Origin of the sequence: Pseudomonas sp. RIT357 (assembly GCF_000632245.1) — a bacterium.
In the GTDB taxonomy this organism is placed as follows: domain Bacteria; phylum Pseudomonadota; class Gammaproteobacteria; order Pseudomonadales; family Pseudomonadaceae; genus Aquipseudomonas; species Aquipseudomonas sivasensis.
The window spans coordinates 281,230-322,058 of sequence record NZ_JFYX01000048.1 but is presented as its reverse complement, the minus strand read 5'-3'; the positions used below and the strand labels follow the sequence as shown (position 1 = coordinate 322,058).

General features: G+C 59.7%; 35 protein-coding genes (1 of these 35 running past the window's edge). 9 read left to right on the top strand and 26 right to left on the bottom strand.

Going from position 1 to position 40,829, the window contains the following annotated elements; translation table 11 throughout:
- Positions 1 to 76: 76 nt before the first annotated feature.
- The 8 genes from BW43_RS01260 to BW43_RS01295 form a co-directional block, all read right to left on the bottom strand.
- The gene (locus tag BW43_RS01260; protein ID WP_032891492.1) at positions 77 to 1,501 is read right to left on the bottom strand and encodes a lipase; all 1,425 of its coding nucleotides are present in this window, start codon (positions 1,499 to 1,501) and stop codon (positions 77 to 79) included.
- Between the two features lie 40 nt (positions 1,502 to 1,541).
- Positions 1,542 to 2,879, bottom strand: coding sequence for a TolC family outer membrane protein (locus BW43_RS01265; RefSeq protein ID WP_032891490.1), 1,338 nt, complete (start codon positions 2,877 to 2,879; stop codon positions 1,542 to 1,544).
- 2 nt (positions 2,880 to 2,881) lie between these two features.
- Entirely contained in the window at positions 2,882 to 4,183 is a 1,302-nt protein-coding gene (locus BW43_RS01270; RefSeq protein WP_032891488.1) for an HlyD family type I secretion periplasmic adaptor subunit, read from the bottom strand.
- A complete protein-coding gene (locus BW43_RS01275) occupies positions 4,180 to 5,931 on the bottom strand; it encodes a type I secretion system permease/ATPase (protein ID WP_032891486.1) in 1,752 nt (583 codons plus the stop codon). Before BW43_RS01275 ends, BW43_RS01270 begins: the two co-directional genes overlap by 4 nt.
- A gap of 102 nt (positions 5,932 to 6,033) precedes the next feature.
- The gene (locus BW43_RS01280; RefSeq protein WP_032891485.1) at positions 6,034 to 6,402 is read right to left on the bottom strand and encodes an AprI/Inh family metalloprotease inhibitor; all 369 of its coding nucleotides are present in this window, start codon (positions 6,400 to 6,402) and stop codon (positions 6,034 to 6,036) included.
- 49 nt (positions 6,403 to 6,451) lie between these two features.
- Entirely contained in the window at positions 6,452 to 7,885 is a 1,434-nt protein-coding gene (locus BW43_RS01285) for a serralysin family metalloprotease (protein ID WP_032891484.1), read from the bottom strand.
- Positions 7,886 to 8,252: 367 nt separating this feature from the next.
- Positions 8,253 to 9,356 carry a P1 family peptidase gene (locus BW43_RS01290; RefSeq protein WP_032891483.1) on the bottom strand — a complete coding sequence of 368 codons (1,104 nt, stop codon included), beginning with the start codon at positions 9,354 to 9,356 and terminating at the stop codon, positions 8,253 to 8,255.
- Positions 9,357 to 9,365: 9 nt separating this feature from the next.
- Positions 9,366 to 10,730: an APC family permease gene (locus tag BW43_RS01295; protein ID WP_032891482.1), complete on the bottom strand. Its 1,365-nt coding sequence runs from the start codon at positions 10,728 to 10,730 to the stop codon at positions 9,366 to 9,368.
- Between the two features lie 198 nt (positions 10,731 to 10,928).
- On the opposite strand from BW43_RS01295, the gene BW43_RS01300 reads away from it, so the two are divergent.
- Entirely contained in the window at positions 10,929 to 11,714 is a 786-nt protein-coding gene (locus BW43_RS01300) for a LuxR C-terminal-related transcriptional regulator (protein ID WP_032891481.1), read from the top strand.
- A gap of 63 nt (positions 11,715 to 11,777) precedes the next feature.
- Here BW43_RS01300 and BW43_RS01305 read toward each other — a convergent pair whose 3' ends face one another.
- The 5 genes from BW43_RS01305 to BW43_RS01325 form a co-directional block, all read right to left on the bottom strand.
- Positions 11,778 to 12,242, bottom strand: a complete 465-nt coding sequence (locus tag BW43_RS01305; protein WP_032891480.1) for a M10 family metallopeptidase C-terminal domain-containing protein — start codon at positions 12,240 to 12,242, stop codon at positions 11,778 to 11,780.
- 222 nt (positions 12,243 to 12,464) lie between these two features.
- Complete coding sequence (locus BW43_RS01310; RefSeq protein ID WP_032891479.1) at positions 12,465 to 13,544, bottom strand: polyamine ABC transporter substrate-binding protein; 1,080 nt, start codon at positions 13,542 to 13,544, stop codon at positions 12,465 to 12,467.
- A gap of 60 nt (positions 13,545 to 13,604) precedes the next feature.
- Complete coding sequence (locus BW43_RS01315; RefSeq protein ID WP_032891477.1) at positions 13,605 to 13,946, bottom strand: cupin domain-containing protein; 342 nt, start codon at positions 13,944 to 13,946, stop codon at positions 13,605 to 13,607.
- A gap of 27 nt (positions 13,947 to 13,973) precedes the next feature.
- Positions 13,974 to 15,380 (bottom strand): FAD-binding oxidoreductase, encoded by a 1,407-nt coding sequence (locus tag BW43_RS01320; RefSeq protein ID WP_032891475.1) that lies wholly within the window; start codon positions 15,378 to 15,380, stop codon positions 13,974 to 13,976.
- Between the two features lie 49 nt (positions 15,381 to 15,429).
- Entirely contained in the window at positions 15,430 to 16,239 is an 810-nt protein-coding gene (locus tag BW43_RS01325) for an AraC family transcriptional regulator (protein WP_032891474.1), read from the bottom strand.
- Between the two features lie 256 nt (positions 16,240 to 16,495).
- Between BW43_RS01325 and BW43_RS01330 the strand changes: the two genes are divergently transcribed.
- Positions 16,496 to 16,768 carry a DUF1652 domain-containing protein gene (locus tag BW43_RS01330; protein WP_032891472.1) on the top strand — a complete coding sequence of 91 codons (273 nt, stop codon included), beginning with the start codon at positions 16,496 to 16,498 and terminating at the stop codon, positions 16,766 to 16,768.
- An 18-nt stretch (positions 16,769 to 16,786) separates the two neighbouring features.
- On the opposite strand, the gene BW43_RS01335 is transcribed toward BW43_RS01330, so the two are convergent.
- Positions 16,787 to 19,234 carry a UvrD-helicase domain-containing protein gene (locus tag BW43_RS01335; protein ID WP_032891471.1) on the bottom strand — a complete coding sequence of 816 codons (2,448 nt, stop codon included), beginning with the start codon at positions 19,232 to 19,234 and terminating at the stop codon, positions 16,787 to 16,789.
- Between the two features lie 219 nt (positions 19,235 to 19,453).
- Here BW43_RS01335 and BW43_RS01340 point away from each other — a divergent pair, with 219 nt between their 5' ends.
- The gene (locus BW43_RS01340; protein WP_032891470.1) at positions 19,454 to 20,149 is read left to right on the top strand and encodes a pirin family protein; all 696 of its coding nucleotides are present in this window, start codon (positions 19,454 to 19,456) and stop codon (positions 20,147 to 20,149) included.
- 62 nt (positions 20,150 to 20,211) lie between these two features.
- Here the strand turns inward: BW43_RS01340 and pgm are convergent, their stop codons facing one another.
- From pgm to BW43_RS01360, 4 genes are all read right to left on the bottom strand, one after another.
- A complete protein-coding gene (gene pgm / locus BW43_RS01345; protein WP_032891469.1) occupies positions 20,212 to 21,855 on the bottom strand; it encodes a phosphoglucomutase (alpha-D-glucose-1,6-bisphosphate-dependent) in 1,644 nt (547 codons plus the stop codon).
- Positions 21,856 to 21,951: 96 nt separating this feature from the next.
- On the bottom strand, positions 21,952 to 23,358 hold the full coding sequence (locus BW43_RS01350) for a PLP-dependent aminotransferase family protein (protein ID WP_032891468.1): 1,407 nt from the start codon (positions 23,356 to 23,358) through the stop codon (positions 21,952 to 21,954).
- Complete coding sequence (locus tag BW43_RS01355; RefSeq protein WP_032891467.1) at positions 23,355 to 24,773, bottom strand: hypothetical protein; 1,419 nt, start codon at positions 24,771 to 24,773, stop codon at positions 23,355 to 23,357. Before BW43_RS01355 ends, BW43_RS01350 begins: the two co-directional genes overlap by 4 nt.
- 706 nt (positions 24,774 to 25,479) lie before the next feature.
- Positions 25,480 to 26,502 (bottom strand): zinc-dependent alcohol dehydrogenase family protein, encoded by a 1,023-nt coding sequence (locus BW43_RS01360; protein ID WP_032891466.1) that lies wholly within the window; start codon positions 26,500 to 26,502, stop codon positions 25,480 to 25,482.
- A gap of 247 nt (positions 26,503 to 26,749) precedes the next feature.
- On the opposite strand from BW43_RS01360, the gene BW43_RS01365 reads away from it, so the two are divergent.
- Entirely contained in the window at positions 26,750 to 27,664 is a 915-nt protein-coding gene (locus BW43_RS01365) for a LysR substrate-binding domain-containing protein (protein ID WP_028616088.1), read from the top strand.
- 138 nt (positions 27,665 to 27,802) lie between these two features.
- On the opposite strand, the gene BW43_RS01370 is transcribed toward BW43_RS01365, so the two are convergent.
- The 7 genes from BW43_RS01370 to BW43_RS01400 form a co-directional block, all read right to left on the bottom strand.
- Positions 27,803 to 29,137 carry an aromatic acid/H+ symport family MFS transporter gene (locus BW43_RS01370; RefSeq protein ID WP_032891465.1) on the bottom strand — a complete coding sequence of 445 codons (1,335 nt, stop codon included), beginning with the start codon at positions 29,135 to 29,137 and terminating at the stop codon, positions 27,803 to 27,805.
- Positions 29,138 to 29,191: 54 nt separating this feature from the next.
- On the bottom strand, positions 29,192 to 29,953 hold the full coding sequence (locus tag BW43_RS01375) for a 1,6-dihydroxycyclohexa-2,4-diene-1-carboxylate dehydrogenase (protein WP_032891464.1): 762 nt from the start codon (positions 29,951 to 29,953) through the stop codon (positions 29,192 to 29,194).
- 10 nt (positions 29,954 to 29,963) lie between these two features.
- Positions 29,964 to 30,986 carry a benzoate 1,2-dioxygenase electron transfer component BenC gene (gene benC, locus BW43_RS01380; RefSeq protein ID WP_032891463.1) on the bottom strand — a complete coding sequence of 341 codons (1,023 nt, stop codon included), beginning with the start codon at positions 30,984 to 30,986 and terminating at the stop codon, positions 29,964 to 29,966.
- Between the two features lie 10 nt (positions 30,987 to 30,996).
- Entirely contained in the window at positions 30,997 to 31,485 is a 489-nt protein-coding gene (gene benB / locus BW43_RS01385) for a benzoate 1,2-dioxygenase small subunit (protein ID WP_032891462.1), read from the bottom strand.
- Complete coding sequence (locus tag BW43_RS01390) at positions 31,482 to 32,858, bottom strand: Rieske 2Fe-2S domain-containing protein (RefSeq protein WP_032891461.1); 1,377 nt, start codon at positions 32,856 to 32,858, stop codon at positions 31,482 to 31,484. The genes benB and BW43_RS01390 overlap by 4 nt, the downstream gene beginning before the upstream one ends.
- Before the next feature lie 107 nt (positions 32,859 to 32,965).
- Positions 32,966 to 33,913, bottom strand: a complete 948-nt coding sequence (locus BW43_RS01395) for an AraC family transcriptional regulator (protein WP_032891460.1) — start codon at positions 33,911 to 33,913, stop codon at positions 32,966 to 32,968.
- Between the two features lie 208 nt (positions 33,914 to 34,121).
- Positions 34,122 to 35,930, bottom strand: coding sequence for an ABC transporter ATP-binding protein (locus BW43_RS01400; RefSeq protein ID WP_032891526.1), 1,809 nt, complete (start codon positions 35,928 to 35,930; stop codon positions 34,122 to 34,124).
- Positions 35,931 to 35,976: 46 nt separating this feature from the next.
- Between BW43_RS01400 and BW43_RS29715 the strand changes: the two genes are divergently transcribed.
- Together BW43_RS29715 and BW43_RS29710 are read left to right on the top strand one after the other, a co-directional pair.
- The gene (locus BW43_RS29715) at positions 35,977 to 36,156 is read left to right on the top strand and encodes a hypothetical protein (RefSeq protein WP_032891459.1); all 180 of its coding nucleotides are present in this window, start codon (positions 35,977 to 35,979) and stop codon (positions 36,154 to 36,156) included.
- Positions 36,157 to 36,230: 74 nt separating this feature from the next.
- Positions 36,231 to 36,392 (top strand): ATP-binding cassette domain-containing protein, encoded by a 162-nt coding sequence (locus tag BW43_RS29710; RefSeq protein WP_371260762.1) that lies wholly within the window; start codon positions 36,231 to 36,233, stop codon positions 36,390 to 36,392.
- 37 nt (positions 36,393 to 36,429) lie between these two features.
- Here the strand turns inward: BW43_RS29710 and BW43_RS01405 are convergent, their stop codons facing one another.
- Positions 36,430 to 37,365: a helix-turn-helix domain-containing protein gene (locus BW43_RS01405; protein ID WP_032891458.1), complete on the bottom strand. Its 936-nt coding sequence runs from the start codon at positions 37,363 to 37,365 to the stop codon at positions 36,430 to 36,432.
- Positions 37,366 to 37,933: 568 nt separating this feature from the next.
- Between BW43_RS01405 and BW43_RS01410 the strand changes: the two genes are divergently transcribed.
- From BW43_RS01410 to BW43_RS01420, 3 genes are all read left to right on the top strand, one after another.
- Positions 37,934 to 38,992 carry a phenylacetaldoxime dehydratase family protein gene (locus BW43_RS01410; protein WP_032891457.1) on the top strand — a complete coding sequence of 353 codons (1,059 nt, stop codon included), beginning with the start codon at positions 37,934 to 37,936 and terminating at the stop codon, positions 38,990 to 38,992.
- 83 nt (positions 38,993 to 39,075) lie between these two features.
- Positions 39,076 to 39,942, top strand: coding sequence for a transporter (locus BW43_RS01415; RefSeq protein ID WP_032891456.1), 867 nt, complete (start codon positions 39,076 to 39,078; stop codon positions 39,940 to 39,942).
- A 180-nt stretch (positions 39,943 to 40,122) separates the two neighbouring features.
- Positions 40,123 to 40,829: the beginning of an amidase gene (locus tag BW43_RS01420; protein WP_032891455.1), read on the top strand. It continues 808 nt past the right edge of the window; 707 of the gene's 1,515 nt are visible here — the first part of the coding sequence; its start codon is at positions 40,123 to 40,125; its stop codon lies beyond the right edge, outside the window.

Sequence of the window (40,829 nt, the reverse complement as noted above, 5' to 3'; positions counted from 1 at the left end):
CCCCGATGGCGATCTTCCAGTCAACATCTCTATTGACTGAACCACCGCTATCGGGAGCAAACCCCCTCCCACCGTTTTAACTGATGACAATCCCCTCCCCCGACAACCCAACCACTCCCACCAGCGTCACTGAATCCCCGCCAAAACTGATCACGGTATCCCCGCCCACCACCTTGGCGTGATCACGATAATCGCCACTGCTCTGCACGTCCGTAAACACCAATTTGTCCGTTGGCTGATAGCCAATAATCCGGTCCTGGCCAAACTGCCCGCTGAATAAAAACGTGTTGTGCCCGCTGCTGTCACGGATCGTGTCGTTACCCTTGCCGGCCTCGATAAAGTCCGCGCCCTTGCCGCCCTGGATCAAGTCATTGCCAGCGCTGCCAATGATGAAGGTGTCGCCTTTGTGGGGCTCGGCGTTGCGATTGAGGTCCTGCACCCACGTGTTGGCCCGCGCAGGGTCCGACAGGTTGGCGACAATAATCGTCGAGTCGCGAGTCATCACCTCATAGAACCCGGACTCCAGAACACGCGTCATGCCGTCGCCATATCCGGTGGGCAAATGGGAGATCCAGGTCGGCAGGTTGGTGATGGAAAACGGCAGCACATTCCACAGCGTTGAGGCGTAATGGTCGTTGAAGCTGACGATATTGTCGGTGGTCGATTCATGGGGCTTGTCATGCACGCCCAACGACGACCAGTTGACGGATGAGCCGTCCAGCGCACGGAAAACCGGATCGTTTTCATAGCCGACATTGAGCACCTTGTCGCCGCTGCTCTGGGTCGGCGAGGCGTAGGCCACATAGTTGGCGTCCTTGAAGAAGCCCGCCCATTTGCTGTTGCTCAAGTCCGCCATGCTGTTCACCGCCAGGCCGCCCAGGCTGTGGCCGCTGACTACCACGTCGTGGCCGCTGAGGCCGTGGGCACTGGCGTAGTCGGCGATGTTCTTGAGCAAACCGCCGAAGGCTTCGCCGGCGTAGTTTTTTGCGTAATCCTTGGGCCCCAGGGCCGCGAGCAGATCGCTGACCAGATCGCCGATGGAGTCGCTGATCAGGCTTTCCCGTGGGCCTGAAGTACCACGAAAACCGATGCCGATTTCCAGCAGTTTGCCGGCGTCATCGTACTTGCCGAGCACTTCGACCTGGGCCGTGGTGTAGCCCGGTTTTTCGCCAAAGAAGGTGCCCCTGGCGTCGACCTTGCCGGTATAGCCCAGGGCGCTGGCGCTGATAGGTGTCCAGCCGGCTTGTTGCACGGCCTCCAGGGCGGCTTTTTCCGAGTCGGGGTTCCAGGGAATGCCGGGGATCACGCCCTGGGAATCACTGCTGCCTAACAACGCGCCGACCAGGGTGGCCGGCAAGCCAAAGCCCAGACCGTTGTGCTGATAACCCACGGCAAAGCCGTTATCCAGGTTGTGGTAGGTGTACAGCGTGATCGCCATGGCATCGGCGAACAACGCTTTGGAGCCTTCGGCGCCCAGGTTTTTATAGTCGAATACACCCATGGTACTGCCTCTCTTTTGTTGGAGTTGTCGAGAAAGCTGGTTAACGCTGTGCGGGCCCGAACGCTTCGTCCACCTTGGCCAGATCGGTGTCGCGCAAGTTGCCGGCGTAGTAATGCAATTTGGTCCAGGCCATCAAATAGTCGTAGCGAGCCTGGGCGAGGTCGCGTCGGGTGCTGTACAGCTGCTGTTCGGCATTCAATGCATCGAGATTGACCCGTTCACCACCGAGGATGCTCTGCTTGGTCGACACCACCAGCGCCTCGGCCGACGCCAGCGCCTTTTGGTACGCACGCAGCTTGCTCACGCCCGACAAACAGGCACTGAACTGCCGACGCAGTTCGATCAGGGTTTCCCGGGTCTTGCCCTCCAGCTCGTACTCTGCCTGCTCCATGGCGCGACTGGCCTGGCGAGTAGAGGCCGATATGCCGCCACCCGCGTACAGCGGCAGGCTGACTTCCACGCCAATGGTGTTGGTGTCATAGCGCTGGTTGTAGGTGTTGCCGCTATCGGACTCCTGCTGGCGTGAACTCGCGTAGGCCGTGACCTTGGGCAAATGCCCGGCGCGATTGCGCTCCACTTCGTAGCGCGCCACCTCCAGGGCCTGGCGTTGAGACGCGAGGGTGGGGTTATTACTGATTGCCAGTTCATGCCAAGTTTCGTAATTGGCCGGGGTCAGTGCGAATGCGGCGAAATCCTGGTTCAGCGGCGCCAAGTCGTGGATGTTGACGCTCTGCACGCCGATCAAGGCGCCCAATTCCCTTAACGACGCGTCTTGTTCGTCCAGCGCTTCGATCTCTTCGGCGGTGGCCAGCTCGTAGCGCGACTCGGCTTCGAGAATGTCGGTACGGGTGCCCTCACCCTGCTGGAATAGATGCTGGTTCTGCTGAAACTGCTGCTCGAAGGCCTTTTTCTTGGCTCGGGCGATGTCGATCTGGTCCTGGGCGAACAGCGCTTGGGTGTAGTAGGTCAACACCCGCACCAGCAGCGCCTGGCTCTTGTCACGAAAACTTTCGTCGGCAAACAACGCCTGGGCCACGCCTTTGCGGTAGTTGGCATAAGCCTCGTAGTCAAACAGCGGTTGTTGCAGGCTGAAGGTGGAACCGTAGCTGTTGTAGTTGCGGTCGTCGTGATAATTGCCGCCGCGCCCGTCGGGCAAGGTGGCCTGGGAGTTGTTGCGGCCCTTGTTGTAGTTGTACGACAGCTTGGGCAGCAAACCAGCACGGCCGATGGTGCGGTTTTCCAGGCCGGCGTCGCGCTCCTTGATCGCGCCAAGAAACACTGGGTCGTTGCGCAAGGCTTGCTCGTAGACATCAAACGGGCCCATGGCAGCCTGGGCACTGGCGCAGCAGAACAACAAGGCAATAAACACAGGTTTCATGTTCATTCCTCGGTCAACGCTGAGCCGGCGCGATCCAGCAGCGGTTTGAACAGGTAATTGAGCAGCGAGCGCTCGCCCGTACGCACGAACATCTCGGCGGGCATCCCCGGCTTGATCACCAGACCCTGGAGTTTTTCCAACGCTGCCTCGCTCACCGTGGTACGCAGCACGTAATAGGGCGCACCGGTTTTCTCATCAAGCATTTGGTCGGCAGAAATCAGGCTGACCTCCCCCGGCACGCGCGGCGTACGGCTCTGGTTGAACGCGGTGAAGAGAATATCCACCGGCAAGTGCGTGCCGACTTTGTCCACCAGATGCACCGGTAGATGCCCTTCCACCTCCAGGCGTGTGCCTTGGGGCACGATCTCCAGCAGGGTTTCACCGGCACGCACCACAGCGCCTTCGGTGTGCACGCCGAGGTTGACCGCGATGCCGTCGGCCGGCGCGTTGATTTCGCTGTGTTGCAGGTCGAACCCGGCAGAGGTCAGTTGTTGCTCAAGGGTCAGGCTGCGCAGTTGCGCGTCGGCCAATTGGCTGCGCACTTCCTTCTGATACTCCTCGCTGTGCTGCTGCAACTTGAGACGCGACTCGACGATGCCCTGCTCTACCCGGCCGCTTTCCCCGGTGTTTTGCGCCAGGTCTTGTTGCACTTGGGACAATTGGCGCTGGTACTCCATCAGCCGATTGCGCGGGATGTAGCCGTTGTCGGCCAAGGGTTGCAGGTTGCTCAGTTGATCACGCAGGGATTGGGCCTGGGCGGTCAAGTCGCTGCGGGCACGACGCATGCCGCCGAGTTGCGCGGTGGCGCCGTCGATATTCGCGCGAATGCCGGCTTGCTCGCGGGCGAAGGCCTCGCGGCGGCTGCTGAACAGCTGACGCTGGCCTTCGAGCACCAAGGCCAAGGCAGGCTCGGGATTGCTGCTCAGCTCGGCGGGAAAGGTGATGGAGGATTGATTGTCGCGCTCGCTCTGCCAACGCGCCACACTGGCCCAGGCCATACGGTACTGGGCTTGCAGCGATTGCACGTCGGCCTGGTTCTGGGTCTGGTCGAGACGGAACAACGGCTGGCCTTGTTTCACCAGCTCGCCTTCACGCACCAGAATACGGCTGACCACACCGGGACTGAGGGTTTGCACAGCCTTGCGCTTGCCGGACACCACCACCGTGCCTTGCACGGGAATCCCTTGATCCAGCGGCGCGAGGCTGGCCCACAGGAAGAAACCACCGGCACCGACCACTGTCAGCAGCCAGCCCATGCGGGCGAAAAAACCCGCGTCGCGTTGTTCGAAAGTGATGCTGCTCATGCGCCTGGATTCCTTCCGGCTTGATACTGACGACTGAAACTCACACCCGGTTTGTCCTTCGGCGCTTCCTGCTGGCCGGACAACGCCCTAAGCACGTCCTGGCTTGGCCCGAACGCCTGCAAACGGCCTTCGTTGAGCACCAGCAACTTGTCGGCCTGGGCCAACGCAGAAGACCTGTGAGTGACCAGCACCACGCTGCTGCCCTGGGCTTTCATCTGCACAATGGCAGTGGCCAAGGCCGCTTCGCCCACGGTGTCGAGATTGGAGTTGGGTTCATCCAGCACAATCAACCGTGGCCCGCCATACAGCGCACGGGCCAGGGCCACGCGCTGCTTCTGGCCGCCGGACAGGCCGCCGCCGTTATCCCCCAGCACCGTGTCGTAGCCTTGGGGCAGGCGCAGGATCAGTTCATGCACGCCGGCTTGTTGTGCGGCCTTGACGACAAGCTCAGGGTCCGCCTCGCGAAAGCGCGCAATGTTGTCGGCGATGCTGCCGCTGAACAGTTCGATGTCCTGGGGCAGATAGCCAATGTGCGGGCCGAGGTCGTCGCGGTCCCAGCGGTGTATGTCCGCGCCATCCAGGCGCACGGTGCCGGCCAGGGTCGGCCACACGCCCACCAGCACACGGGCCAGGGTGGATTTTCCGGAGCCCGAGGCGCCGAGCACGCCGAGCACTTCGCCCGCTCCTAAGGTAAAGCTGACTTGATGCAACGTCGCCACGCGCTTACCCGGCGGGCCGGCACTGACCTGTTCGAAGCTGACTTGGCCCTTGGGTGCGGGCAGTTTCATCTGCTCCACTTCCGGAGGGAACTCACGCAGTAATTCGTCCAACCGCTGGTAGGCCAGCTTCGCCGAACTCCACTGCTTCCACACCGCAATCAACTGGTCGATGGGGCTGAGCACACGCCCCATCAGGATCGAACCGGCGATCATCATGCCTGCCGTCATATCGCCCCTGATCACCAGCAATGCGCCCAGGCCGAGTACCAGTGATTGCAAGCATAGCCGCAAGGATTTGCTCAACGAGGTGATCACCGAACCGGTGTCACTGGCCTTGTTCTGCAGGCCGAGGAACTGCGCATGCACCGCAAACCAGCGCTTGCGCAGCGCGCCGAGCATGCCCATGGCCTGGATAGTTTCGGCGTTGTGCAAATGGCTGGTGGCCAGTTGCGTCGACTGTTGGGAGAAACCACTGGCCTCACCCAATGGCTTCTTCGTCAGGTATTCGTTGAGGCACGCGAGGCCAATCAACAGCACAGCACCGGCGGTGGCCAGCACCCCAAGCCAGACGTTGAACAGGAAAATCACAAACAGGTAGATCGGAAACCACGGCGCATCAAAAAACGCGAACAGCGCCGGCCCCGTGATGAATTGGCGGATATGGGTCAGGTCGCCCAGGGATTGCCCGGCATGCCCCTGGCCGCGTTGCAGATTGCGTTCGAATGCGGCCTTGTACACGCGTAAGTTGAAACGCCGTTCCAACTGACTGCCGATACGGATCACGATGAAACTACGGATCACTTCCAAGGTGCCAATAAACGCAAAGAAGCCCACGACCATCAGCGTCAACATCACCAGGGTAGTTTCGTTCTGGGAGGACAGCACGCGGTCGTACACTTGCAACATGTAAATCGACGGCACCAGCATCAGCAGGTTAATTAATGCCGTGAAGCAGCCAACGCTGATCAAGATGCTCTTGTATTCACCCAGCGCCTTGAATAAGGGCGCTACCGCAAAGGGCTTGGCCATATGTTCTGATCTTCCTTAAGCCAAATTTCGCGCATAAGTTGCCCGAGCCCCTGATAAAGGCCGGCTAACTAATAAAATCGAGTTATAAAGTTATAGCGATAACTAAGGCATTCGTTTTAATTCAACCACGACGCCCGCCTGGGTGCGGGCTTGATACTCCCCGTCTTTCTGGCGATTCAAATGAGTGATCCCGCTGCCTTCGGCATTGAATAGCCAGATACCGTCCGGAGTGGGCGACCATGTCAGGGGGGTATCGCCCAGCCATTGGGCGGCACAGGCCACATCACCGCTCAACGCGTTGGCCTGTTCGAGCAGGTCGAGGGCGCACACCTGATCCTGCTGGTGCAGTTGCCAATGCCCGGCCAATTGAGCGCTGGAAGGTAAAACAAGACTGCTCGCCATTGCGTGGGCTCCTGCCGACACGAACATCACCTGCAATACGCAGGCGATAAAGTTGAAAAAACGCTGCATCTTCACGCTCCATCCTGGAGGCGCGACGCCGAAACGCCGCGCCTTTGTATCACGCCACGATGTCGCTGACGGCTGCCTGGCCTACGGTGGTGACGAGGAAATCCGCCACGCCGTGCCCGGAGAAGTCGACGGCCAACGTACCCAGATTGGTACCGGCTGCGTAGGTCAATACCGCGTCGCCGGCATGCCCGGTGAACGCGTTGACGAAGGTCAGGCCAGCACCTTTGGTGATGCCGCTGAGGTCGATCTTGTCCGAACCTGAGGTGAAGTCAAAGATCTTGTCCGCCGCCCCTGGCTTGGAGTCGGAACTGGCACCGAACACAAAGGTGTCATTGCCGGCGCCGCCCCACAGTTGGTCCGCACCGCCAGCACCGTAGATCAGGTCGTTGCCGGCCCCACCCTTGATAATGTTGGCGGCGTTGTTACCGATGATCAGGTCATTACCCGCACCACCGAAGGCGTTTTCGACCGTCACGCCCTTGGCGATGGACACGTTGCCCACCAGGCCGCCTACGTCGGAGAACGAGGCTTCATTGAGGTTGATCTTCTGGTTCTGAGTGAAACCGGAGAAGTCCAGGGTGTCGTTGCCGCCACCGTCCCACACCGAGAACACCAGCTTGTCGGCGTTGGAGGTAGCGCTTAGGAAATCACGCCCGGTGTTGGAATTGAAGCCGTAGGTGGTGTCGCCGGCGCGTGTGTTGTAGTTGGCGCCGTATAGCTTCTGGATTGCTGCGATGTCGTCGATCAGCGGGCCGGAAGCGTAGGCCTCGACGCCGCCTTTGCTGAAGTTCTGGTTGGTGTTGCTCTCGCTCCAGTAACTCATGAGGCTGTAGCCGCGCGTGTCCTGTCCATAGGTCGCGTCTTTGTAAGTCGGCGCGCCTTCGCCGGCGTTGTAGTCGCCAGGGTGAGCCAGGCCGAGGGTGTGGCCGATTTCGTGGGTCAGGGTCTGCCGGCCGTAGTTGTTCAGGTCCGGAGTCTTGTTGGGCGTGTAGCTGTTGTTGGTCAGGTACCACGAGGTGCCGTCGTAGCCTGCACCGGTGCCGGGCAGGTAGGCGAAGGCCGCTGCGCCATCCTGGCCGCTGCTGTAGTTGCCGAATGTCATGTGGCCGTCACCGCCGGTGGCTTTCTCGGTGAAGGTGACGTTGGCCACGTCAGACCAGGATTGCATGGCCAGTGCGGCCTGTGCTTTCTGCTGGGCGTTGAACTGGCTGAAGCCCGAGATGCCATGTTTGTTCATGGTGCTCGACGACGCCGAGGTCAGGAAGGTGTAGGTCAGGTCGATCTTGCCGTTGCCGTCAAAGTCCCGGTACGCGGCGCCGTCGCGCAGCAGCTGGGTGGCGGCCTGGTCGACGGTGTAGGACGGTTTGCCGTTGATCGTGAGGTTGCCGCCACGGTCATACAGATGGCTGAAGCTATCGATTTGCGAGTAAGCGGTGCTGGCTTGCGCCGCCGACACGATAGCCTTGTCTTTTACTTTGGACATAAACGTACTTCCTTGTTTGCAAGTGCATCAGTCTTTGATCGATAGGAACCCCGCGGGCGAGATCGTCCTATCACTCGCCTCTTTTGAAGGCGTAAGAAAACTGACACAACTTGAAATCTTTCGTCTACATCTATTTCCGCCGTAAAAAAGTAGCAAACTGCCAACTAGTGAAACTTTTGTGCCGGGTTTATTGGGGCAACTTGGTTTTGTCCGACAAAAAGCAGCGGACACGTATTTAAATATTAAATAGCACCGATGCCGCTCAAGTTGAGTGGCACAGTTAATAATTGGATCCACTATATTGCCACGGTGTCATTGGCAACATTAAACAGCCATTACTTCAACTAATAATAGGCGTTGTCCCCCATTACCGGGACACACTCCACCCCGTATCGTGTAATGCCTGTAACAGCGTCTCGCCCATCAAACCCGGAACTTGCACGCCATCGTCGGTGTTCATGGTTTCACCCGCCAGAATGGCGTTGATGATTGCCTCTTCCACCGCCTCTGCTGCGGCGCTGAACAGCGGCGAAATGTGGTCGTTATTGACCATCTGCAACGCACTGCTGAACGGCAGGCCCTTGCGGCCGTAATCCGCGGCAGGCAGGTCCTGGTTCCCGGTGGCGAAAGCCAGGAACAGATCGCCACTGGAATCTTCGGTGCCGCCGCCGGTACGGGCGATGCCGATGGAGGCGCGTTGCGCCAGACGCTGGCATTGATGCGGCAGCAACGGCGCGTCGGTGGCCAGGATCACCACAATGGAGCCCATGCCCGGCGTACCGCGCTCGGTGAAGGGCGATGGGATGTCCATCAACCGGCGTCCCACCGGATAGCCATCCACCCGCAGCTCCTGGCGCTTGCCATGGTTGGCCTGGACCAGCACGCCGACGGTCCAACCGCCCTGCTCCGCCGGCAAACGCCGCGACGCCGTGCCGATACCGCCCTTGAATTCATGGCAGATCATTCCGGTGCCGCCACCCACCGCGCCCTCTTGTACCGGACCGGCTTCGGCGTTGACGACGGCTTCGCGCACATGTTCGGGTTGCACATGTTGGCCCCAGATATCGTTGAGCAGGCCGTCATAGGTCTCCATCACCACCGGCATGCACCAGTACACCGCCGGGTCCGCGAGGCGCTCGCGCTCCAGGGCGATCAACGTGTCGCGCACAATGCCGATGCTGTGGGTGTTGGTGATGGCCAGCGGTGTGGTCAGCAGCCCTGCTTCACTGATCCACTCCAGGCCCGTGGCATCGCCATTGCCATTGAGCACGTGGTAGCCGGCGAAGCAGGGTTGCTGGCGCGCTTCCCCGGCGCGCGGCTGGATCACCGTCACACCGGTGCGCACTTGCTTGCCGTCGATACGGGTGTTGAGGGTACTGTGGCCCACCCGCACGCCCGGTACATCGGTGATGGCATTCAACTCACCGGGTGTGCCCAGCCCCAAAGAGATGCCCAATTGACGTGCGCGCATAACCGCTCCTTACAATTTCTGGAAGACCGGACTCGACCGGCCGCTGATGCAATAGAAAATCACCGACAAGGCCAGCAAGCCGAGGATGATCATGATGTCGCGCACAGACGCCGCATAGATCAAGGTCACCAGCAAGTAACCTGCACCGATGACAGCCAACAACGCCGGCAACGGCCACAGCGGCATGCGATACGGGTGTTCGCGGTCGCGCAGCAACACGCGGCTCATCAACGCGCTCAACGCCACTACCAGGTACACCAGCATGATCAGCAACACGCTGAATGAGGTGAGGTCCGCCAGGTTGGAACTGAAGCTGAGCAGCGCCGACGGGATCGCCAGGAACAGCGTCGCCAACCAGGGCGAATCCCAGCGCGGGTGAATGCGGGTGAATAGTGTGTTGATGGTCGGCGTCCACAGCGCATCGCGCCCGCTGCTGAATACCACGCGGCCGATCTGGATCACGATGGCGACAATCGCGTTGAACACCGAGAGGAAGATCCCGGCACTGACCAAGCGCGACAAGGTTTCATTGCCGTGGCTGGTGAGCAAGTAGCCGATGGGGTCTGGGCTGCTGATCATTGCGCTCAGGGACGGCGCGCCGATCAGCAGTGCGGTGATCGGTACCAGTTCGATCACCACCACCAAGCCCAGGGACCACAACACGGCCTTGTGCACGCCTTTGCCGCCGCACTTCATGTCTTCGGCCAGCAGCACTGCGGGGCCGTAGCCATTGTAGGAAAACAAACCTATGCCCACCGCACCGATCACCAAGGCCCACGGCGCGAGATGCAGCACGCCGTTTTCGACGATCTGGGGCTGGAACAACACACTCGCCGGCTGCACCGGGTTACCAAACCCGATAAATACGATTACCAGTAGCGCCGCCACTTCCAGCAGCAAACAGGTGCCGGTAATCCAGGCATTGAGCTTGATATTGAGAATGCCCAGGGCGTAGCTGCACACCACAATCACCAGGGCGACGGTTTGCGAGTCGAACGTCGTGCCCAAAGCGTTGTTGAGATAGGTCGCGGCCCCGGTGGCCAATACCGGCGGGATGAATAGCAACATCACCAGCACCGTGAGAAAGGTCGCATAGCCAGCCATGCCACCGAACACACGCTTGGCGTACACATATTCACCACCGGCACTGTTGTGGGCGCGACCCAGTTCGGCATAACAAAACGCGAACATCAGCGCGAGCAGGCCGGCCATCACAAACGCCAGGAACACACCACTTCCCGCCTGCTGGATGGCAAAGGGCGCGATCACAAACACGGAACTGGCCGGCGTCACTGCGGAAACGGTGATGGCCACTACATCGAAAACGCTAAGGGTAGGTTTCAACACGCCGTCAGGCGTGGGGGAAGTGCTCATATCGTTATCCTCTGTCGTTGTTCTTGGTGTGAGGCAGAAACGAAAAATGATGTTTTTCGGGATATGTTTCCCGTTGGATGATGAAGACGTTATCGCCCAGGAGCTTGTCAGCCAATTCCCCTATTGGCGTACTCCCCTTGACGGTTCCTGGCAAAAGCCGAACCCTTGAGCGATCTTTTGCTGGCGGGAGCCTGTGATATGAGCCTGTTCCGTGAGGTTGGCATGCACGCTGGCTTGGGCCGTACCGTCGCGCACATCGGTACCCAGGGTTTCTGGAAACAGTTGGTGCTGTTGTTGCACCAATGCCTGCCCTTCGATAACGCGTTGGCGATTTTCTACCCGTTGGAGGGCGCGCCCCAAGCCCTTGAGGAATACGACGCTCAGCCCAGCAGCAAACCGGCGTCGATGCTGACGTACCTCAATGGCCTGTATTTGCTCGATCCGTTTTTCCAGGCGTGTCGCGAAGGGTACTCCAGCGGTGTATACCGCCTGGAAGAAGTGGCGCCGGACCATTTCCGACAGAGTGAATACTTCCTCAATTACTTCCATGACAACGTGCTGGAAGACGAGGTGCAATTGATCCTGCAACTGCCGGGGATGGGGACATTGTCACTGTCGCTGGGTATGCAGCGGCGGTTCAGTGCAGAAGACACTGGACTGATGACGATGATGGCGGCCTGGGTACTGCCGCTGATGCAGCAGCATTGGCAGCAAAGCACCCAGCGCGCCCCGGCCATGGACAGCCAGATCAGGGATGCCTTGAGCCAGTTCGGCTGTGGCGTGCTGTCGGACCGAGAGCTGGAAATCGCCCGCCTGGTGCTGCGCGGGTTTTCCTCCAAGGCCATGGCTGAACGCCTGAATATCTCGCCGGACACGGTGAAAGTGCACCGTCGGCATTTGTACGCAAAGCTGGATATCTCATCGCAGCCGGAGCTGTTTTCGTTATTTATCCAGTCGCTGGGGCATGATCTGGAAAATCCGTAGAACGATATCGACGTAAAACGGCCGGGCAGCACACGCTGCCTGACCATTTTGCGGCGAGTGGATTTAACTAAAGAATTTAACGTGATCGGCCAACAACTTTACATTATCAATACGGATGGAGAAGTTAGGCCCCTGCGCATTGACTTTCATATCCAGCGTACTCCAACCAAAAGGGCTGTGCTTTAACTGTACATCGCCTACTTCAGCGGGTGCACGAGGCCGAATATGAATTATCTTTATCTTGTTATTTTTTACCATGCCAGACAAATCAACTTTATCCTCCCTTGGATTGAAGTTGAAAATAGTATCCGGATCATTGCTCGTAGAGTCTGTGAAGTGTTCGTACTTGAAGGTATTCGCACCTCGCGCGCCCACCAACTGGTCACTGCCCCCGCCACCGACAAGCACCGAAGCCTCGTCGGGCCTGGCGTTCAGGCGTTCGCGAGCGTCTGTGCCACGCAATACAGGAAGGCTGTTTTCGGGACGAGTCCACGTTCCGCCATTTGGCAAACTTTGTACTGAAGACATATGAGGTACCTTTTCATGTAATGATCAATAAAGAAGCTTCGTGAATTGCGGACGAGAACTTCTCACACTGATACCTCCCTTCCAACTCGAACTGTTTTTCCTGTCGTTTCCGAAAAACAGCAAAACATCCCTTAGTCTAATAATTCAACTGAACGTTGCTGGCCACGCTTCGTAGACCAGCAACACTTTCAAATATATTTTGCAGTACTCGACAGCGTTTGATCAGCGGCCCATACGAATCGTATTCCACACCCGCGTGCGAATCCGGTCGATATTCAGCGGCATTGATTCCAGCGCGAACAACTTGCCCATCATGGCTTCGCTTGGGTAGATCTTGGTGTCCGCCTTGATCTCAGGATCGACCAGGCTGTCCGCAGCGCTGTTGCCATTGGCGTAATGCACGGAGTTAGTAATGTCCGCCATCACTTGGGGCTCAAGCAGGTAGTTCATGAACGCGTAGCCAGCCTTTTCATCGGGGGCATCCGCAGGCATGGCCACCATGTCGAACCAGATAGCGGCGCCTTCCTTGGGGATCTGGTAACCGATTTTCACGCCGTTCTTGGCTTCCTTGGCGCGACTCTCGGCTTGCAGCACATCGCCGGAGAAGCCGACGGCCACGCAGATGTCGCCGTTGGCCAGGTCGCCGGTGTATTTCGAGGAATGGAAATACGCCACGTAAGGCCGCACTTTCATCAGCAAGGCCTCAGCCTTTTTGTAGTCTTCGGGCTTCTTGCTGTGGGGCGGCAAACCCAGGTAATTGAGGGCGATAGGCAACAGCTCCGGGCCATTGTCGAGGATGGCTACGCCGCACTTGCTGAGTTTTTCCATGTATTCGGGCTTGAAGATCAAGTCCCAGGAGTCCACTGGGGCGTTATCCCCCAGCACGGCCTTGACCTTGTCGATGTTGTAGCCGATGCCGGTGCTGCCCCACAGGTACGGAAAGCCATGGGCATTACCCGGATCATTGTTTTCCAGGGTTTTGAGCAGCACCGGGTTGAGGTTTTTCCAGTTGGGCAACTGGCTCTTGTCGAGCTTTTTGAGGGCGCCGCCCTGGATCTGCCGGGCCATGAAATGGTTGGACGGAAACACCACGTCGTAACCCGAGTTGCCGGTCATGAGCTTGCCGTCGAGGGTTTCATTGCTGTCGTACACGTCGTAGCTGAAACCGATCCCGGTCTGCTTCTGGAAGTTCTTCGTGGTGTCTGGCGCAATGTAGCTGGACCAGTTGTAGATTTTCACCGTCTCGGCGGCCTGGCTGATAGAGGCCACCAACATCAAGGGCAACAGGGCAATGGCTTTCATGGTTCGATTTCCTGGCGGTTTTAGGGCTGTTTTTATGGCAGGCGATCAAGGATCAAAGCGTTACAGAATCAGTACGTAGGTCTTGCGCACGGTTTCCTGGATATCCCAGATCCCGGTGCTGTTGGCCGGCAACATCAGTGCGTCGCCGGCTTGTATGTGGACGATTTCACCGTTGTCGGGGGTGAAGGTGCAGCGGCCCTGGATAAAGTGACAAAACTCCTGGGATTTGATCTGGCGACGCCAACGACCCGGCGTGCATGCCCAGATGCCGGTTTCGACGCCGTCGCTGCGCTCTACGCTCAAGGTCGAGGCCACCGCAATCGGCTCGCCCAGGGGCACGGCCACGGGTGACGAGTCCGGCAGGTGGGCATTCAGCGTGTCTTTGAAGTGCGTGATGCTCATGGGTTTTTCCCGTGTAAGTGAAACGACTCAGTGCATGAACCCTTCCATGAATCCGGCCAAGCCGGTCGCCAGCTTGCGGCGCCAAGGGGCGGTGTTGGGGTTGGCCAGGACGTGGTCTTCATGGACAAAACTGCGAATGATCGCGTTGTAACCCAGCCAACGGCAGGGTTCCGGTTCCCAGGCCTTGAGCGCATCAAGGCCGCGCTCGCGGATCACCCAAGGTTGATAGGTCAGTGGCGTGTCGCGACGGAGGATCAAATCCGCCAGAGTGCGGCCACCCAGGTTGGTGGCTCCAACGCCCTCCCCGCCATAACCGCCGGACAGCGCGATGCCGGTGGTGTGATCACAGAGCATGTGCGGTCGAAAATTGCGCGACATACCAAGGTTGCCGCCCCACGAATGGGTAATCCGCACGTTCTTGAGCTGTGGGAAGAGTTCGCCGAACAGATAGCGACGTAGCTCCACTTCGCTATCGGTCAAATCGAAGTTGTGGCGAAGTTTGCCGGCGAACTGGTAACCGCCGCGGGCCCCGAACACCAGTCGGTTGTCCGCCGTGCGCTGACCATAAGTGACCTGGCGGCTACTTTCGCCAAATGCCTGGCCGTGGCGCAGGCCAATCTCGTCCCAGGTGCTGGCGGGCAGCGGCTCGGTGGCGACGATCAGGCTTTGCACCGGCAACTGGTAGCGGCCCAACGGCGGCAAAGTGTTCGCGTAACCCTCGACGGCGGGCACTACCCAAGCGGCGCGGACACTGGCCTTATCAGTGCAAAGGCTGCCGGACTGCCACTGGGTGACCGGACTTTTTTCGTAAATCGTAACGCCCATGCGCTCCACTGCCCGCGCCAGGCCGCGCACTAGCTTGGCCGGGTGGATCGTGGCGACGTGAGGTGCATAGATACCGCCATAGGGTTTGGCAATGCGGATCTGTTCGGCCAACTGCTGTGGGCTCAGCCAGCGATAATCGGCTTCGGTGAGGCCTTGGGCGTAGAGCTTGTCCAGGTAGGCACGCAGGCTGCCCTCCTGCTCGGGGTAACGGGCCGCGCAGTACAGCGCGCCGCCCTTGCGGTAGTCGCAGTCGATGCCTTCGCGGGTCAACACGTGGGCGACTTCATCCGGAATGCTGTGCAGCAGGTCGAATGAGGCCCGGCGTTGTTCAGGTGCCAGGCCGGCCAGCAGGCGATCTTCACCCAGCAGGTTGCCCATCAGCCAGCCGCCGTTGCGGCCCGATGCACCGAAACCGGCGGTTTGAGCCTCGATAATCGCAATCTTCAGCTCGGGCGCCTGGCGTTTGAGGTAGTAGGCGGTCCAAAGCCCGGTGTAGCCAGCGCCGATAATCGCCACATCGACGTCCAAGTCGTGTTCCAGGGTCGGCCGCGCCACCAGCGGGTCGTCCAGTTGGTCCATCCATAAACTGATGTTGCGCCATGCCGGCATGCCAAGCTCCCCAACCACGTTTCGATGGGGCTGATCCTAGGGCCGGCGGTTATTGGTTGTCTTGCGCGCGTGCACGCAGGGAAATTTGTTTGACGTAGGCCTTGGGCGACTGGCCGGTGTGCTGGCGGAAGGCACTGTAGAACGCCGACAGCGAATTGAAACCGGCGGCAAAGGCCAGGTCGTCTACCTTGATCGGCGGGCGCGCGTTATCCAGCGCGGCGAGCAAATGCTGCAGGCGCGCCTGGTTGACGTAGCGATAGAAGCTTTGACCCAGCACTTGGTTGAGCAGGTAGGAAATCTGATTGCGGCTGTAACCGCACTCCTTGGCGACTCGCTGCAGGTCCAGTTCCGGGTCCAGATAAGGCTGCTTGTGCTCGAAATACTGCTGCAGGTCATTGGCCATATGCCCCAATTGCTGGGGCGACAGGCCCAGGCGGCTGACGCTGGGGCGTTGGGCCTGGGACGGTTGTTCGTGCACCAGTGACGCGTATTCATTGACGCGCCAGATCAACCCATCGCGCACGGTGATGGCCTCGCTGGTACGGAATGACACCAGCCCATGGCCACCACGCAGGGTGATGCGGTACTGGATAAAGGCGGTATCGCCGTCGGCGCGGATGCGGTCGGTGTGTTCAATCGCTTCGTCAGCTTCGCGTGGCATGCTGGCTTGCAGGTAATCGCGCAGCTCGGCGTAACCGACCACGCGGTTCTGGAAAAAGTCGTGGTACTGGATGTCCGGGTGGTAGTAGGACATCACCCCGTCCAGATCGCGATGGCGCCAGCACAGGTGATGGCGTAATACCAGGTCGCCCGTGGCTTGGGTATGCAGGCAATCATCGTCGGGAGCGATGTCAGGCATGGTGAGCTCTGCAGCGGGAAAACCGTGGAGATTGCCGAAATTCGGTGGTGCGTTCAATGGCCAGGTGCAACTTCGGACTAATGGCCACTTGCCCATTTCTGAGCAGGACATGACCCACATCAACCGTTAGGAAAACAACCGCCGAACGGGATGAAAAAAGTCACCTCCGGTTAAGAGCGAATGCTATTTTTAAGCTCTACAACGCCAAGACCAGTGACGGTCATGGCCCCCTGCCGCGAGCTAAAGGAAGCGCTCAATGAACAAGGTGGGCAACATGAATAAAGTGACGTTCCCCAACGCCTGCCAGCTGATGCGCTGGCATTTTCATCCAATGGGCTTCGAGGGCAGCATGGACGCGCCCGGCAGCATGATCGCCCGCCTGTTTGACCGCGTCAGCGGCGAAACCCTGATTGCCATCGCCGGCATCCCTTGTGCCACGGTCATGAATGCCGCTGACGTAGAGCGGATTATCGAGGCGGTGGAGGATGAACTGGCGTCGTTTGTGCCACCGCTGTCACTGCGGGCCTGAGCGATCAGCCATCAGCCATCAGCCGCGCTGATCGTCAAAAAACGCTTTCTTTCCATCTACATGCTCCGAGGCCTTCGGCATATTCACGGCCTGGCCTTCGGGCTTCTCCACATACCAGTAGCAATGGCTGACCGCCCGGGTAATGCCGACGTAAGCCAGGCGCAGCACTTCGTCTTTTTGTGCCGTGTCATAGGGTTCGCTGTCGCCAGACTTGCCCAGACCGGCCATGCGATAGACCTGGTTTTTGTAGGGGGAACGGGTGAGGTGTTGGCAATCCCCAAGCAGGAACACGGCGTCCGCCTGTAAGCCTTTGGCACTGTGATAGGTCAACTGTTTCAGCCTGCGAGCTTGAATCGGCAAGCTAGAATCCACATTAACTACAGACTGAATATGCTCTTGAATCAGTAACTTATCGCTACTTTTTCGATACAGCATTAATACCGACTCGCCCTTCTGATAATGCTCCAGCAACTGACGGCCCAGCGCCGTGTCGTCACGCTCCAGCACCTTGACCGGCTGCAACGCCTTGGGCGCGCCGCTGGCTTTGGCCTTCTTGCCGGGAATCGCCGGCGCGGTGCGCACGATGTGCTCGGCAGCATCGATAATGTGTTGGTGGCTGCGGTAATTCTCGCCCAGCATCACCCGCGTGGTGCTCGGCGACGGGAATTCCTGATTGAACTCCATGAAATACTTGGGTGAACTGCCCCGCCAGCCATAGATCGATTGCCAGTCATCGCCCACACACAACAGCGAAGAATGCTGGGCACCACGGCCCACGTGCATCGCGGGGCCACGGCTACGGATTTCCCGCAGGCTGGCGCGGATCCACGAGACGATCTGCGGCGACACGTCCTGGAACTCATCGATCATCAGATGCGACAGCGGCCGTAACAGCGGGTCGCTGAGCAGCTTGAGGTTTTCCGGAGTGTTTTCACCGAACAGCGAGAACATGCGGTTGTAGGTCATGATCGGCGGTGACTGGTCAAGCAGATGGTCTTCCAGGGCCTTCCAGAAAATGCTCAGCGCCTCGAAGAAGAAGCGGTCCGGATCGTCCTTGGCGAAAGTCATCTGACCCACGGCGGTCGGAACGTCCAACCCAAGGTTTTCGATAAAGCCGGCCGCCATGACAAAACTGTCGAGCAACGGGGCACCAGCCAGTTCACCTTTAACCTTGTAATCAAACCCGGGGCCGGAGGACGCATCCCCAGCCAAGCTGCTTAAAAGACGCTTGGATGATTCATAATTATCTAGCCAAATTAGAGGCTTACGACAGAAAGCTTGAAATAAGGTTCGCTTCACTGCCCACTCCGCACGCAGTGACAGCTTGGCGTTGGGCCGACTGAGCTGGGCGTTTTCCCGCGAATCGAAACCCAGCACTACCCACGCGTCCAGCTCAGGGATATAGCCATGGCAATGGAACTGCGAGCCATTGATCTCAATAGTCTGGCGACTAGGCTCAATGCCTTTGATCGGCCAGGCACCTGCGCGAAACCATAGATCTTCGATTGCATCGCACAGTTCTTCATCTCGTTTAGCTGCCAGTTCGGTTACCGCCACGCGCTTTTGCACATCCGGGTGGTCACGTTCCAGCTCCTTGAGCTGCAAGCCATGCCGAGCCAGGGGCGCGATCAACGCTTGAAAGCGCGGGTGCTGCCCGTAAAGTCGGTGGTAGCAGGCATTCATTTGTTGGCGCTGGGCGTCGTTGATGCGCAGGTCGAACGGATTACTGTCGGCATCCTCGAAACCTGAGCTCAGGTTCTCAAATGCTTGCAGGCGCTCAAAACCCGGCAGGCTGCGGACCATCGGCAGGATGCGCGAGTGAAAGGTGCGCACCACCGCCTGGGCTTCTTTCATGCCAAGCGGTCGACCCCACAAGCTGAGAATGTCCATAAGCTTGTTGATGAAATCCTTGCGCGACTCGCGGGTGAAGGTCACCACGGTCATCGAACTCAATTCAAAGCCCAGGTAATGGGTAAGCAACAATATGCGCAGGACCAGCGAGGTGGACTTACCTGCACCGGCCCCGGCGATCACTGAGGTGGACGGCGTGTCACTGAAGATCATCTTCCATTGCGCCGCACTGGGCTGGGCATGGGCCGGCAGCAAGCGGGCCACGTCGGCCTTGATGCGTTTCTTCACGTCCGCCGTCAAGGGCAATCGCCAATCATCGAACAAACTGTCATCGACACCGGGCGCACGATGCTCTTCGGGACGAAAGTCGCGTATCAACAGGACTTGTCGACCTTCCTCGATACCATCGGCCTTGCCCTCACGATAGCCATACTCCACACCCGCTTCGTGACCGCTGCGAAAACCATCGGCCTGACCGTGCAACCAGGAAAACCGGTGCTGTGCGCGCAAACGGGTCAAGCCATGGCCAAACAGGCGTGCAGCCAGGCGTTTCAACAGAGGCATTTGCGCCAATGGGAGCAGTTCGGGGGGCAGATCAGGCTTTTGTTGCGGCACGCGGACTCCTGCGGTGAGCTGGTTTGTGACAAGTGCGCCATGGTCGCCGGAATCGGCGCTCAGTTCCAGGCAATTGCTTTGCCGTCATGCAGTTAGCCGATGAAGTGAAAGTCAAAACACCGTTAACCAATCGCTTTACCTGATAGGAATCAGGCATTTTTTACGCTTTTTATCGATCATGGCCTACGGGATCATAAGCGCCATCAACAGGAGACGATCATGCTTGAACTTCGACCTTTCAACTCCCTGGGCGGCGCCCACCATGGCTGGCTTGATGCCCATCACCACTTCTCGTTCGCCGAGTACCACGACCCCAAGCGCATGCACTGGGGCAACCTTCGCGTGTGGAACGACGACATTATCGCGCCAGGTACGGGCTTTCCGCAGCATCCGCACCGTGACATGGAAATCATCACCTATGTGCGCGAAGGCGCCATCAGTCACGCCGACAACCTGGGTAATAAGGGCCGGACTGAAGCCGGTGACGTGCAGGTTATGAGCGCAGGCACTGGGATCGCCCATAGCGAATACAACCTGGAAGCGACGCCGACCAAGATTTTTCAAATCTGGATCATCCCGAACGAGGCCGGTTTGCCGCCCTCCTGGGGCGCAAAGCTATTTCCGAAAGGTGACCGCGAAGGGTTTGTCACCCTGGCCAGTGGCAAAGCCGGTGACAGCGAAAGCCTGCGCATTCGGGCTGATGCACGCTTGGTGGCAGCCAACCTGAAAGCCGGGGAAACGGCAGAGTATCGCTTGGACAGTGGCCGCCGTGCCTATCTGGTGCCAGCCACGGGAGTGATTGAAGTCAATGGCTTGCGTGCGCAAGCGCGGGACGGTGTTGCGATTGAAGATGAGCGGGTGTTGCGGGTCACGGCGATTGAAGACAGCGAGATCGTACTGGTCGATCTGGCCTGAGCTGAGTCTTCATCCCGATAAATGTGGGAGGTGGAATGTCCCCTCCCACATGGTTTTCGGTGTTACTGGGAAATGGCGCCGTCTACCAGTACCTGAGCCTCTTCTACCAGCTGTTTGAGGTGATCTTCGCCGATAAAGCTCTCTGCGTAGATCTTGTAGATGTCTTCGGTACCCGATGGCCGTGCGGCGAACCAGCCGTTTTCGGTCATTACTTTCAGACCGCCAATGGCTTGATCGTTGCCCGGCGCGTGGCTGAGGATCTGCTGGATGCTTTCCCCAGCCAGTTCGGTGGAGGTCACCTGCTGTGGGGACAGCTTGCCCAGCAAGGCCTTCTGCGCCGGGGTGGCCTTGGCGTCGACGCGAATGGCGAACGGCTCGCCAAGGGCGTCAGTCAAACCACGGTAGATCTGGCTCGGGTCCTGGCCTTTGCGCGAGGTCATTTCCGCAGCCAGTAGCGCTGGGATCAGACCGTCTTTGTCGGTGCTCCACACCGTACCGTCTTTGCGCAGGAACGACGCACCGGCGCTTTCTTCGCCGCCAAAACCCAGCGACCCTTCGAACAAGCCATCGGCAAACCACTTGAAGCCTACCGGCACTTCATACAGCCGACGACCAATGCGCGCGGCCACACGATCAATCAGGCCGCTGCTGACCACGGTCTTGCCCACGGCTGCATCCGCGCGCCAGTCGGGACGGTTCTGGAACAGATAATCGATGGACACGGCCAGGTAGTTATTCGGCGCCAACAGGCCGCCGGACGGGGTAACAATACCGTGGCGGTCGTGGTCCGGGTCGCAGGCGAAAGCGACGTCGAAACGCTCCTTTAGCCCGATCAAACCCTGCATGGCGTAGCTGGAGGACGGATCCATGCGGATCTGGCCGTCCCAGTCGACGCTCATGAAGCGGAAGGTGGAATCGACTTCAGTGTTCACCACGTCCAGGTTCAGGCGGTAATGCTCGGCAATCGCCGACCAATAGCGCACTCCTGCTCCGCCCAATGGATCCACGCCCAGGCGCAGATCAGCGCTGCGGATAGCGTCCATGTCGATCACATTGACCAAGTCGGCCACGTAGCTGTTGAGGTAGTCGTGACGATGGGTGGTGTCAGCCTTGAGTGCCTGGGCGTGGGTGATGCGTTTGACCCCGGCCAGCTTATTGGCCAGCAACTCGTTGGCTTTGGCTTCGATCCACTTGGTGACGTGGGTATCAGCCGGGCCACCATTGGGCGGGTTGTACTTGTAACCACCACTTTGCGGCGGGTTGTGGGACGGCGTAATGACGATGCCGTCCGCGAGCCCGCTGGTACGGCCACGGTTGTAGCAGATGATGGCGTGGGAAATCGCCGGGGTCGGCGTGTATTCGTCACCCTCCGCCAGCATTACGTGGACGCCGTTGGCCGCCAGGACTTCCAAAGCGCTCGCGCCGGCAGGCGTCGACAGCGCATGGGTGTCTAGCCCGACAAACAGTGGACCGTTGATGCCTTGGGCTTCGCGGTACAGGCAGATGGCCTGGCTGATGGCGAGTACGTGCCATTCGTTAAAGCTCAGCTCGAAGGAGCTACCACGGTGCCCCGAAGTACCGAAGGCCACACGTTGGGTGGAGATCGCTGCATCAGGCTGGCCGGTGTAATAGGCCGTAACCAGTCGCGGGATATCCACCAGCAACTGGGCCGGCGCCGGTTTGCCCGCAAAAGGACTGATTGTCATGCATAAACCTCGGATAGAAGGATCTGGAAAAATGGCAGTTTACTGAGAGTTCGACTACGGCGCGACGGTATCGATCCTACAACCGTAAGAGAAATTTCACCCAGTCTGCGCCTGCCGCAGTGCGTCACTCAACGCTGCCAATGCAATATCCAGATTAGGCTGCCCGTGAAAGGTGTGACTCAAGCGCAGGTTTTGTTGATGCAATCCGCTGACACTGAACAACTCGCCGGGCGAGATCACTACCTGCCGGCCCAGCAACCGCTGGAATGCCTGACGCATGTCCACCGCACGGCTGGAGGCCAGCCAAAAGGCGGCACCGGCGGCAGGCATCCGATAGGTCACCTGGTCGCCCAAGTGCTGCTCCAGGCGCTGACTCATTTGCACGGCCTGCTCGCTCAACTGCTGGCGCAGTACGCGCAGGTGCTGGTCCAGTCGCCCGCTTTGGTACAGGCGGGCAATCGCTCGCTGACGGATCGACGATAAGCGGAATGAGCGCAACAAGAATTGGCGCTGTAACTCGTTGCTCATGCGTCTGGACAGCAGATACCCATAAGGAGCTTCAGAACCAAGCACCTTCTCGAACGAAGAAAATACAATCAGCCGCTCAGGGTTCACTAATTCGCGCAATGCCGTGTGCGGCGCTTCGAAACCCAGCTCACCGAAGGTGTCGTTTTCCAGCAACCAGCAACCGTGTTGTTCCAGCAGTTGTGCAACGTAAAGACGCTCGTCAATGGACATAGCCACCCCTGACGGCAGGCTGACCGAAGACGAGAGCAACACCAACTGCACCGACTCATCGCGTAGCAGTCTGGCCAACGTGTTCCGGTCAATACCGCCCTCCTTCGTCCAGGGCAACTCGATGATGCGCACCCCAGCGCCCTGCAACAACCGCAGGATCACCCAATCACAGGGTGACTCCACGATGACGGTAGTGCCCCGCAGGCCCAGCACTTCGATCAGAATATCCAGCACACCACGAAGGTCGGCACCGATATACACATCGTCGGCATGCCAGCAGCGCGTAGCTGAAGAGGTATAACGTGCCGCCAGCGCCGCACGTAACTCCCACACACCACATGGCTGGGACCATGGCTGCAACTGCGGCGGATACTGACGCACCAACTCCCGCTCCAGTCGCAGCAGCGTTTCATCCAGCGCTCCCAGCAAGGCCGGCTCGTCACCGCTGAAGACCGCCATGCCAGGGCGCCGAGCGGCAGCGTACAAGCGGTCGAGCAAATCCCCTCCCGCCCACGGCATCGGGTTTGCGGACATTGGCCAGGCGTAATAACCGGACTTGGCCACCGAATAGACCCTGCCCTCCTTCTCCAGCAGCGCATAGGCATACTGAATCGTCGAAATCGATACATTCAGGCGCCCGGCCAACTGCCGCAGGGACGGCAGTTTTACCCGGGTGTCGGTGCTGACTTCGTTGATCAGACTGATCATGTAGCGATAGACCGCCTGATACGCGAAATCCGCCTGACGCTCGCCACGCAGCGTCATCGACCGAACAATGGCACGGCCTGAGCCGCACTTTGGACCGCACCGTCTTGGCGTACGTCTTTCGCACTGACCACCTGCCGTTTGCGGTACAGATGCTGCAACAAGGGCAAGGGCAAGCCGCTGGTGTCCATTACCCACTGCTGCAGCATCTCAGCGCAGGGCTTGCCTTGCAGGACTTTGTGCAATTCGGGCAGTGCCACCAGCATGCCCGGATGGCATTGGCGCAAGTAACCCTCCAAGCGCTGGCCGTGATCAAGAAAGGGGGAGAACAGCATGCAGATCAGCTGAGTTTCATCCAGGCCAAAAAATTGCTGGGCGTAGGTGCTCGACAGCATCCGCCCTTCAGGGGTCCCAGCCTGAGCCAGCACGTCTTCGGGCATACGCAGGCGACGCATGTAGGCATCGGCCTGCTGGATAAAACCGTCGACACCGTCTTCATAATCCAGTTCATGCAGAAACTCGGCCTGCAGCCCGCGCAGATGAGCCATCAGCAACGGATTGGAATAGGCCGGATGGCTGAAGTGAAAGCCCAGCGGGTCTGGAACGTAAGCCATGAACTCAGTCAACAAGGGGGCCGACGCCATGTCGACATCTTCCAGCAGATCGGCGATGCCGATGTAGGCCAAGTGACGGTGCCCGGCTTTGCTGGGATTATCGTTGGCGGTGTATTCCTCACCGAATACATCACGGTAGTAACCGGTGCTGCACTCGTCCATGCGCGCAAACAGCGCGTTGAGCGACAGCGAACTGCTCTTGGGAACAGCGATACCCGCACTTTGAGCAGTTTGCTTGAACCAGGCTAAAAACTGACTCTGCTTACGCGGTGAATCACCGCTGACCAGCGCATGGACGCCTCCGTTGTAAGTGGTGACGCGCTGGTAAAAATCACCGACCGCCAAGTAGGTGTCGTTGCACAACGTAGCGCGACAGTCCCCGGCACTCACGTGGCCCACCATCAACATATTGCGCTGGCTGACCTCCCGCCCGATCGCTGACGCGGGGCGCAGATGGTTGAAGGGCTGCACTTCCCGATTTTCCACCATCAATAACTCCACGCGCGGGTCGTCGTGGAGAAACAGCCGGCCGTAGCCGCGATTGAGGGTATCGAGTTGGCCCTCGGTCATGCCTGCGTGCCGTAACGTCGCGACCCTGAGATGAAAGGTACGGGGTGCCCGACCGGCAATGGTCAATTGGGCGGCGCGCAGCAATGCCAGGGAATAACTGCTGACTTCACCGCCACCATGGGCCACCAGCACTTTGAAATCCCCAACCTGCTCCATGCCCCCTGCTGCAACAACGATTCGCTGCACCAATAACTGCAGGGCGGTACGGCCTGCGCGAGTGAAGTGCCCAATCAAACGTTGCAGAACTTGCTGGTAGACATGATTCATAGCCTGTTCGTGAATAGTGCTCATAGTTCTACTACCTGAGTTGAAATATCAGTTTCAAGCAACTGCTGACAGTGTTTGCTCGACCTATTTTGCGTGTAGGAAAATCGCGCACCGCATTGTGCGCCGATGATTAAACACTAGCACCGCGCAACAAAACGACAGGGATCGCCAGGGGTTTATCCCTCACCCTTAAAACCCATAACCAAATGAATCTAAAGGGAAATCCAGAAAAACAAACTAGACTTAGGACTCTTCCGACAAGTTCCTACACATTTTTAATCAGCCTTTTAAAGAGGCGTCCGACAAATAGACTCAAACAACTTTCCCTTTTGCAGGGCAGGTACGACTTATGAAGGCTCCTTCCGTCACGAGCCCGTGTGCGCGCCACACTCATAGTTCGAATAAGTATCTGCAGAGTTTTCATAGATTCAATCATTGCTCAATCCTTGAGATGAAAGTGAAGACGCAATTATCAAGGCTGGAATAATGATTAATAGATACAGAAGCCCGCCTAAAACCAGTTCAGATGAGCGCGCGATGTCGCGTACGGGACGCACAAACAACAACGCCGCACTGGGATTCAGCGCGGCGTCAGGGAGGAAGAGCAGGATTTGGGGGCTAAAGTGCCGAATCGGCACCTTCTGGGGCGAGCGGGTTAAGCCCTGTCAAATGGCGTATTTGCCCCATTCACTCAGGCACCGGAACACTCATTTACGAATACTCCTACAGCTCAAACAGCCGCAACCTGCAAAGCAACTCGCTCGCGGCACGGGCATTCGTCCATATAACGGTGCGCTTCCACGAACTGGTTGAACGGAAACACCGTGGTTTTCAGTGGAAGCAGCACGCGGTCGGCGGTGAGTTGGTTGATATCACGCAACGCACGCTGCAATGCCACCTGGTCCTGAATGATGCCCAGCTCCGGTTTACCGGTGAAATTACCGATGCAGTGCACGAAGAACTGAATGTTCTTCTGGAACGCCGCACACGCGGGGAATGGCGTCTGGTTGCCGCCCTGCAAGCCATACAGCACCAAGCTGCCACGGGGCGCCAGCACATCGCCGAGCAATGACATCTGCGGGCCACCCAAGCCATCGAACACCACGTCAACGCCACGGTTGTCGGTGAACTTGTTGATTTGCATCAGCAGGTCCTGCTCTTCGGTGACGATCACCTTCTCGGCCCCGAGGGACAGCAGGTACTCACGCTCAGCGCTGTCCTTGGTTGCGGCAATCACCCGCACACCCAGGGCCTTACCCAGCTGGACAAAGGAAGGGCCTGCGCAATGGCTCGCATCGGTGACCAGGGCAAATTGCCCCGGTTTGACCCGAGCCAGATCCATATAAGCAAAGTAAGCAATCAACAGCGGCGTGTAATGCACGCTCGCTTCAATAGGGCTCAGCACGTCCGGGTAGCGAGTCAGGGCTGAACGGGGCATGACGATTTGTTCGCCATACACCGGGTAATCATTGGGGCTCTCGGCCGGAAAACTGGCCACCTTATCGCCCACAACCAAGTCGTCCACGCCCTCGCCAAGGGCGACCACCACCCCAGCCATCTCGTGGCCAAGGCCAGATGGAAGACGGGCGTGGGAAGACGCCAGGTTCTGGCGCCACAAAATGTCATACCAACTGATGCCAATCGCCTCGACACGCACCTGCACTTCGCCCGGTGCAGGCTGCGCGGCTGCATGCTCTTCGCATTTGAGCACCTCGGCCGGACCAAACTTGTGAAAACGGATCGTGCGGGACATCGCAAACCTCGTCAAAGTAACCTCTAATGCCATGAACTTTATCTGGGCTTTGCGGGTAAGACCACAGGTCGCCATTAATAGTCGACATGCCTGTCATCGATTCCACGCCTGAGGAATAGACCCCAACTATCGTAGGAAAACTCAATTATCCTGTGCAGAGTACCAGCCTTTCCCCGTAAGATTAATGCTGGTCATCGTTTCCATGTGGCCGCTCACGTCAAGCTAGCTGACTCTTCCAGGACACAAGATGAACCGTAACGACCTGCGTCGTGTCGACCTTAACCTCTTGATCGTATTCGAAACCTTGATGCATGAGCGCAGTGTGACCCGTGCCGCCGAGAAACTCTTTCTCGGCCAGCCAGCCATCAGCGCGGCGTTGTCGCGGCTGCGTGGTCTGTTTGACGACCCGCTGTTTGTACGCACCGGGCGCAGCATGGAGCCATCGGCCCGAGCGGTGGAAATCTTCGCCCTGCTCTCGCCGGCCCTCGACTCAATCTCAACCGCCGTCAGCCGCGCCGCCGAGTTCGACCCGGCAACCAGCACCGCCGTGTTCCGCATCGGCCTGTCCGACGATGTCGAATTCGCCCTACTGCCTCAACTGCTCAAACGCCTGCGAGCTGAAGCCCCAGGCATCGTGCTGGTGGTGCGTCGCGTCAACTACATCCTGATGCCGGGCCTGCTGGCCTCTGGCGAAATCTCCATCGGCGTCAGCTACACCGCCGACCTCCCCGCCAACGCCAAGCGCAAAGTGTTGCGCCGCAGCCTGCCCAAACTGCTGCGCGCCGACAGCGTGCCCGGCTCCCTGAGCCTGGACGACTTCTGCGCCCGCCCCCATGCCTTGGTATCGTTTGCCGGTGACTTGAGCGGGTTTATCGATGAAGAGCTGGAAAAGCTCGACCGCAAGCGCCATGTGGTGCTTGCCGTGCCGCAGTTCAACGGTCTGGGCACCCTGCTGGCGGGCACCGATATCCTCGCGACCGTACCGGATTATGCGGCTGAAGCGCTGACATCCGCCGGCGGCTTGCGCGCCGAAGACCCACCGTTACCGGTGCGCTCGTTTGAACTGCACATGGCCTGGCGTGGGTCGCAGGACAATGATCCGGGGGAGCGGTGGTTGCGGTCGCGGATTCAGATGTTTTTTGGCGACCCTGACAGTCTTTAGGGTTCGCCTGACAGGCTGTCCGGCCGATCAACCCCACCTCCATGCTCACGTCCTTTCAGTGCATGTGGCCAAAGTACGACACCACACGCCACCGAGTTCGCGCTGCGCACTGGACCATTGCCCATGAGCATTTGGCAGTCACAGCGCCACGGCGTCGGGCATGGCGATACGGGTGCGCCGCTCATTCAGGGCAAATACCGTCATCGCCAGCGCCGCAATCGCGCCGGGGATGGCGAAGGCCATGAAATTCAGTTGCAGAGGCAGTTCGATCGCCATCAGCGCGCCGCCTAACAGCGGGCCGACAATCGCGCCATTGCGACCGATGCCGGACGCCCAGCCCAGGCCTGTGGCGCGAATCGACAAGCCGTAGAGCTGCGCAGCCCCCGCGTAGAGCAGGATCTGCGTACCAATGGTGGTGGCACCCGCGACGAAGATCAGCAGGTACAGGACCGGCATCGGGCTGTTGATGCCCAGCAGGCTGATCGAGACCATGGCGGCGGCGAAGAAGCAGATCACAACTTTCACCAGGTTCAGGCGGTCGCCCAAACGGCCGCCGAGCAGCGCCCCGGCCATGCCGCCCAGGTTCAGCGCGATCAGGAACGACAGGCTCGACCCCAGGCTGTAACCGGCGCCGGCCATCAGCTTGGGCAGCCACGAACTCAATGCATAGACCATCAGCAGGCAACAGAAAAACGCGACCCAGATCATCGCCGTACGCACCGCCAGGCCATGGCGGAACAGCTCCACCACCGTGGCGCCTTTACCTTTGCTGTCGGCGATCACCAGCGCATCTTCGACCTCGATCCTGGTGCCTGGCGACAACCGATTAAGCAGCGCGCGAGCCTTGTCTTGTTGGCCCTGGCGGATCAGGAAGCCGATGGATTCAGGCAGCCAGTAAACAATCAGTGGCAACAGCAGCAGCGGAATCACCGCCACAAAAAACATCGACTGCCAACCATAGGCCGGCAGCATGAAAATCCCAACGCTGGCGGCGAGCATGCCGCCCAGGGAATAGCCGCTGAACATGAAGGCCATCAGGGTGCTGCGGAATTTCTTCGGCGCGTATTCGTTGATCAGCGCCGCCGCATTGGGCATCAACCCGCCGCAGCCGAGCCCGGCGATGAAACGGCAGATACCGAACTCGGTTGGGCTGCTGGCAAAGCCATTGGTCACGGTGGCCAGACTGAACAGGGTGAAACAGAACACGATGCCTTTCTTGCGCCCGAAACGGTCCGCCAGGGTGCCGAAAATCAGCGCACCGAACATCATGCCGAACAGCGCATAGCTGCCCAGGGCGCCAGCCTGCAACGGCGTCAGCCCCCACTCGCGCATGATTGATGGCAGGACCACGCCGTAGATAAACAAGTCATAGCCGTCAAAGATCAACAGCAAGGCACACAGGCTCACGATCAACCAGTGGAAGCGGTTGAATGGGGCATTATCGATAATCGAATGGACATCATGGCTACGCATGGCAGTGCTCTCTTTATTGTTGTTGTGAGTCAGTGTCAGCAGATGGAAATAGCCTTAGCCGAGGTCGCCGCCGCCCACCGGCAAGGTCACGCCGGTGATGTAGGAGGCCTCGTCGCAGGCCAGGAACAGAATCGCGCCAGCTTGTTCGTCGATGCTGCCGTAGCGTTTCATCGGGCTGCTGTCGAGGGTCTGGTCGACGATCTGCTGGTACCACACGCGCTCCTGCTCGCTCTGCGGCTGGCTGTTGCGCGGGATGCGCCGTGGCGGTGCCTCGGTCCCGCCGGGCGCGGTGGCGTTGACCCGAATCCCGCTGCCGGCAGTCTCCAGGGCCAGGCAGGCCGTCAAGGCATTCACGCCGCCCTTGGCCGCGCCGTACGGCACGCGATTGACCCCACGCGTAGCCACGGAAGACACGTTGACGATGGCGCCTTCGCCCTGCTCCAGCATGTAGGGCAGCACGCAATGGCAGCACCACAACGTAGGGAACAGCGAGCGGCGCACTTCGACCTCGATTTCGGCCTCGGCGTAATGCTCGAAAGGCTTGGCCCAGATGGTCCCGCCGACGTTATTGACCAGCACGTCGATGCGCCCGAAACGGGCCGTGGCGGCGGCCATCACCCGCGCGCACTCGCTGTATTGTTCCAGGTCGGCGGTCAGCAGCAGCGCTCGCTCATGCTGCAATTCATGCACAAGCTCGGAGCGATCCACCGCGACCAGCCAGGCACCCTCCTCCAGCAAGCGCTCGGCGACACGCCGACCGATCCCTTGGGCAGCGCCGGTGACCAGCGCGACCTTGTTGTTAAACCGTTGAGTCATGGGGCAGTCCTCAGGCGGCATCGCACGTGGCGACCGCGTTAGGGGTGAATTTCTCGTAATGGAAGCTGGCCGGGGTCACGCCCTGCTGCTTGAAGTGCTCGCGCACCGCATCGACCATCGGCGGCGGGCCGCACAGGTACACGTCGACATCGCCGCCATTGAGGGCTTCGTCAGCCATGTGCTGAGTCACATAGCCCTGGCGCGGGTGAGTGGTGTGCGGATCAGCCACGCAGGTCACCAGGTTGAAGTCAGGCAAACGCGCGGTAAAAGCTTGCAACGCTTCGACCATCACCAGGTCCTGATCCCGCGTTACGCCGTAGATCAACCGGATCGGGCGGGTTTCCTGGCGCTGCGCGAGCACTTCAAGCATCGACAGGAACGGCGCCAGGCCGGTACCACCGGCCAGTAACAGCAGCGGCCGCACCACCTCACGCAGGTAGAAACTCCCCAGCGGGCCGGTGATCGCCACGCTGTCGCCCGGCTGGGCGCGCTCGAGCCAGCTGCTCATCAACCCGCCGGGCACGTGCTTGATCAGGAAGCTGGCGCGCGTGTCGCCCGGGCGACTGCTGAAGGAGTAAGCGCGTGTCTGCCCACTGTCGGGCACGCTGATATTCACGTACTGGCCGGGCAGGAATACCGGCGCCTGGTCCAGCTCGAAACTCGCCTCCAGCGCGGCATCGGCATGTCGGGTGATGCCGGCCAGCGTCGCGGTAAAGTGCGTAGTGCCGGTCTTGCAGGCGCTGGACGGCACCGGCACAGCGATCACGCAGTCGGACTGCGGCACCATCTGGCAGGTCAGTACCTGGCGCGCCTGCGCTTCGTCGGCGCTCAGGGCGTCGTCGATATAGTCGTCGCCCAAGTCGTAGGCGCCGGTTTCACAGCGGCATTTGCAGGTGCCGCATACACCGTCCGAGCAGTCCATGGGCAGGTTGATGCGTTGGCGGAAGGCGGCATCGAGCACCTTTTCCCCCACTTTGCAGTCGATGAAGCGGGTCACCCCATCCTCGAAGTTCAGGGCGATGGCATACGTCATGGCGGTGTCCTCAGATGTGGTAGATGTCGATGACCTGGTGGATGTAGTCGTTTTTCAGCACTACCTTCTTGCGCGTGATCAGCGGCTGCTCGGCACGGATGTCGAGGCGATAGAAGGAGGTACCGAAATAACTGTCGGTGGTTTTGTAGCGGTGGCTTAGGGTGTGCCAGTTGAAACGCAGGTCCAGCTGCACGCCGTCGTCGGCCAGCACTTCGAGGTTGCACAGCATGTGCACGGTGCGCGGCTCGGGCGTGCTGGCGCTGGAGCGCTCGGTCTTGATGCGGAAGATACGGTCTTCCAGGCCGTCACGGTTGGGGTAGTAGATCAGCGAGATTTCGCGCTGCGGGTCTTCGGTGAGGGTGTCGTGATCGTCCCAGGCGGGCATCCAGAACTCGGCCTTGGGCGAATAGCAGGCCAGCCAGTCATCCCATTGTCGGTCGTCGAGCAGGCGCGCTTCACGGTAGAGAAAATCCAGCAGGTGGTCACGGGCAAGGCTCATGGCTGCACCTCGCGGTCGCTGGCAATCAGCCCTTGCTGTTCGCGCTCGATCGCACGCTGCAGGCTTTGGGCCCAGTGCGCATGCTGGCGCACAAACAAGCCCTCGTCCTCGGTCTTGACCCCGCTGAGCTGCGGTTGCATGCCCATGGCCAAGGCATTTTCGTCCGCGCCTTCGACCCACTGCCTGGCGCCACGGCTCAAGTCATTCCACAGGGTGCTCGCGCCCTGGTAACCGGTCTGGCAGGCGCGGAATTCTTCGAGGTCATCCGGGGTGCCCATGCCGCTGACGTTGAAGAAGTCTTCGTACTGGCGAATCCGCGTGGCGCGCTCCTGGGCGTTTTCGCCGATGGGCGCCATGCAATAGATTGTCACTTCGGTTTTATCCACGGCGAGGGGGCGCACCACGCGGATCTGGGTCGAGAACTGGTCCATCAGGTACACATTGGGGTAGAGGCAGAGGTTGCGGGTCTGGTCGACGATAAAGTCGGCGCGCGCCTGGCCCAGGCGTTCGGCCAAGGCCTCGCGGTGAGCGTGCACCGGGCGAACTTCGGGGTTGAGCAGGCGCGTCCACAGCAGGATATGCCCGTGGTCGAAGGCGTAGACGCCGCCCAGGCTTTTCGACCAGCCATTGGCGTCGACGGTGCGCGTGCCTTCGGCTTCGTAGTTGCGCCGGCCCATGGTCGCCGAGTAGTTCCAGTGCACGGAGCTGACGTGGTAACCGTCGGCGCCGTTTTCGATTTGCAGCTTCCAGTTGCCGTCATAGACATAGGATGAGCTGCCGCGCAGCACCTCCAGGCCCAAAGGAGCCTGGTCGACCATCTGATCGATGATGACGCGGGTTTCGCCCAGGTAATCGCTGAGTTCCGGCACCGCATCGCTGAGGCTGCCGAACAGGAAACCGCGGTAGTTTTCAAAGCGCGCCAGGCGCTTGAGGTCATGGGAGCCGTCGCAGTCGAAGCTGTCAGGATAGGCGCCGGTCTTCGCGTCCTTTACCTTGAGCAGCTTGCCGGCGTTGCTGAACGTCCAGCCATGGAAGGGGCAAGTGAACGAGCCCTTGTTGCCTTGTTTGCGCCGGCACAGCATGGCGCCGCGATGCGCGCAGGCGTTGACCAGGCCATGCAGCGCGCCGTGTTTGTCACGGGTGATGACCACCGGCTGGCGGCCGATCCAGGTGGTGAAGTAATCGTTGATCCCCGGCACCTGGCTTTCATGGGCCAGGTAGATCCAGCCGCCTTCGAAGATGTGTTTCATCTCCAGGGCAAACAGGTCGGGATCGGTAAAGATGTCGCGGCGGCAGCGGAATACCCCAGTGGCGGGGTCTTCCTGTACGGACTCGCGCAATTGGCAGGCGAGTCGGTCGAGTGTACTGATCATGGGGCGGGCCCTCCGTTGTTCTTGTATCAGGCACCCTCACCGTACGTGTTCGCCCTGCGCGTCAATATCCGCTGCCTGCACATCGCTATCCGCCAGGCGCACGTCGCTTAACGATGGCGTTTCCAGGTCTGCGACGGCAGTTCGCCGAAACGTTTGCGATAGGCCTCGGAAAACCGCCCCAGGTGCATGAAGCCATGGTCCAAAGCCACCTCGGTCACGCTGCGCGTGCTGCTCAGTTGCAAGCGTGCATGCACCCGTTCGAGCTTGCAGCGGCGTACATAGTCGCGCGGTGACAGCCCCACCTGGCGCGCAAACAGGCTGTACAGCGAACGTTCGCTGACGTTGGCCACGGCCATCAACTGCTCGACGCTGATGTCATCGCCCAGGTGTTGCTGGATAAATTCGCGCACCGCTTCAAACCCACCGCCGTGGGCAGCCTGGGGGATCACCCGCAACACGTTGCTGCCCAGCAATGCCAGCAGCTTGTTGGCCAAGATGCGTTCGTACAGGCCCTGCATGTGGGGCTCGGCAGCGTTTTCTGCCTCATGACAGATCAGCCCGAGCAACGGCAGGAAGCCGCCCATTTCACTGAGCGCGTGGCGGGCCGTCGCGAAGCGGATACCCACCTGCGGCAGGCTCCAGTGCTGCTCCAGGCAGGCGTTTTCCAGCAGGCGCACCGGCAGTTTGATGATGAATTTCTCGCAGTCGGCGGAATAGGTCAGGTCTACCGGGTCGTCCGGGTTGATCAGCAGGATTTCCCCCGGCCCGAACACGTTATTCTCGCCACGGGAGCTGGAGCGGCAATGCCCGCTCAACAGGATCTGCAGGTGATAGATGGTCTCCAGCGCCACCGATGTGACCCGTACCGGTGCGCCGTAGCTGATGCGGCACAGGTCCAGGCTGGCGAAGGTGCGATGGCTGATACTCGCCCGGGGCCGGCCCTTGGGAGGCAGGCGAATGCAGTGGCTGCCCACGTGCTGGTTGACGTAGTCCGACACCGCGTAGGCATCGGCGCCCTGGAAAATCTGGCTGCGCTCACTCAATAGCACGGTCATGGTTGCGGCTCTTTTATAGTTATTGGGCTCAGGCTGACGCCTGGGTAGGGGGGCGTCCAATATGGATAAAGTCTGAAGGGATACCCTGGAGGTATTGTCGGGCGTTCTGCGCCAGGCTTTCAGCGCTGCGTCGGGGCGCGCAGGGCTTGAGGTGAGAATGTTGGCCTAAAACTTTGAAACAATACGCTTGGCCGGATTGGACGGGGACCTAGCGATACCCCCGCGCCTGAACATCGAACAACTCGGCATAGCGCCCACCCGCTACCATCAGCTGTTGATGGCTGCCCTCCTCCAGGATTCGCCCGCCGTCCAGCACGATGATGTGGTCGGCATTGCGCACGCTGGAGAATCGATGGGAAATCAACAACGTCATGCGGCCCTTGGCGTGTTCGCGAAAGTGCTCGAACACCGCCGCCTCGGCGCCGGCGTCCAGCGCAGCCGTCGGCTCGTCAAGAATCAGCAGATCCGCCTCCTGGCGCATATACGCGCGTGACAAGGCGACTTTCTGCCATTGCCCTCCCGACAACTCCTGGCCACCAAGCCAGCGCCCTAACTGTGTGCCGTATGCCCTGCTCAGGCGCTCGATGAATTCGGCGGCCACCCCCTGGGTGGCGGCCGTGCGCCAACGCGCCTCATCGTTCAGCGCATCGACGTCACCCACTCCAAGGTTCTCGCCGACGGTCATCTGGTAGCGGATGTAATCCTGGAAAATCACCCCAATGCGCTGGCGCAGTGTCTGTTCATCCCAGTCTTGCAAGTCGCTGCCATCCAGCAGAATGCGCCCCTCGTGCGGGGTATACAGGCGCGTTAGCAGTTTGATCAGGCTGGTTTTGCCCGAGCCATTCTCGCCCACCAGGGCCAGGCTTTGCCCCGGCGCCAAATGCAGGTTGATGTCAGTCAATGCCTGCCGCTCAGCGCCGGGGTAACTGAACCCTACGTGCTCGCAGCGCAGACCGTCGCCGGGACGCGCGCCCTGGGTAAGGCGGCCACTCGGCACGACCACAGGGGTTAGCAGGTACTCATAAAGGTCCGACAGAAACAGACTGTCGTCATACAGGCCGGCAATCGCGCTGAGGCTGGCGGTGATCGCGCTTTGCCCCTGCTTGAACAGCACGATGTACATGGTCATCTGTCCCAGGGTGGTCTGGCCGCGTACGGTGTCCAGCACCACCCAGGCGTAAGCCACATAAAACGCCGCGGTACCGAGCAGGCCCAGGGCAAAGCCCCAGGCATCCCGACGGACCGTCAACTGGCGGTCCTCGGTGTACAAGCGCCGGGCGTTGTCGCGGTAGCGCTTGAGGAACAGCGGCGCCAGGCCGAACAGCTTGACCTCTTTGGCATGGGTCTCGTGGGACAGCAGCGATTCCAGGTAATTCTGCTGACGGGTCTCGGGCGCGCGCCGGTGGAACAGGCGAAACGCATTGCCCGAGAAATGCGTCTCGGCGAAGAACACCGGTAAGGCGCCGACCACCAGAATCACCAACGCCCACGGCGAAAAGTGCACTAACAGCACGGCAAAGCTGATCAGCGCGATCAGGTTCTGCACGAGCCCCAGGCCCTTGGTGACCAGGCTCAGCGGCCGTGTCGAGGCGCCCTGACGCACGCGCACCAGCTTGTCGTGGAACTCGGCGTCTTCAAATTGCAGGAGTGAGAGGGTCTGGGCTTTCTCCAGAATCATCAGGTTGACCTTCACCCCCAACTGCACCCGCAGCAACGATTGCTGCATTGACAACGCGCGCTGGGCGGCGGCCAGCAGCGCCAACACGCCCGCCTCGGCCAGCACGTACTGCATCACTGGCCACACGGGCGCCTGGCTGCCGGCTGCATGAATCTGCATCGCGTGCACCACGCCATCGACAATACGCTGGCCGATCCAGGCAGCCAGCGCAGGCAACAGACCGGCAACGATGGTGGCCAGCAGCAGGCCTATGAATAAGGGACGCGACGTCTCCCACACCAGCTTCAGTGCCCTGCGCGCCTGGATGGAAAACGCGCTCAATCGATTGAACAGCACCATGAATGGCATGGACTCCGTGTGGGGGCTGGGGTGAGATGGGCGGATTATGACAGGCGATGACGTTGCGCACATCCAACGGCGAGGCGACAGGGGCAAGTGGTGGAGCAAGGGGCAACCACGGCAGATTCTCGGCGCGCCGCAGCATGACTACCCCCGCGCCTTGATCGCCGCCGCGCCGGCGTTCGACAAGCGCCGCCAGCCAGTGGCCCGGCCGGACCCGACGTAGCCGCCGATCCTGCAACTGCAAAACGTTGGCAAGACGTTCGCGCTGCCCAAGGTCAGGGCGAAGACGCGACCTTTGTGGCGCTGGAGGACCTGAGCCTGCAGGTCTACCCCGGGCAGCCCCTGGCGATTGTCGGCGAGTCAGGCTCAGGCAAAAGCACCGCGCTGCGCATCGCCCTCGGCCTGGAAAACCCCAGCCGCGGGTGGGTGTGGTTCGAGCAACAGGACGTCACCGAGTAAGCCCCCCTTTTCTCAACGATTTGCTACCCCGGCAATTTCAATTGCGGCGTAACAGCGTATTCGGCGCCACACCAAATGCCTTGCGAAACGCATGGCTGAAATGGGAAAAGTCAGAAAACCCGAAGTCCAGCGCCGCCTCGGACACGCTGCGTACCTGGCCGCGCTCAATCGCTTCTCGACTGGCAATCAGGCGCTCTTTCCAAATCTCTGCAACGGGGGTTTTCTGGTAGCGTGCGAAGGCCCGTGTAACGGTGCGGGTGGACACATTGTGGGCTTTGGCGATGGCTTCAATCGACAGGTCCGGCTCGGTCAAGTGTCGTTGTATGTACTTCATGATGCGGCCGTAGAGGTCCATCTCCTGGTGGCTTGTTTTCAGGTCCTGGAGTTCCAGGCTGATCACAAGCAGATCAAGCAACGTACTTGAGTAACGATTCGAGATGCGCTCATCCTGCAGCGACGCAGGCGTGCTCGCGGCCTGATGCAGCATTTCGCGTAAGGGAACTACGCCGGGACGCCGGTCGTCGAGGACCATCGCGGTGTACTCGGCAATACGCGGCAGGCGCTCGGTGAGCAACGCTCTGGGAATACGGATCAAGTGGTTTTCGGTACCACCCAGGCTGAAGCGAAACGCCTGAGTTGCGTCATAAAGAAACAAATTGCCAGTTGCCAGGCTGGCTTTTCTTGAGCCTTGTTCTATTTGCCCATGACCATTTCGAGCGAAACCCAACCATAAATCTTCGGCCGGACCGCTGCGCAGGTGCTGCTCGGAACGCTCCCAGTAGTGCAGCGGCGAAGACAGCGAGCAGATGTCCAATTCGCCGACTGTATTAACGGTGAGCGAGCCATCAAAGCTGCTCTGGGACAAGGGTTTGCTATCGGCGGCCAGGCAGTGGCGACAGACCACTTCTTTCCAATAATCAAACCGACGTGGTGCCGGAACAGCAAGGGTCGAATACTGAGAGCTTGGGTTCATGACACTGACCTCGACAACGATGCAAGAGGCGCTGGAGACGTTGTAACGTGCGACCAATTTTCAGCTATGAAAGGCAATTAACAGGCCAAGCGCAGTAGCAGGCCTGCTTGAGTACGCTGCCATGTGATGTCCCTCGCGACTTTCGGCAGCCTTCGGAGGCTGTCGCACGGTGCAGCCATCACCATTTAAGGGCATCGCACGTCACTCGGTCGGCTCACGCGCACCAGCGCGGATCACGGGTGAACGTCAGCCTCAGCCTTGTCTTTTCCAACCAAATGGTTGTCTCGCCGAACAAAGCGCCCCCTCCTCGCCCAGCCTAATTTCCACCTCACAGCAGCTCATTCATCCGCTGATGAGGCACGCCATGCATCGACACGACTCAAAACGATTGGCTGATTCCTCCTGGCTTCTGCAGAGGCGCGACCTTGCGCCTGAAGAGTCGGCTTATTGGTTGATTGAATGGAGTGCCATGCAGCTGCTGCAGCGACGGCAGATCGCCAAGCGCGACCCGCCACCGACGCGCTGACGCCCAACCGTAGGCCTGAACGAAAATAACGAGGAGCTCAAGATGGAATCTGCAATCGACACACATCTCAAATGCCCGCGCACCCTGTCCCGCCGTGTACCGGACGAGTATCAACCGCCGTTTCCTATGTGGGTCGCACGCGCTGACGAGCAACTGGAACAAGTGGTGATGGCCTATCTTGGCGTGCAATATCGCGGCGATGCCCAGCGCGAGCCTGCATTGCAGGCAATGCGTCACATCGTCAGCAGTTTCAGCCTGCCAGATGGCCCGCAGACTTACGATTTGACCCACCACACCGACAGCAGCGGCTTTGATAATTTGATTGTGGTCGGGTACTGGAAAGACCCGGGCGCCCACTGTCGCTGGTTGCGTTCCCCCCCAGTGAATGACTGGTGGAGTTCGGCGGATCGGCTCGGTGAAAGCCTTGGTTATTTCCGCGAAATCACCGCGCCGCGCACCGAGCAGTTCGAGACGTTGTACGCGTTCCAGGAGAACCTGCCCGGTGTCGGCGCGGTAATGGATACGACCAGCGGAGAGATCGAAGAGCACGGTTACTGGGGTTCAATGCGCGACCGTTTCCCGATCTCCCAGACGGATTGGATGAATCCCACGAGCGAGCTACAGGTGATCGCGGGTGACCCGACCCAGGGCGGACGGGTCCTGGTCCTGGGGCATGACAACCTCACACTGATTCGCTCCGGCCAGGACTGGGCGGATGCCGAGGCAGAGGAGCGCTCACTCTACATCGACGAAATCTTGCCGACGTTGCAGGACGGCATGGACTTCTTGCGTGACAACGGCCAGGCGTTGGGCTGCTACAGCAACAGGTTCGTGCGCAATATCGACCTGGACGGCAACTTTCTCGACCTGAGCTACAACATCGGTCACTGGCGCTCGGTTGAGAAACTCGAACGCTGGGCTGAGTCTCACCCGACTCACCTGCGTATTTTCGTGACGTTTTTCCGCGTGGCCGCAGGTTTGAAGAAGTTAAGGCTGTACCACGAAGTGTCCGTGTCGGACGCCAAGAGCCAGGTATTCGAGTACATCAACTGTCACTCGCAGACCGGTATGTTGCGCGACGCGCTGCCACCAACGACCTGAGCGCCATCGGCGTTTACCTCCCCAACTTCTGCCGCCTTGCCACCCTCCTCGGGTGGCCGGTCTCCCTGTGCGAGGAATAAATGATGAATAAGATCCGCCTGTTGACGCTCTCTACTCTGTTGCCCGTGCTTCACGCCAACGCCGGTGAAGTAGCGCCCGGCGATTATGAGCAATATCCGGTCGGCGCTACGATCGGGGCGATTTACTACCAGCACGCCACCACGGACTCGGCTTATAGCAACGGACACAAGGTCAGCTCTGACTTCAACGTGAGCTCTGACGTCGGCATCCTGCGTCTACTGCATGTCTACGCACTCTCTGACACCGTCACCATCGACCCGCAATTTCTTTTGCCTTTCGGACACGTCTCCAGCGCAGGTGACGCCTCAGCGCTGGGCAGTACTCGCGGCGTTGGCGACTTGATCCTCACCGCACCGGTCAAATGGCGGTTCAACGAAGCCCGCGACACCCTCAGCATCGCCCCCTACCTGTATGTGCCTACTGGTACGTATGACAAGGAGGACGCGCTCAATCTCGGAGAGAACCGCTGGAAATTCGAACTGCAGAGTGCGTACGTCAAACACTTCACAGAAAAATGGGCGATGGACCTGGTTGGCGGTGCTACCTGGTATGGCGACAACACTGATTACGGCGCAAATGCAGACCGTATGAAGCAGGACGTTTCCTACGCAGCACAGATCATGGGGCGTTACATGCCAGACGCCAGCACCGCATTTGGTATCGGCTTCGGGCGTACCTGGGGGGGTGAGACGAACATTGAGCACGTCAATCAGGATAACGAGTTGGGCACCACCAACTTCCGTCTCACCGCCACCAAATTCGTCACCCCCCAAGACCAGATTCAACTGCAGTTGGGCAAGGACCTTTCGGTGGACAACGGCACCAAGGAAGACTTCCGCATGAACCTGCGTTATGCGCGCATTTTTTAACCCAAGGATCTGCGACCGCGTGCGCTTTGCGCCTTTACACAGCGGTGTCCGGCTCAGCCAAGTCGATGTCTTTCTCAACCAAGCCTGCGACTTGAGGCGCGGACTATCTTGAGCGCCAGGCCCACTGAATTTGATGAGCCGCAGCGCTCTTCGGCCACTTACGATAAGGACAGCCCAACCATGCCAATTGTTCGCCCCACCCTTGAACAGCTATTGGATGTATCGACCAGCCTGCACATGCAGATAAGTGCGGAGCAAGCCCATGAATACCTGGCTCTTATGCAGTCAAGCTTCGACGCTTATGACCTGATTGACGAGCTGCCTGACTTCATTCCGCCGGTACGTTACGAACGCAGCTCGGGCTATCGACCCTCGACTGCACACAACCCACTCAACGCCTGGTACTACCGAACGGAAGTCAGCGGCGCCCGCGAAGGCAAGTTGGCGAATAAAACCGTCGCACTCAAGGACAATATTTCACTCGCTGGCGTACCGATGATGAATGGTGCAAAGCCCCTTGAAGGCTTCGTTCCCTCATTCGATGCCACCGTTGTCTCCCGCTTGCTGGATGCCGGCGCAACCATCCTCGGCAAGGCAACATGCGAGCATTACTGCCTATCCGGTGGTAGTCACACCTCCGATCCGGCGCCGGTGCACAACCCCTATCGCCACGGATTTGCCTCGGGTGGGTCGTCTTCCGGCAGCGCAGCACTGGTTGCCGCGGGCGAGGTCGACCTGGCAGTCGGCGGTGACCAGGGCGGGTCAATCCGGATTCCTTCCGCATTCTGCGGCACTTACGGAATGAAGCCGACCCACGGACTGGTGCCTTACACCGGGATCATGGCCATTGAGGCGACTATCGATCATGCCGGCCCCATCACGGCAAA

Coding starts and splice junctions, on each gene's coding strand:
- BW43_RS01365 (WP_028616088.1), top strand. CDS start 26,750: ATGAACCGTAACGACCTGCGTCGTGTCGACCTTAACCTCTTGATCGTA.
- BW43_RS01325 (WP_032891474.1), bottom strand. CDS start 16,239: ATGCCTGACATCGCTCCCGACGATGATTGCCTGCATACCCAAGCCACG.
- BW43_RS01400 (WP_032891526.1), bottom strand. CDS start 35,930: ATGGTGCTGTTCAATCGATTGAGCGCGTTTTCCATCCAGGCGCGCAGG.
- BW43_RS01350 (WP_032891468.1), bottom strand. CDS start 23,358: ATGACGCTGCGTGGCGAGCGTCAGGCGGATTTCGCGTATCAGGCGGTC.
- BW43_RS01315 (WP_032891477.1), bottom strand. CDS start 13,946: ATGAGCATCACGCACTTCAAAGACACGCTGAATGCCCACCTGCCGGAC.
- BW43_RS01415 (WP_032891456.1), top strand. CDS start 39,076: ATGAATAAGATCCGCCTGTTGACGCTCTCTACTCTGTTGCCCGTGCTT.
- BW43_RS01310 (WP_032891479.1), bottom strand. CDS start 13,544: ATGAAAGCCATTGCCCTGTTGCCCTTGATGTTGGTGGCCTCTATCAGC.
- BW43_RS01360 (WP_032891466.1), bottom strand. CDS start 26,502: ATGTCCCGCACGATCCGTTTTCACAAGTTTGGTCCGGCCGAGGTGCTC.
- BW43_RS01300 (WP_032891481.1), top strand. CDS start 10,929: ATGAGCCTGTTCCGTGAGGTTGGCATGCACGCTGGCTTGGGCCGTACC.
- BW43_RS01270 (WP_032891488.1), bottom strand. CDS start 4,183: ATGAGCAGCATCACTTTCGAACAACGCGACGCGGGTTTTTTCGCCCGC.
- BW43_RS01390 (WP_032891461.1), bottom strand. CDS start 32,858: ATGATCAGTACACTCGACCGACTCGCCTGCCAATTGCGCGAGTCCGTA.
- BW43_RS01275 (WP_032891486.1), bottom strand. CDS start 5,931: ATGGCCAAGCCCTTTGCGGTAGCGCCCTTATTCAAGGCGCTGGGTGAA.
- benC (WP_032891463.1), bottom strand. CDS start 30,986: ATGACGTATGCCATCGCCCTGAACTTCGAGGATGGGGTGACCCGCTTC.
- BW43_RS01290 (WP_032891483.1), bottom strand. CDS start 9,356: ATGCGCGCACGTCAATTGGGCATCTCTTTGGGGCTGGGCACACCCGGT.
- BW43_RS01370 (WP_032891465.1), bottom strand. CDS start 29,137: ATGCGTAGCCATGATGTCCATTCGATTATCGATAATGCCCCATTCAAC.
- BW43_RS01280 (WP_032891485.1), bottom strand. CDS start 6,402: ATGCAGCGTTTTTTCAACTTTATCGCCTGCGTATTGCAGGTGATGTTC.
- BW43_RS01305 (WP_032891480.1), bottom strand. CDS start 12,242: ATGTCTTCAGTACAAAGTTTGCCAAATGGCGGAACGTGGACTCGTCCC.
- BW43_RS01375 (WP_032891464.1), bottom strand. CDS start 29,953: ATGACTCAACGGTTTAACAACAAGGTCGCGCTGGTCACCGGCGCTGCC.
- BW43_RS01330 (WP_032891472.1), top strand. CDS start 16,496: ATGAACAAGGTGGGCAACATGAATAAAGTGACGTTCCCCAACGCCTGC.
- BW43_RS01265 (WP_032891490.1), bottom strand. CDS start 2,879: ATGAAACCTGTGTTTATTGCCTTGTTGTTCTGCTGCGCCAGTGCCCAG.
- benB (WP_032891462.1), bottom strand. CDS start 31,485: ATGAGCCTTGCCCGTGACCACCTGCTGGATTTTCTCTACCGTGAAGCG.
- BW43_RS01340 (WP_032891470.1), top strand. CDS start 19,454: ATGCTTGAACTTCGACCTTTCAACTCCCTGGGCGGCGCCCACCATGGC.
- BW43_RS01395 (WP_032891460.1), bottom strand. CDS start 33,913: ATGACCGTGCTATTGAGTGAGCGCAGCCAGATTTTCCAGGGCGCCGAT.
- BW43_RS01405 (WP_032891458.1), bottom strand. CDS start 37,365: ATGAACCCAAGCTCTCAGTATTCGACCCTTGCTGTTCCGGCACCACGT.
- BW43_RS01285 (WP_032891484.1), bottom strand. CDS start 7,885: ATGTCCAAAGTAAAAGACAAGGCTATCGTGTCGGCGGCGCAAGCCAGC.
- pgm (WP_032891469.1), bottom strand. CDS start 21,855: ATGACAATCAGTCCTTTTGCGGGCAAACCGGCGCCGGCCCAGTTGCTG.
- BW43_RS29715 (WP_032891459.1), top strand. CDS start 35,977: ATGACAGGCGATGACGTTGCGCACATCCAACGGCGAGGCGACAGGGGC.
- BW43_RS01355 (WP_032891467.1), bottom strand. CDS start 24,773: ATGAGCACTATTCACGAACAGGCTATGAATCATGTCTACCAGCAAGTT.
- BW43_RS01410 (WP_032891457.1), top strand. CDS start 37,934: ATGGAATCTGCAATCGACACACATCTCAAATGCCCGCGCACCCTGTCC.
- BW43_RS01260 (WP_032891492.1), bottom strand. CDS start 1,501: ATGGGTGTATTCGACTATAAAAACCTGGGCGCCGAAGGCTCCAAAGCG.
- BW43_RS01295 (WP_032891482.1), bottom strand. CDS start 10,730: ATGAGCACTTCCCCCACGCCTGACGGCGTGTTGAAACCTACCCTTAGC.
- BW43_RS01320 (WP_032891475.1), bottom strand. CDS start 15,380: ATGCCGGCATGGCGCAACATCAGTTTATGGATGGACCAACTGGACGAC.